Raw genomic sequence first — 57095 nt, 5'->3', positions numbered from 1 at the left:
TGATGCTGTACCTCACTTTGATTGCAATCCGCTGTAAGGGGGGTACGCGGGGATCGGATTTAGTATGACTGGCGTTACTATTTTTGTACGCTACACAGTTGTGAGTTGCGTAGCGGTGAGACTGCATAAGTCCAATGGGGTTAGACACATCTTCTATTAACGGGTGCAAAACCTCAGTTACGCTTTTTTATCCAAAGAAAGCTAGTCAAGCTAAAGAAGGAAGTATGAAGTACTGCTATAGAGCGATCGCTATTTTAGGACTTGCTGCGATTTTGGCACAGATGACGGTTGCTTGCGGCGGTCAACAATCTGCAAAACTCGAACAACCTGTCCCTGCATCTCCAGCTGCTCCCATACCAGCTGCAAAGGCACCACCGCAACCAGCTGCTCAACCAGCACCCCAGGTTAGGAGAAGACTCGCTACCGAACGACTCTCGCAACAAAATGGTAACCTTCCCTCCCCCCAAGAGTCTCCAGCTGAACAAAACTATAACCGCGAGGGATACAATCCCGTTGCAGAAAATCCTTTTGTCAGGGTAAGCAAGAGTCCCCTTTCCACCTTTTCTATCGATGTCGATACCGCGTCTTACAGCAACGTCCGACGCTTCATCAATGAGGGGCAATTGCCACCCAAAGATGCAGTCCGCCTTGAGGAAATGATTAATTATTTTAAGTATGAATATCCCCAGCCAACGGGTGCTAATCCATTCTCGATTACGACAGAAATCTCACAAGCTCCTTGGAACCCCGCCCACAAATTAGTGCAAATTGGTTTGCAGGGAAAACGCCTGTCTACCGAAAATCTGCCGCCCAGCAATCTGGTATTTTTATTGGATGTTTCGGGTTCAATGCAAGACCCCAACAAATTACCGCTGGTTAAACAATCTTTGCGGTTGCTCGTGAACGAGTTAAGACCCAACGACCGAGTCAGTATTGTTGTTTATGCTGGAAATGCAGGCGTAGTTTTACCTTCCACGCCTGCTAACCAAAAAGACAAAATATTAGACGCGATTGAAAACCTGGAAGCAGGTGGTTCTACCGCTGGGGGAGAAGGCATTCAACTCGCCTATAAAATTGCCAAAGACAACTTGATTCCATCGGGCAATAACCGCTTAATTATGGCAACAGACGGAGATTTTAACGTCGGAGTATCCAGCGATGCAGAATTGGTACGCTTGATTGAAGAAAAGCGCAAACAAGGTGTTTTCCTAACCGTTCTTGGGTTTGGTATGGGAAATTTACAAGATGCCAAGCTAGAGCAAATAGCCAATAAAGGAAACGGGAATTATGCTTACATCGATAACCTGCTAGAAGCTAGGAAAGTTTTGGTCAAAGAAATAGGCGCCACCTTGCTAACTATTGCCAAAGATGTCAAAATTCAAGTAGAATTTAATCCAGCTAAAGTCCAAGCATACCGTTTAATTGGGTATGAAAACCGCCTGCTGCAAAACCAAGACTTCAACGATGATAAAAAAGATGCCGGAGAACTAGGGGCAGGACATTCGGTGACAGCCCTCTACGAAATTATTCCGGCAGGGGTTAAAAGCAATGTGCCGCTTGCTAATGTTGACCCTTTGAAATATCAGCAAAGCAACGTCAAGCCTGTGGCTTATGGAAGTAACGAGTTGATGCAGGTAAAATTGCGGTATAAGGAACCCAAACAAGAAACTTCTAAATTGCTGAACGTTCCATTAATTGACCGGGTAATTCAGCTAAAAGATGCTTCGACAAACTTTAAATTTTCAGCCGCTGTGGCAGAGTTTGGCATGGTGTTGAGGGAGTCTCAATTCAAGGGTAATGCTAATTTTGATGATGTTTTAAGCTTGGCGAGTCAATCCCAGGGAACCGATTTAGATGGCTACAGAGCCGAGTTTATCCGGTTAGTTCAAAAGAGTAAGTCCTTGAAAAAGGCACGGGGATAAAAGCTCAAAAAAAGAGGGAGAAAACTAATGATTGATAGAAGCGATAGCCACAACATTACATCCCATCCCGATTGTGCTAAATTCGGCTATCAAATTGAGCGGGAACTAGGACACAACAAAAATGGGGGACGAGTCACCTACCTAGCAACTAATAACGCAAGTTGCTAGTTACATCAAGCGGTAATGGCTAATGGCTAATGGTTAATGGCTAATGGCTACTTTTCAAGACGGCAAAAGCCTGTTAACCCAATTAGCAAGCTCGCAATTAGCAATTATCGCTGTTACAAGTTATAACTAGCAACTTGAGTTAATATCAAGACTGCAACGCCTGTCATCGTTAAACAATTTCAGTTTGCCAGAGTCGGAGCCACCTGGTCAGATTATCACGCACATGAGCGAGAAATTGAACTGCTGCAACAGCTCAATCACCCCAGCATTCCTAAGTACATCAATTCCTTTGAAACAACCGATGGGTTTTGTTTGGTACAAGAGTATAAACGAGCGGCTTCCCTCGCTCAGCCACAATCTTTTACCCCCCAAGAAATCAAACAAATTGCCGTAGCTGTTTTAGAGATTTTAGTGTATCTACAACAGCAAAACCCTCCAGTCATTCATCGGGATATTAAACCTGAAAATATCCTAGTTGACCGCTCAGAATCCCTCAAAGTTTATCTGGTAGATTTTGGGTTGGCTCGAATAGAAGGAGAGGAAGTCGCTGCTACCAGTGCGGTTAAAGGCACGTTGGGATTCATGCCACCAGAACAGATGTTTAATCGCCCGCTGACAGAAGCATCTGATTTGTATAGTTTGGGGGCGACGTTGATTTGTTTGCTGACCAAGACAAAATCAACAGAAATTGGCAACTTGATTGATGAAAATTGTCGCATCAATTTCCAGCCGTTAATGCCAAAACTGAATCCGCAGTTTATCGCCTGGTTGGAAAAAATGGTCGCACCTAACTTCAAACATCGCTACCCCAATGCCGCTACTGCCTTGACTGCCCTTCAATCCATCGATATTCTTACCCCAAGTACAACATTAGGAAGGCTCTCTCCCACAACCCAAAAAGTTTTATTAATTAACCACCTGGTATTAGTTGCCGCATGTGGTACAATTTTCATCATAGGTGACAGAATATTAAACCATTCAACCATAGGGAATCCCGGTATAACTGTCCGGGAATTGCAGCAAATGGGTTGCGTTGGGTGCGGTCTGAAAAAAGCAAATTTTAGGGGAGCAGACTTGCGGAGTTTGGATTTAACAGATGCTGACTTAACAGGTGCAGATTTGAGGGGAGCCGATTTGCGAGGCTCGTATTTGAAAAATGCCAACCTCACCAATGCAGATTTGAGAGATGCTAACCTCGCGAGTACCGATCTAAGGGGCGCTATAATGCCAGATGGTTCGATTCATCGGATTGACTAAAACAGGATTTAGGCAAACACCAAAGTTTCTATGAAATGGGAAACTAGAGATCATGGTCGAAACTTTGGTGATGGCCTCCTAGTGCCTACAAAAGCGCTATCGAATCTTAGAGTCAAGCCAAGTCACCCTAAAGGGTGAGTCCACTAGAAAAAACTGGCATAATATTTTCTCAATCTTCTAGTTCCTCCTGACATACTGAATTTATTCCGAAGCGGGATAGAACAAGACCAACAGATAAGCGAGACATTGCTCTAAATAATGACTGCTGCTGTGACGGTTCAACAATTGGTCTATTAGGCTTTTAAACTCACTTCTAGTAATTCAGGAGGAACTATGAAGAATTCAGCGCGAATTTCTTACCCAATTGATTTGGCTGGATATCAATATCCTCATCCCCATTATTTGCAGACGCGAGCCAGGATTAATCGTCTGATTAAGCGCTATTTTTCAATCGAAATTTTGAGCGATCGCCTAGCCGATCTGCCCAGGCAATTTGAAACTCCCCATCAGCGGATTTGGGAACCAATTAATTGGCAAGCCATCAACCGCAATCAAATTATTGGGATCGACCCAGAATTATTTCTGAAAGTCCTAGCTGGTGCGGCTGAAGTCGAAGCCCCGATTCGAGCTTATGCTAAAGAAAGCTGGGATTATTTACAAGCAATTCATCCTCAAATGGCGCGGTTTATGGGTGGGCAATTTGCCAGAGATGGGAAAACCATAGAAGTGGGAATATGGGAAAAAGAAGAACGGCAACACTGTCCGACTTTTGCCAAAATTTATCAGCAATTAACCGGGGAAAAAATTAAGCCGAAACCAAACTCGGTTCAAGGATATCATTCTACAGGCAATCTGCGGCAAGATGTTTACAAACATGCGCTGAGTCGAATTGCAACCGAGTGGAGTGCTACATCTGTATACCTGTGGTTAATGGCGCATTCGACAGGAGAATTGCAGCAAGCGATCGCTCAACCATTGCAAGACGAAGTAAACCACCTAGCCAAATTCTGGGGGTTCACCCGCTGGGCGTTTGCTGACTCCTATTTAAGCCGCTTAAAAGGCACAACAAAAAATCTAGTAGGTTTGCTAAAACACCACAAAGGCGAACGCACTCATGGCGATGATGTTTTCCAATTGGAAAATACCGTTCACGCAGTCGAACTAGCCTTTACATTCGCGAGAGTGATGGTAAAATTACGGCGGTGGAACTATACTCTTAACCATCGCTATCTCGAATCGTTGTTTGGTGCATCGCCGTTAAGAAGGTCCCTGGGGATTGTTAGAATAAGAAAAACCGCAGCCTAATCTCTTTGAGCAGCGTCATTAACTGCTTCAATAAAGAAGAACCCAATTTAGCTAAGGCAAATCAGGGTTCTTTATTGTTGAGTGAAAATGGGGAATTAGTTTCTAAATGGAAGTTATCCCAGCAATTGATTTACTAGAAGGTAAATGCGTGCGACTGTATCAGGGGGACTATTCCCAGTCGCAAGTCTTTGACGAAAACCCGGTGGCGGTGGCGCAACAGTGGGTAGACCAGGGGGCAACGCGGCTGCACGTGGTAGATTTAGATGGTGCGAAAGCAGGTAAGCCTGCGAACTTGGAAGCAATTGCAGCAATTGTGCAGGCGGTATCGGTACCAATACAAGTCGGTGGAGGACTGCGCGATCGTACCAGTGTCGCCCAACTGTTAAACTTAGGCGTCGGACGAGTAATTTTAGGCACTATCGCCGTCAAACAACCCCAGTTAGTCGCCGACTTGTGCGGCGAATTTCAGGGGAAAATCGTCGTAGGCATCGACGCCCGTAACGGCAAAGTCGCCACCGATGGTTGGTTAGAAACTTCCTCAGTTGCCGCCACCGATCTGGCACACCAAATGGCACAACTAGGTGCAGCGGCAATTATTTATACCGATATCCACCGCGATGGGACGCTCTCAGGGCCTAATATACAGGCATTGCGAGAACTGGCAGAAAGCATCGCCATCCCCGTCATCGCCTCCGGCGGCGTCAGTTCGCTTACCGATCTCCTGAGTCTACTAAGTTTGGAACCAATTGGTGTCAACGGCGTTATTGTCGGACGCGCCCTTTACACGGGGGATGTTTCGCTGAAAGAAGCCATACAAGCCGTAGGTTCTGGGCGTTTGCAGGATATACCGCCAGATTTTGGTGATTCGGCATTTGCTTAAAAAACAACGGGATTTGCACTTTGAGGAAAATCCGTGCTATGCTTATAAAGCTGCGGACGGGCGTATAGCTCAGTTGGTTAGAGCGCTACGTTGACATCGTAGAGGTCACTGGTTCGAGTCCAGTTACGCCCATTTTGATTAACCAGGCTGAAATCGATGAATAGCAAGCGTTTCAGCCTTATTGTGTTACTACACAGTTTGTGTTTAAACCTGTTATCACAGGCATCTGACCTCAGAAATTGACCTAAATCTGACCTAAGAGTTAAATAGCTTCTGATACGCTTCTGTCTAGCTGGTGGGCTGATTTACTTATAGCGGTTTGCGACTTGATAGAATACACTTGATTTTGCATAAGTTAATAGTTCGCTACGCCTTGCTTAGTTTGTCAAGCGCGCAGCATTAATGCTGCGCGCTTGACAAACTAAGCCACAAGGGCTGTACACAAACTGCTATAAAACAGTCCCATAACGTCTTACAGGCGATTCTGGTGGGAGTGCGATCGCATCCGTTAGCAAGTCGTTATTGGGGACTACCGCGATCGTAGGGGTCACTGGTTCGAGTCCAGTGTCCATTTAAGATGGGGAAAGATGGCAAAATCCTCCCTAATCGCTAATTATGACAGACGCTAAAAACGTACTCGGTACGAAACTAGAGCTTTGCTGTACTTCTCCCCTGACGGGATATTACCGCGACGGGTTTTGTCGCACGGGGGGACAAGATTATGGTTCGCACGTTGTCTGCGCCCAAGTGACGGCAGAATTCCTGGAGTTTACCAAATTGCAGGGAAATGACCTCAGCACCCCCGTACCAGCTTATCAATTTCCTGGGTTAAAACCAGGCGATCGCTGGTGTTTATGCGCCCAACGCTGGCAAGAAGCTATGGAAGCTGGCTTCGCACCCCCTGTCGTCCTCTCTGCTACCCATGCTAGAGCTTTAGAAGTCGTTTCCCTCAAAGAACTGAAACAACATGCACTGAACGAGGAAGTGCAATAGAGTTACAATCGATCCACTCCAATTGAGATAGTCGGTTATGGTCACGACTCAAGAGAATTCCGTGCGTCAAACGGCAACGCTGACTATCACTTGGGAAAAGTTGCCGGATGACTTTAAATTAGAAGAAAAGCCTGTGGAAAATACAGGTCAACCGCTAATTGCTGGGGCTTTGCGCGAAAGTTTGGAATTGGCAGGTTTGATTAAACCAGAAATGCTAATTGCCTCTAATTTTGGCCTCTGTGCCACTGTGAACGGCGATTTAGTCATTAAAGCACCCGATTGGGTTTATGTGGCTGCGGTGCTGCCTTTGGAGCAAAGAAAAGACCGCAAAAGCTATACGCCCAATTTAGAAGGCGATCTCCCCACCATCGTGATGGAATTTCTTTCAGACATAGACGGCGAGGAATATTCGGTTAAGCGCACCTTTCCCCCTGGAAAGTGGTTTTTTTATGAACGCATTCTGCAAGTACCGACCTACGCTATTTTTGCACCCGATACGGGACTTTTAGAACTGTATCGGTTGCAAGATGGACGGTACGAATTAGAATTGCCCGATGCTGATGGACGCCATTGGATGACGGATCTGAAGTTATTTTTAGGCGTCTGGCGGGGAGAAAAGGAACAACGTCAGGGTTATTGGTTGCGGTGGTGGGATGAAGCGGGGAATCTGCTACCTTGGGCAGTAGAGCAAATTGAACAAGAACGTCAGCGGGTGGAACAGGAACGTCAACGGGCGGAACAGGAACGTCAACGGGCGGAACAGGAACGCCAGCGGGCGGAACAGGAACGTCAGCGGGCGGAACAGGAACGTCAACGGGCGGAAATATTGGCGGAATATTTGCGAAGTCAAGGCATCAACCCTGACGATCTAACCTAACAAATAGTAGGTGGTGCTGGTGCTAGAACAACGCGGCGCACCAGTTCCACCGTTAGCTGAATCTGTTTTGATTTCCAAGTATGAATGCTTTAGAATTAACGGGTCGAGCCAGAACGCATATTAACGCAAGTTGCTAGTTATAAACAAGGCCGTTGCTAATTGCTAATTGCTAATTGCTAATCTTGGATTTTTACTGACATTAGCCATTAGCCTCGTTCCCAGGCTCCTGCCTGGGAACGCCATTAGCCGCTCCCAGAGAGATAACTAGCAACTTGAGTTATTATACAAATAGAAAATCCAAGATTCGCCGTTCATCCTGAAGTGGTTGAACCATTTTTTGCCATGGTTCAAGCTGCTAAAAAAGCCGGAATTTTGATGACTCCATTTAGTTCTTTCCGCGACTTTAAAACGCAATTACGCATTTGGAATAAAAAATTTTCAGGTGAAAAGCCGTTGTATGATATGCACGGCTTTCCCAGAAATTACTCGGTTTTATCTGAATCGGAAATTATCGATGCGATTCTGAATTGGTCCGCCTTACCCGGAGCTAGTCGTCATCATTGGGGTACTGAAATTGATGTAATTGATGCTGGTGCGATTCCTCAAGATTATCAAGTTCAATTGTTACCTCAAGAAGTTGAACCAGGAGGGGTATTTTATCAGCTACATTGTTGGCTGAATGAAAATATGGAACGATTTGGTTTTTTCCGTCCTTACCGTGAGTATCGCGGCGGAATGTACCCGGAAACGTGGCATTTGAGCTATGCTCGCGTTTCTATTCCAGCACTTGAATCTCTAAGTTTGGAATTATTAGAATGGACAATTCAAGCAAGTAATATAAAGGGTAAGCAATTAGTTTTAGAACGCTTGCCAGAAATTTATCAACATCACGTTTTGAACATTACTTGTTAATGAGGCAGAGCCTCCCATAACTCGTTCCCAGGCTGAGCCTGGGAATGAGGTGCAATCTATAATATCGTGTCCGCCTGAATACCCATAGTTAGGACTGACGCGGAGAGGGGGAGATGGGGAGACGCTCTGAGATTTAATTAAGGGCTATTTGCCGGACATCATATAATAACTCGTTCCCAGGTGGAACCTGGGAACGAGAAGACAAGAGGCTCTGCCTCGGCACTTATAATATTTCCACCGTTCCCCTAGATCCGTCAATTCGCACGCGCTGACCTTCTGGCAAGATATGAGTAGCATTGGCTACATCCATTACTGCGGGGATGCCGTACTCGCGGGCGACGATCGCACCGTGAGATAAGCGCCCACCGACTTCTGCAATTAACCCACCGGCACGGGCTAACAGGGGCGCCCAACCGGAGTCGGTATAAGGGACGACAATAATCGTATTTCGGTCAATTTCTGAAAAGGTTTGCCAATTGTGCAGGATTTTGACTCTACCTTCTGCAATTCCTGGACTGGCGCCAATTCCTTGCAGTTGTTGGGTGGATGTGCGATCGCTTACATTCGAGGGCGGTGGCGGTTCGTTGCCGTAAAATACGAATGGCACGGTTGTAAGTTGGCTATCTTGTTCTAGTTGCGATTGCCTCGCTCTAATCAACCCAGGTAAGCGTTGAATTAAAGTGCGATCGTTCGCTTCTACAATCCGGCGAATTTCTGAAAATTCCAAGAAGAAAATATCCCCTGGTTCCGATAGCAATCCCGACTGTAACCAAAGTTTTTCTATTGCCACAAAAGACCATCGCAATTCTGCCAATAATTGGCTGTAAATGCTAGTAACTCTTCCTTTAAGATTGAGCCGTTTTTGGATAGATTTAGCTTTACTGCTTTGGCGTGCGGGGGGTGGAGAAATTGGCGGAGGATTGAAAATAAATTGCGCGAACAATTCTCGAACTGGACTCGGATCTTCTTTCCAAGTAGGAACGGCAATATCGGTTCCGACTTCGCTGAGATAACCGTAGCGTTCTAGAAATCGGTCAAATTGGTCTAAAACTGACTTACCCTCTGGAGTTTCATCTAACACCAATAAAACACTATTTGAGAGCATTGATGAATTTTGTATTTGAGATTCTCCTCTGCTCCCCTGCTCCAAATTGGGTAGTATATTCCGGACAGTTGCCGCGAGTTCTTGCAGTTCTCGCAATGCTGCTAATTCCGGCATTTCTTTGGCATCGAGTTCCTTATCTTTTACCTGGAAAATTCCTTGCCGCAGTGCTAGACTTAGGGGCGATAAAATGCTATAATAAGTTGCTTTTTTGAGGAATTCTAAAATTAAATCAATTCGCTCTAGCAGCGAGTTGGCATTATTAGCAACGGATGGGGATTTCAACTCGGCTAAACCGGGAGCAAAGTACTTTTTATAATCTTGCTGGAAGTCTTTTGGCAAACTTATTTCCCGTTGCAGGAGGCGCAGCAATCCCGGAAGGTTTTGCAATGTAGAAAGTAGGGGAGGTTTGCTAAATTTTGCTCCTCTGGTTAAAAACTCCAAACTTTCCGGCGGTAGTCCCATACGGCGGAAGATTTGCCCCAATAACGAGGCATTAAAATAGGCGCGGGAATAGTGCAGCGTCGCGGTTTCATTAAAATCTAATCCCCGCGCGCGCTTACCCAAAACTAAGGTAAAAAGTTCTCCCCAAACGCCACAAGTTAGCGGACGATTTATCGACCAAGTGAGGGGACGAATTAATCCGGGAATGACTTCGGCGGCGATTTTTCGCGTCCAAATAGGCGATAAATTAGTAATAGGACGGGATTGTAACAACCAAAGCGTTTGACCGTCGTAACTCCATTCAATATCTTGGGGAATACCGTGATAGCGCGCTTCTAAGTGGCGTGCTAAGTAAGCGACTTGCCGAATAATTCCTGGCGGGATTTCTCCTTCTCCTTCGATTTGTAAATTGAGATTCTCTGGTAATACCCAACTGGAAGAAACGATATCGGCATCGCTAACAACTACGCGATAATTCTCCGGTGTTACTTGTCCGGAAACTACAAGAGAAGCAGATCCGGGTAATGCTTCAATAACGACGGCATCGCCATATTGGATAATTGGATCGCGACTAAAAGCAACGCCGGAAAAAGCACCTTGTACTTGTGTTTGAATCAGTACCGCCATTGCTGCTTCGGGGACGTTGAGTTGTTGGCGATACTCAACAGCAGCGGGTGCATTATAAGAAATTTGACATTGATTAATTGCTTCTTGCAACGCTTCTTTGCTAGTCACGTTTAAGATAGTTTGATATTGTCCAGCAGCAGAAGCTTGTTGCGAGTCTTCTCCAATTGCGGAAGAACGAACTACTAGGGGTGCTTGTGGGGAAGGTTGAAGGGATTCTATCAAAGGTTCGGGGTCATCTCCTGGGGGTAATACCCATCCGGGGGGGACGGGATAACCCCAACGTTTGAGTTGGGATAAAGTAGCAGCTTTTTGTCCGACTTTAACAGCATCTAAGGGTTGTTGTAGGGAAATCATGGCTTTATCGCCTCGAAAAAAGCGAAATAATTTTTGGGAATTGGGTTGACTTTCTGCTGTGGGAAGATCGAGATCGTCGGGGATTTTTTGGTAGATCCAACCTAGTAGAATACTGAGAGCGATCGCCACTACAATTCGCTCGACTTCCCTGGGATACAGCATTGCCAAAATGAGGGGACATAAAATTAAAATCCACAGGCGTCCCGACTGGCGATCGCGTACAATTGTAAAACCAATTCCCCCAATCAAAAATACCAACAACGCCACCTTCGGGTCGTGAACAACATAACCCCAAACAACGTTAGTCGTTCCCGCACCTTTTCCCATCCAATATCGCCCCATTACCAAAGCAATTAAAGCAATTAATTCCCAAGTTGGGTTGTTAGGAAAAAAAACCCGCGCCAGCAATACCGCTGCAATTCCTTTAAACGCCTCCGACAAGACAGCGAGAATACCGACAAGGGTTCCCCCGTGGTAGAAAGCAGCTTGAACGCCAATATTACCCGTACCAATTCTGGCGAGATTGCGCCTTGTCAGTGCAAAGGTAATCCACGCAATTAAAGGTAGTCCCCCCAGTAGAGGACAGACGATGAATATAATTAGCGTTCCCCAAACTTGCATCATAATTTATTAGAATTCTCCAACAACTCTTGTGGGATAGGCGTCTCGCCTGTCAAAGAGTTTGTTTTTTGCAGAGGTCTATTAGTTGTCGGGTGTGTCAGGCGCAGAGAATGAGTCCCTTTTGACCAGAGTTAATTCGTTTGCACCTGAGGCACGATTCGCGGGCGGAGGGTTGTCGGGTGTGTCAGGCGCAGAGAATGAGTCAATTTTGACCAGAGTTAATTGCTTTGCACCTTTAGCACGATTCGCGGGCGGAGGGTTGTCGGGTGTGTCAGGCGCAGAGAATGAGTCCCTTTTGACCAGAGTTAATCGGTTTGCGCCTGAGGCACGATTCGCGGGCGGAGGGTTGTCGGGTGTGTCAGGCGCAGAGAATGAGTCAATTTTGACCAGAGTTAATTGCTTTGCACCTGAAGCACCCATCGCGGGCGGAGGGTTGTCGGGTGTGTCAGGCGCAGAGAATGAGTCAATTTTGACCAGAGTTAATCGGTTTGCGCCTGAGGCACGATTCGCGGGCGGAGGGTTGTCGGGTGTGTCAGGCGCAGAGAATGAGTCCCTTTTGACCAGAGTTAATTCGTTTGCACCTTTAGCACCATTCGCAGGCGGAGGGCGGGTTTATATAAACTGTCGATTATTGCATAAATGCTTGGTAAAACCCGCCCCTACACAACTGACTATTCTGAAGATGACTCTAACTGGTCATTATTGGGTGGAACGACATCGGGAAGACTTCGCCCCAACAAGTAAAGCCACGCCAACCCTGCCAATCCCAGTATAATTCCCACTATACTGACAACTTGCGCGATGCGTAGCGGTCCCAACATTAAGCTATCGGTTCGCAATCCTTCAATCCACAATCTGCCGCTGCTGTAACAGATCAGGTAAACCAATATCAGCGTACCCGTCTTTATGCGCTTCGAGGAAAGCGAACGGAAGAATAAAGTCAGCAATATGCCGAACACGATGAAATTCCAGATAGACTCATACAGGAAAGTGGGATGAAAGTAGGCAAAATCTAAATACTCGCGCGGACGGTATTCGGGTGCAATATAGAGTTTCCAGGGTAAATCTGTCGGACGTCCAAATGCTTCTGAATTGAAGAAATTACCCCAGCGTCCAATTGCCTGCCCTAAAATTAGCGAGGGTGCGACTAAATCCGTTAGTTGCCAGAAAGGCACTTTTTTAATGCGTGCGAAGATTAAAGCGGCTATTAAACCACCCAAAATAGCGCCGTGAATTGCAATACCACCTTTCCAAATTGCGAAAACTTCACCGGGGTTTTGGGCGTATTCTTGCCATTGAAACAGTACATAGTAAATTCTGGCACAAGGAATTGCCCCAACTAAAAGCCAGATTGCCAAATCGCTTAATAGATCTGGATTGATGTTACGACGCTTGGCTAAGTACCCGCTAAGACTGACTCCGATTAATACCGCTGATGCAATTAAGAAACCGTACCACCGAATCGTTAGCGGCCACAATTTGACCAGAATCGGCCCTGGAGAAGTAAATTGAAAGGCTAAGGGCAACACGGGAATAGTCTGCCCAAAAGAAATAATGTTCATGGGTTTGAGTAGGGAACAACAAGCACAAAAAGAAACCGTTCCAGCACCCCTTGAGTAACTACAAGATTAGATTTTAAGGCGATTTTGGGTTTACCAACCCTAATTTCTTGCCCAAACAGATATTGTAGATGTCTGGCAGATTTAGCAATGGGGTTTGGTCAAAATAGTTGGTATTAAATGATACAAAGTCGCGCGCTCGCTGGCAAAACTGGCTGCATTTGGGTTGGTTAAATTGCTAATGGCTAACTGCTAATTGCTAAAATTTTTCCCTTTGCTATTAGCAGCTATAACAAAATAACTAGCAACGCAAGCTTTAAGCTAATTTTTGGATTAAATAATCGGCAATGCGACTCGCTGCACCCGGTTTTCCCATGCGACGAATACCATTTTCAGCTATTTGTTGCAGTCGGTCTGGCTCGCGCAATAAAGTTTGAATAATATTGGCAACTTGATGAGGTTGTTCGACTAAAATTAAAGATGGGCCTAATAGGCGACTTTGAGCTTCGGCGAAAGCTTTTGTAAACTGGGGGCCATTACCTGGAATTGCGATCGCAGGTTTCCCCAATCCGATAAACTGTTCGGTAGCAGTTCCCGCCATTGCGATCGCTATATCCCCCCGGTGCAAGCAATCGTTATAAGCGTGCTGGGTCAAGATTACAGTCGCTTTATCCTGGGTAAATACCAAAGCCGACCCATCTGGGATTTTCCACCCAGAGGCGGTATCCGTAGATTGTGGGACAAAGCCTTGGGAAACCAAGCTTTGTCGCAAAAAATCGAGGTTTAACCTGGGATCGATCGCTGCCAAAAACAGCACCTGTCGCCTGCCGAAGGCTTCTATAATCCCAGATACTGCTTGCAAGATCTTTTGCCAATTTTGATAAGCTTCTGGCGTTCTAGAACCAGGTAAAAGCGTTATCGTTAGTAAGCGGTCTTTCTCTAATTTTTCTAATTCTGGGTAAAAAATTGGTTTGGGAATCGATGGTTCCAAATCGTCCATCATCGGATTTCCCATGTCAAATGCGGGAATTAACCATTGCTGCAAAGTTTTGGTCGTCAGCGGATCTCTGGGGAAAACTGCTTTACAGCGGGGATGGCTCATCAGCCAACGATCCCAAGGAAGGTATACCGACCCGAACCATTTTTCTAACAAATCATCGAAGCGAGATTGACGGGGTAGCCATCCCGATTCATTTTGCAGATGATATTCTGATTTAGCCGTACCGACAAAGGCATAATTAGCACCGCTCAAATTCGCCAACAATAGGGGGACAATATCTCCAACTGCTAACACAACTCCGCCTTGTTTTGCCCAATTTCGCACAGTTTTAAACTGCTCTAGGAGGAGTTGGAGTAACCCGCCTTGCAGATCTCGTGCTAGTTGGCGTCCATCCATGTAAATAAAGCCGCCAGAGGGCATTTTTTTGACTGTGCCAATAATAGGAATACCCTGAGCTTGATAAGCTTGTCCTTCACCTACGATAGGCAAAGCTGCTACTTGGGGTGCATTGGGATGGCGCAAAAGTTGCTGCAAAATGCGGAGTGCGATTGCATCCTCCCCGTGACCGTTACTGACACAAAGTAATTTCATAATTGCTAATTGCTCGCTTGCTAATTGGTAATTGGTAATGGGGGATTTTAGATTGAATTTAATCTGAAATTTGCTATCTGCAATTACCAATTACCCATTCCCAATTACCGCGCATTAATCTTTTTTCGGTGCGGGAGGGGGAGGCGTTTTTTTATTCCCAGCAGCGGGTGACTCATCTGGTTGCAGCGAGGCGCGTCCGTTGCGGATGACTTTGAGCATATCGTTTAACTGCTGCTCCAAGTTATTGAGGACCCGTCCGGCGTAGTCGTCCGCACCGTCAACAATCGCGTCTGCTTCAGCTATTGCTTTGGCGCGCATTTCCTCCAGTTCTTGCTGCGCTTCCCGGTGCATCCGTTCGATTTCAGCCAAAGCTTGTTCTTGTGCTGCTTCGCACTCTTGCTGCACCATTTGCCAGAGTTGTTGGGCTTCTATTTTCGCTTGTCTGACAATGCCAGTTTCGTCTAAAAGCTGCGCGGCGCGTTGCTCAGCTGCCTCAACAATTTGTTGAGCATAGTTTTCCGCCTCTTGGAGTATTTCATCTTTTTGGCGGACAATTGCTTCTGCTTCTTCAAAAGCGGGTGGTAGATTTAGCCGCACCACATCTAGCTGTTCTAGTAACTGTTCTTCATCAACTAAAGTGCGCCGCGTCAGCGGGATGCGCGGACTGTCGAGGATTGCTTCCTCTAGGCGATTGAGTTCTCGTTGAATATCTACGCCTGCTGTTCCACGTTGGGACTGATCTGGGTTATTGGATTGGTCGCCGTCGGGGCTGAGTCGGGCTGAGTTTTGCCGTAACATTTTGTGTAAATATCTAGAGCAACGTGCTTGGGAACAAGATGATCGACGGAACCGCCAAATCTAGCTATTTCTTTTACCACGCTGCTGCTTAAAAAGCCGAGTTCGGTAGAAGTCGCTAGAAAAACCGTCTCGATCTCAGGCGCGAGGGTTTTGTTGGTGTGAGCCATTTGTAGCTCTTTTTCAAAGTCCGAAACTACCCTTAGTCCCCTGATGATGACTTTGGCTTGACGCAGTTTAGCATAGTTCACCGTCAGACCATCAAAGCTATCCACTTCTATATTGGACAAATGTTGCGTCGCTAGGCGAATCTGATCTAAGCGCTGGGTGACGGTAAAAAATGCTGTTTTACCAGGATTTCGCAGCACTGCTACAATCATTCGCTCAAAGAGCTGGCATCCTCGCTCCATCACGTCGAGGTGTCCCAGGGTAATCGGATCGAAGCTGCCAGGATAGATTGCGATCACAACTTTTGGGTGTTTGAGTTACTGACGCGATTATACCGAAGCTTAACCCATTCTGTGGGTGTTCTTTCCCTAAGCTACTCTAAATAGCACACACTCCGCCCATAACTCCTGCTATGCGTCAACTTCAATCCCAACAAAAAGCGCGATTTTTTCAACAGTTGGCAACTTTGCTAGATTCTGGTTTATCGCTACAGCAGAGTTTGAGTTTAGCAGGGAGAGATTTAAGTTCTGGGTTTCAAAATTATATACAAAGGGCTAGTGTAGCAGTTGGCAGGGGTCAAAGTTTAGCAGCGGCGATTTCCCAACCTCCAGTTTATTTTGACGGTTGGACGCTGGGTTTGCTCGCAGCGGCAGAATACAGCGGTGCGTTGTCAGTTGCTTGTAGGAGACTAGCGTACGCATCGGAGCGGCAACACCAGCGCGATCGCCTGTACAATTCAGTTAAGCTAGCTACAATTGCGATTATCTGGAGTTTATTTTTACTAATAACAGCAATCCTTGCCGGAAATGCTAGCGTTTTATCCCAATCCGGTTTCTGGTTACTCGCGATTGGATTGTTGGTTTTACTAATCCTTGCTAGTAGTTTCTTTGGTTCTCATCTCCCCATCCAAGGTTTACAAGGCGTGCCGATTTTGGGAAAGATATTGCAAGCGCGTTCGATGCTGTATTTTGCCGAGTTAGAATTACCTTTAAGTTGCGGCGTTTCTTTGGGAACTGCACTAGAGTTGTTGCAAAAGCATATTCCCGATCCGGTGATGGCTGGTAAAATTGCGATCGCATCCCAACGAGTGTTAGCCGGACAGTCTCTGAGTAAAAGTTTACAAGGTCGCTTACCACCCATTGCACTTGGGATGCTTCGCACCGGAGAAGAAACGGGAAATCTAGACGCCGCACTGGAAAAAATAGCTAAATACTATGAAGCTGAATTAGAAAGACTCTTGCTGCAATTAAACAGCATTCTGATTCCTCTCAGTATTATCGCTATGGGTGCTTTAGTCGCGTTAGTTGGCATCTGGGGCATTACTTCGTTGATTAATTCATTGCCTGGTTAATTTTCTATGTTGTGGTTTAAATCCCATCGATTAATCAAAGCTACTCCTGGTTGGTATCTTGCTTGGGGATGTACTCACGAGATCTCTGATATTATGTGGCGCGACGATCGGGTGGCGATCGCTCGCATTCAACCCGCTTTTAGTCCTACCCAGCGGTTTGTTGTTGTGGGGGATATTTGGTTAAGTAATCAGGCGGAATTAATTGGGGGTTTTGATTTTAATATGATGGACGGGCAGGATGCCCATCCCACAGGAGATGTGGGGTTAAAACAGGACGGGCAGGATGCCCATCCCACAAGAGATGTGGGGTTAAAACAGGACGGGCAGGATGCCCATCCCACAAGAGATGTGGGGTTAGAAATTTTGGCTTATTTGTGGGAAAAAAAGGGGATTGAATCTTTAAAATTTTTGGAGGGAATGTTTGCTTTTGCGGTTTGGGATCGGGAGCGGCAGGAGTTGTGGTTGGGACGCGATCGTGTTGGGTCTCGCACTTTATATTATACCACTTCTGGAGCGATTTGTTGTGTGGCGACCCAGTTGAGAAGTTTGGCTCCTTTTCGATCGAATGAATTAGATTTGGTGGCGTTGCGGGATTATCTTTGTTGTGGGTTTGTACCGGGTGAGCAAACTCTTTGGCGAGATGTGCGGGAGTTGCGTCCGGGGACTGTTTTGTGTTTATCAAATGATATGAATGAACCGCGAAGGCGCGAAGTACGCGAAGAGGTTTATTGGGAAGTTAGAGAGGAGATTGGAGAGAGGGAGAACTCGTTAGAGTGGTATGGGGGGAGGGTGCGATCGCTTTTGGAAGAAGTAGTAGGAGAATGTTTGCCCCAAGGTGAACCTGTGGGGGCTTTTTTGTCGGGGGGAATTGATTCGAGTTGTATTGTTGCAATGGCTGCGAAGTTACACGATTGTCCGGTACATACTTATTCGATTCATTGTGGTTTGGAGTATCCACATGAGTTGGAGTTTGCTAATTTGGTGGCTAAGCATTGCGGTACTGAGCATCATATTTTAGAGTTAAATTCAGATACTATTTGGGAGGGGTTACCGTCAGCGATGGCTTATTTGGATGACCCGATTGGCGAGGGGTTGACGGTTCCCAATTTGTTGTTGGGAAGGGCAGCTAAAGCATCGGTGAATACCATATTAAATGGTGAAGGGGGCGATCCTTGTTTTGCGGGACCGAAAAATAAACCGATGTTGTTAAATAGTTTGTATGCATCGGTTGTTGCTCGGGATAAAGCAGATGAGTTGGCTGCTTATCTCACTTCTTTTAAGAAGTTATATCTGGATTTGCCGCAAGTTTTGAAGCCGGAGGTTTGGACGGCTGTTAAAGATGAACCTTCGGTGTTTTCTCCCCTGTTAAATTCTCAGGCTAGTTATCTAAATCGGCTGATGTTGCTGAATATTCAATATAAGGGGGCAGACTATATTTTAACCAAGGTGAATAATTTGACTCAAGCGGCGGGATTAAAGGGACTTTCGCCGTTATTTGACCGCCGCGTTGTAGAATTAAGTTTGCAAATTCCACCAGAGTATAAGTTATTTGGGGCGGAGGAAAAGGCGGTTTTAAAACAAGCGGTGGCGGATTTATTACCAGAGGCGATAATCAAGCGTCCTAAGAGTGGGATGGTGATGCCGATGCAGCAATGGTTTCGCAAAGATTGGAATCGGAAAGCGAGGGGTTTGTTGTTGGGGAAAAATGCTGCGATCGCACCCTACTTAAATCAATCTATCATTAAAGATTGGCTCAATTATCGCGGCGACGCTTGGGGACGTTATGGATATAAACTGTGGCTATTAGTCAGTTTAGAAATCTGGCTGCAAGTAAATAGTAATCGCTGATTTTTCCTATCCTCGTTACGAGGTTCTACCTCGTAACGTCATACAGGAGGCTCTGCCTCCGGTAAAATAGAGGCAGAGCCTCAGATGTATCATGTCCAGGTTCTACCTGGATATGAGAGACGAACCAAAAGGAGGGTAAATTATGTAGACCGTAACATTGCGTTACCGCGTTGGAGAGGATGGCATTTTACATTTAGATGTGCCTGTAGGGTTAACCGATGCTGAGTTAGAAGTGACAATAACATTAAAGAAAGTTACACCAGTCACAATAACGTCGGAGGAATTAGAGTGGAAAGAGTTTATTGAAAGAACCTATGGAAGCTGTGCCGATGACCCAATTGTTATAGATAATAAGGGAATATCAGCAGCACTAGACGATAATTTAGAAATGATTTTTGAGTAACCGGAATTAATTGGATGATTTATTTAATAGACACGAATGTTTGTGTCAGATATTTGAACGGTCGTTCTGAATCAATTAGAGAAAGAATACTGACAACAAATCCTCAAGATATCGCTGTCTGTTCTGTGGTAAAATTTGAGTGATTTTATGGAGCATTGAGGAGTAATAATCCAGAGCGAAACTTAGAAAGACAGCAAGAGTTTTTAGATCGTTTTGTTTCTCTACCTTTTGATGACACAGCAGCAAGTATTGCCTCTAGGATTCGTGCTGTCCTTGCTGCTAATGGAACACCAATTGGTGCTTATGACATTCAGATTGCAGCTATTGCGATCGCTAATAATTTAACCCTCGTGACTCATAATACAGATGAGTTTAGTCGAGTAGAAGGGTTGCAGATTGAGGATTGGGAGGTGGAAGGATAAGTCAGTACAATTAGTCTAAGGATATCAGTTAACCAAAACTCTCAATTACATAAACAGAATCTGCCCCACTATCGATCAGAATTAAGCTATCGCTGCTATCAGGGGCTTGACTTTTAGCAATTCCTTGATTTGCTACTCGAATAATTCTTTGCGGGCTAAAAGATTCTAATTCTACAAACTTACCCGCGTCTAACCATTTGAGTTCTTCACTTGTTAAATCTCGCCTGACTTCCTCTGGTAATTGTTTCGCCGATTGTGCAGATTCGGTTGAATTTCTCACAAAAACACTGCGACTGGAAAATATCTGGCGAGGAAGCAATCCTAAATCATAAATTACCGCATTACTGTTCAAAAACCAATCAGGGCTAGTGCGAAGATTGTGAACTAAGGAAACTCCGCTAGGACTAGCATCGTGTAAAGCATATACTTTTAAATCTAAATTGCGGCGTAGCATATCCAATACTGTACTAAAAATACTTTCGGGATATCCGGTGATGCTTAACACCGCACAACTATTTTCAAAGTGGAAGTTATTGGCAATTAGCATTTGGGCGATCGCTGTATTATCGCAAATAACAACTCGGTCAAAACTATAAGCGCTAATTTCAGGGGAAATTTCAGAGTTAGAACTCTCGCTGCGAGGAGAAGGTAACATTTTTGATTTCCCGTTGATAGTTTCCCAACGAGTTATCCAGTCTTGAGATTGTGCCTGGGAAATTAAAAATGATTTACCTGGTTTAATTTTTCCATTTTGATATCGATTAGCATAAATAATTCCGCTTATCAAAAAAGATAATCCTAATGCCGGGATGATAGATCCACCTAGACTTCCTACAACGATCGCAATAATAATCGTCATCACCACAAAAGTACATCCAAAGCAGATAGGTGATGTATCTACCTTTGCCTTTAAACGTCGGTCTAAAAGATAAAATAACTGTTTGGGTGTAAAATAAAGCCTGTTTTGATCTGAAATGTCGTTGATGACTTTGGCAAAAAACGGATCGGTAAACTTTAATTTGGTATTTGTGACTGCTGAAGGTTCAAATGCAAATGGGTGATTGCAGTTTTTACACCGTCCTTGGTTATTGGTGCGATCGCGTAAATTATTATCTGTCCCACACCTGACGCATCTCATACCCATAATTCACCTCTAAAATACTTGATTTTCCAATAAAATGCTGTAATCTTCTCGCCGACGAATCAATCTATGCTTGCCATTTTCTAACAATACCTCAGCAGGGCGAGGACGATGCAAGAAATGGGAAGACATCGCATATCCATAAGCCCCCACATCTAATATTGCAATAATATCCCCCATTTGTAAACGGGGAAGTTGGCAATTTCGCCCCAGATAATCTCTCGAATAAGTTGTATTTCCACAAACATCAGTAGGATGCAATCCCACTCTTGTGGGGTGGGCATCCTGCCCGCCCTTTTCTAGATGTAATTGCCCTCTTGTGGGGTGGGCATCCTGCCCGCCCTCTTCCAATAGTTTTGTGGGGTGGGCATCCTGCCCGCCCTCTTCTAATTTTAACCGTTTCCAAGCAACAATTTCTCGATAACCTCCATGTACGGATGGTACTGATAAATTAGCCACAGTAGTATCGACGCCGACGATTTGTTTTTCTCCCTGCCATTTCACAGAAACGACTTGGGAAAGTAAGGTGGCGCATCCGGCGATCGCTGCCCGACCCGGTTCTATAATTAATTCAATTTCTTTCCCTATCTTCAGCAGTTGCTGCGTCAACTCTGCCCCAAATTCTGACCAGTTAAAACCCGCAATATTTTTATTGTAAGGATAGCCAAACCCACCGCCAAAATCTAGATATTCCCAATCTGGTAATAATTTCCCCGCCGCCACGACGGTTTCAATTACTGAGGTAAAAGCTTCTGTCGCATTCGTACCAGTCCCGCGATAAAAATGCAATCCGCTAAGTTTTATTTTGGCTGAATTAGCAATAGCGATCGCATCTTCAAATTCATCGGGATGCACGCCGATGCGACTTTCGCCGGTAATTTCAGGTAAATTTAATCTCAATCCTAATTTAGGGGCGGCAATCGACGTTCTTAGTTCTTGATAAATCTCGCAACATAAACTCAACTGCGATAAACTATCTAAGTTTAAAGTCCTGACGCCACCAGTTAGTAACAAGCGCATTTCCGCCGCATTTAAATTGCTGCCGCTGTAGACAATTTCAGCGGGGGAATATCCCGCTTTTAATCCTAAATAAATGTCGCCGGGGGTGTTGGCGTGAAGTTTCCACCCACAAGCATGGAAAATCTGCATCAAGGCAATATTGCCATTGGTGACGCTGGCGAAGTGAAATTGGGTGCGGGGATAGGGAATAGACTGGGTAATTCGATCTATGGTTTGATGTAAGCGATCGCTCTCATAAACATACAGCGGCGATCCATATTTCTCCAGCAATTCCTCTGCTATTTCTAAACTAATTAGTTCTCCCATACTAAAAACCTCCTACCATATTTCCATACCTGCGGTGGCAACCAAAAAGGATGATCTAAAGATTGCCCACTTGCTTTTTCTCCTAATACCGATCTCCGCCATGCTTGCCACATGATTAGCATCCAGATGACGTTGCCAATGTAGCGAGTTTGTAAACCTTCTCCCAGCTTACCTGCGATGATATTTGCAGCGATGTGAGGTTGCCAGCGTCCTTCGTCGCGCAATACTCCCGGATTTAACCATTGACCAATTTCTGACCATAATTGATTAAAATACCAAATCTTTAAGGGAACTCCCATACCGCGTTTTTCTCGCCAGACAATTTCCGGTGGTAACCAAGATTCGACGGCGCGTTTTAAGATATATTTTTCACAAGCGCCTTGTAAGCAAAGTTCTCCAGATAGTTGAAAAGTCCATTCGGTGAGGGGTAAGTCACAAAACGGCGATCGCACCCAAAGTCCGCAAGCAAATGATAAATTGGTCGCCCTTGGTTGGATATTTTGTGCGCCTTTTAACATTAAAGTAGCGCGGCGCAATCTCTGGAAGAAACTCGGACAAAAAGATGGATCTAAAGCGTCTTCCAACCAAGATTGAGGGTTTAAATTCTGGACTTCGTTATAAATGCGATCGCTGAAAATTTCCGCTTCATACCCGTAAAGTCTCCCAAAGGTTCGCAAGTATTGTTGGTTAAAGTCTTCAATGGGTTTAACCCCATTGTAAATTCCACCAGCAATTAACGGTTTGTTCGTCCATCCGGCAAATAATTGATCGCCATTTTCCCCGTTAAAAATTACCGCTGTTTCTTGACTAGCAACGCGATTTAACAGGTATAATGGAGTAGTAACCCCATCGCCAAACGGGATATCTAATGCTTGGGCAGTAGCTGCGATCGCCCCCTTCAATTCCTTCGGTGTCGCCGCCACTTTCACTAAGGGAATATCTAAATATCGAGCAACTATTTCGGCATAAGGCAATTCCGAATAACCATCGTTGCCAAAATCTAAAGCATAGGCACGTACTTTAATCCCAGCTTGCACCAACAAAGCAGCAACAACTGAAGAATCAATCCCGCCAGAAAGAAACACCCCCACAGGTGAGTCTGGCAATTCGGAAATTTGTCGATAAATAGCATCTTTGAGTAAAATTTGCAGTTGGGAAACGGCTAGATTTTCATCCCGAATTAATTCGGGTGCTTCTCGCCATTCTTGTAACCGTCGCCTGGTATATTTTAACGGTTTTCCCTGGAAAATTAATTCCGTTCCTGCGGGGATGGCGAAAATATTTTCAACCGGAGATAGGGGAGTTGGGATGTAGGAAAAACAGGAATAACCGTATAAAGCGGGGATGCTAACTTGGGGAGATTTAATAATTGGCAAGAGTTGCTGGAATTGGGAGGAAAACCAGATTACTTGTTCTACCTGCGTCCAATATAAAGGAACGCGACCAAAAGGATCTCTGCCTAAAATTAAGCGATCGCTTTCTACTTTAACCCAAGCATCTGGGCAATCGGAAAACCCACCCGCTGAAATAGCCGCAATTATCCCATTTTCAGATAGCTTTTCCGGTGTTGCCTCTGTCGGGTTAACTTCCCAAACACAACTGCCATCCTTTTGGTAACCCCAATAACCGATAAAATGACAGGGTTTCATTTAACATTAAAGGTGCTAGTGCTAACCGTCCGATTTCCCAACAACATCTGCACCTTCCAAGTGCCTGCCGCTGACCCAGAGTTAAGCTGATGATAGCAATAAGTAGGCCAAACAGATTTATCAATTTGGCGAGTTTGATAGCGACTTTGATGGGCAATATTTCCGCTAGGATCGATCCAGTCGCAAGCAAGAGATAATTTTTGCCCGATTGGGGCATTTTGTAACGTGACGCGGTAGTAAACTCTGGGATTAGATTGACGGGTGATTTGATTGGCGCTGCTGCCCCCATTTTGCGTTAGAGTAACTAAACTATTGGCAGCAGAGACATTAGCGATCGCATTTTCCACCCGGTTTTGATTCTGCACGTACACAGCAGTGGTAGCGATCGCGCCCATCAATGCTACCACCACACCCCCCATAATCCAGCGATTTCGCCGTTTCTGTTCTGCCAAAGCTTCTTGGCGACGCAACTGCACCATCGCATCTTCCAACAACTCCGGCGGCAGATTTAATTCTTGTAAAATTTGCTTGACTTGTTCCGGGTTATACTCTGCCTCCCGACGCTGCGATAGCCGTTCCACTTCGGCAACAACTTGTGCCATTTGAGCTTCCGTCAGTCGGTCGTTCATAATAAGTAAGTTAAAGCAAAAAAGCTGCTACTCTTACACTCTAGCTTAAGTTTCTACTAACGATTTGGTTGGAAATAGACAACTAATAGCGATCGCTCTTATGCCACATCATCATCAAAGCGATCGCCTAAATTCCCTACAACAGTTGCTCTAATTCAGATGAGGGAGAATGTTGGACTTTCTCTACCCCAGTAACATCGAACACAATTGCATGGTTCACGCCTGGTAACAACCGCCGCAACACCTGAATGTAACCATCCGCATCGCTGCGACGATAAAATCGAGCCACAACCAATCGCTGCATATTGGGCAATTGACGCACAATACACCAGGGATGAACGTTCAATTTGGGCTTTGATTTTGGTATCATAGAAATATCCTTCCCACGTTTGTGGGATCTGGTAAGAATTGCGTCCGCTCTTTTCGTTCTCTAGGCTAGAAGGGCGATCGCTTTCAATGTACATATTGATTTCGGTGCGTATGCACCAAGGTCAAGTCAAAACATGGGCTACGTTAGGCTGCGGATTCGAGAGTTAGCCGATCAAAAGGGTTGGACGCTCAAGGAAATTGCCGATCGCTCAGGAGTAAATTACAATACCGTTAAAAGTTACGTTCAGCGCGATGCCTTGAACACGGTCGATCTCTCCGCTGTTTTCAAAATAGCCCGTGCTTTTGAAGTAACGCTAGAAGATTTGGTGGAAGTTTTGGAAGATTAGGGATGCAATATTATAGCGGTTTGCGACTTGATAGAATACACTTTATTTTGCATAAGTTAATAGTCCGCTACGCCTGGCTTAGTTTGTGTAGCGGCACCCTTAAGGGTGCCGCTACACAAACTAAGCCACAAGCGCTGTATTCCACCAAATCACAAACTGCTATATATCAACGCCTTCTATATTTTCCTGGGTGTAGGGGCGGGTTTTACCAATAATCTTTGCTAGCAACAGATAATATCAAATCCGGTGGCATCGGAATGATCGGCCTTTCTTGGTAATTGGTAATTGCTAATTGCTAATTGCAAGAAAAGCCCCTACAGGTCGTAATTCCGATGCAACGGTCAACGATATAACTAAAATAAACCCGCCCCGACCGACGCTTACGCAAATCACCTTTGTTTCTCTCAAAAATCGTTGATTTGGCAACCAGAGATCTACAAAGAAACTAAGGTGATGGGTCGCCCAAGCATAAGTCGAATTTACGCAAAGAAACCGGGTTTCTGGCCGCCGAAGAGTATAAGTCCTAGCGCCTAACCAAAAGTCGAGCCATTCCAGCCCCACATCGAACCTTTAGCATCGTTAAACTCGATGTAAATTCGATTTGTAGGCACGCCCAATGCTGAGTTAATTTTCTCACAGAAATCCTGACTCATCGACTCAGTTTGCGATGGACTCATACTGCCAACGCTTTTAACTTCAATGTAACAAACCGGATCGGTTGTCCCAGCAAAAGTCATCGCCACATCAGGCTCAAACGCCGTCATTACGTAAGCTTCCGGTTTACCTGTATGCTTGGCTAACGCGGAAGAAAGACTTTTGAGTAACTGATCAACCGCAGATTTTTCCGGTGCAGAAACAGAAGCTTGAACTTTGATTAAAGGCATAAGCTGATTGCAGAGCGTGAGATTTTAGATTTCAGATTGATTGGATTGCCGATTTAGCTGATTGCAGAGCGTGAGATTTTAGATTTCAGATTGATTGGATTGCCGATTTAGGGGATTTTAGATTGATTGGATTGCCGCTTAAATTATTCCAAATCTGAAATCTGCAATCTACAATCTCAAATCTGAAATTTCCCTTAGCCGCCGTAATTCCAGCCGGTGCTTTCGAGTAACAAAGCGTCGCCTTCCCGATGGACGCCAGCACCAATTACTTCGCCGACGTAAACCGTATGATCGCCATGTTCTACTGCACTGACTACTTTACACTCTACGTAACCCAGAGAATCTTTAATAATCGGACAGCCGGTTTCTTCTCCCAGATAGAATTCTACATCCTCAAACTTATCGCCGCTGCGGCGTTGCGGCTTGAAAAATTTCTGGGCTAAATCTTTTTGTCCCGCTTCTAAAACGCTGAGAGCAAACACGCCACTGGCTTTGATCATGGCGTGGGATTTAGAATCTTGCTTAACGCAATTTACCACCAACGGCGGCGTAAAGGAAGCCTGCATTATCCAACTGGCGGTGAAACCGTTAACTTCTTCCCCATCTTTGACGCCGCAGACATAGAGTCCGTGGGGAATTTTCCGCAGGATAGTCTTTTTCGCTTGTTCGTCTAACACGGGTTTATCCCCTAATTTGTTTTCTACATCGCTAAGTTTATCAATCCTCACGGCTGGTTGGTACAACGGCAACGCTTATTGGGGCAAAAACTCATCATCCATCACCGCTATCAACTCATAAGGACACTCGGTAGGAAATGTCTCTAATGGTAACCCAGTTTCAGCTTTTGCTTGCTTGACCGCTTCTGTGTAAGATTCAGTCAAGATACTTTCGAGATAGGGTCTGAGGCTAGGAGATTCTTGAATCGCCTTCTTGATTCGTCTGCGATGCTCTATAATACTTGCCTCCCAACTACCGCTTCTGCGATCGCTTATGTTTTGCCATTTAAGCAAGTGCAGCAGAACTACAATCAGATTGCTCTCTAAACTTCTGCGTTCGCTCCTCCCCATGTCCTCGATTTCCTCTATTAAATTGTCCCAGTCTACGTTCCCATAGTCCTGACTTCGCAGTTTTTCTGCGGTGGTTTGTATCCATTTCAGGTAATCTGTCTCGTATAGAGTTTGGCGATCGCTTTTTAGGGAAGGCATAGCAGTTTCCACAGACCCGATATATTCAACGATCCTAATAACTCTTTCGCCGAAATAGATGACTGTGTTCTGGATGATATAGCCGCGATCGCGCCTTCTCGACTTTCCCCAATGCCGGACTGATAACATAAAGCGTTGTGCGAATCAACTTTTCTTCTCGCGTCACCGCTGCCATCTGATGCAAGGGAACCAGTAAAATTCTCTCATCAGGCCAACCCAAGCGATAACAAATCGCCACGGGCGTATCTGCGGTATAATGTTGCGTTAGCTGATTTTGCGCTGCTTCGACGTGACGCGCACTCAGGTAAAGGCACAAACTCGCCTGATGCGCTGCTAGAGAGGATAATTCTTCCTTTTCCGGGACTTGCGTGCGACCGCTAATGCGAGTGAGGATTATTGTCTGCACCAATCCCGGTACGGTTAGTTCGACGCCGAGTTTAGCCGCTGCTGCTTGAAAGGCGCTAATTCCCGGTATGACTTCAAAGGGAATTTCTGCTTGTGCTAAAGCAGCGATTTGTTCGCCGATAGCGCTGTACAGACTCGGATCTCCGGAATGGAGGCGGACGACAGATTTGCGTTGGCGCACTCTTTCCACCATGATCGGCAAAATCTCTTCCAGGGTTTGATTCGCCGTGGGGATAATCTCCGCATCCTGGCGCACTCCCTCTAATATCTGTTCTGGTACGAGGGAGTCGGCGAATAAGATCGCATCCGCCTGGGCGAGAATTTTCTGCGCCTTCACCGTCAACAATTCCGGATCGCCCGGTCCCGCCCCCACGATGTATACTGCCGGTGCGAGAGTAGGTAAGGCTTTGGCGTCTGCCAACTGGGATGCAGCGTTAGACATAAATCTAAAAAACTGAACTAATTTCCTAAATCCTTCCGGATCTTACCGACTATCCCAGTAATAAGGAATGGTAGATGCACCCTGGTCAAGCCCTAGAGGATTATATCTTCTGGGGCTTTTTCTTATACCAGGCGAAGTCTCCTCTGTAAAGTCTCCTTCTCTTAGCATTGCCCCACACCCAACAGCAACAACCTTGAGAAAGAAATGATGCCGCGAATCGGGATTGAGGCATTGTCAGGGAAAATTTATGAAAAAATATTGCAGCTTCTTGATTTAGTTGCTAAGGTATGACTGTAGATTTGCTTCCGGTCAATTTTGTATCAGGGAGATTTGTCACTTATGCTTTGTTTCAATCTTGTCCCTTCACAATTGACGGATTCTAGAATTGCCTGAAAGGTTCTTGAATGCTGGTATAACTGCGCGTAAAAAGATTTCAACCTGTTCATGACTCGCCAATGCTTGCGTAGTGCCAGCTTAAATCAACAAGACTTAGCCAAAGAAACCGGGTTTCTTGCTGCGATCTCTAGTTCCCAAACCTTTTTCATAGAAACCCGGTTTCTAGGCTAGTCGCGTTCACCGTACAAGATGTTTCTCAAGTTTTATCTACAGCAAAGAGAGTTCAGCACACAATTTCTGAGAAATGTCTTGTTTGTACAAGTTTAGGACCCAGGCAAAGAAACCCGGTTTCAAGGAATTATCCTGGGTTTGGACGAAGAAACCGGGTTTCTCACCCCGCGTTTACAGCACCCAGGCAAAGAAACCCGGTTTCAAGGAATTATCGAGTCAGAAACCGGGTTTCTCGCCCCGCGTGCGTAAGTCCTGAAGTTTAGTTTCATTTGATACGCGAATCGCACATAGCCGTTCGTCTCGCAGCGTGCCGAGACTTCTGCCTGCGAGACATCTTTCAACTCGGCATCAAAAGTGCGGCGCGATGATACCTCAAATTTGGAGGGTTTAAGTTATGAACTTTCAAGGAAAAACGGCTCTAGTTACTGGAGCTTCCCGTGGAATTGGGCGAGCGATCGCACTAGAATTAGCCCAACAAGGGGTAAAACGCCTGCTGTTAGTAGCACGGGATGCAACCCGATTAGCTGAAGTAGCGACCGAAATCGAGGCGCTGGGGGCGGAAGTTGCAATCCTGCCATTGGATCTGACGCAATTGGTCGAGGTGAATATTGCGATTGCACAAGCGTGGCGCGATTACGGCCCGATTCATCTGCTGATAAATTGTGCGGGCGTTGCACACCAAGCACCTTTCTTGAAATCTCGATTGCCAAACGTGCAGCAAGAAATCGCCATTAATTTAATGGGAATGTACGCCATGACTCGTTTGGTAGCGCGACGCATGGCAACCCAAGGCGAAGGTACAATTGTTAACGTTTCCAGCTTGATGGGCAAGGTAGCAGCACCGACAATGGCTACCTATTCAGCCACTAAGTTTGCCATTTTGGGATTTACCCAAGCATTGCGCGGCGAACTCGCGGAACATAATATCCGAGTCATTGCTTTGCTGCCATCTTTAACCGATACCGACATGGTGCGAGAATTGCAGTGGTTCCGCTTCGTTGTACCAACAACTCCCCAAAAAGTCGCTCAAGCACTGATTGGGGGATTGAAGCAAGAATCCCCTGAAATTTTAGTCGGATGGCAAAGTCATTTAGCGGCGTGGTGCAACCGGATTTCTCCTTGGTTGTTGGAGCGAATTTTATTAATTGCTGCTCCGCTTTCCCAGCATAAACCTAAGCGATACCGACGATTGCGTCAGGCATAGAGATATGGGGTGCGGGTACCTATCCGCGCACCCCATATCTTTACAACGTGTCTCATGCCCATCAGGGGTAAAAAAGCGTAACTTGTTTTCACAGATACCTAAATAACTCAAGTTGCTAATTATCTCTCTCACAGCGGCTAATGGCTAATGGCTAATGGCGAGATTGGTAAAAATCCTATATTAGCAATTAGCAATTAGCAATTAGCAACGCCAAAGTTTATAACTAGCAACTTGCGTTACCTAAATAACTCAAGTTGCTAGTTATCTCTCTGGGAGCGGCTAATGGCGTTACTAGGCTCTGCCCTGGTCACGAGGCTAATGGCGAGATTGGTAAAAATCCTATATTAGCAATTAGCAATTAGCCAGCTGGCAACGCCAAAGTTTATAACTAGAAACTTGCGTTAATATCTTCTGCTGTCTCTTCTAGGATATTTAAGTCTTTGACGGGGGACATGGCAATAACGGGTTAAGGGGCGTTGGTGTGATGAGCAGGACTTACGCAAACACCAAAGTTTCTCTGAAAAATCGTCGGTTTGGCAACCAGAGATCGCAGCAAGAAACTTTGGTGATCAGATCGTCGTGCTAGAGTCCTGATGAGTTTAGCGCGGCGATTTATATTATTGGGGACGGCGAGGGCTGCAACTTACGAAAATTGGGCGATCGCATCGGGTGCGATCGCCCAAAATTGCCATGAATTCCTCAGCAAGCTACTAATCCTCTCTTAAATGACTCATCGCTTTTTCTAGGGCTGATTTCATTTTTTTTAGTTCATCCTTATTGCTAGCCTTCAGCGTTATTTCCTCACCTTTATCTGTGGTAACGATCAGCTTGTAAGCAGACTCGTCATTTGCTGTCATCAGGAGAGGGAGAATTCCCAGCAATACCAACTCCGGCAATATTAAAGTCGTTTGCCCTAATACCCAGGTAACGAGCAATAGTAGACCCCCTACAGGGATGATATCGATAGGGGGCGAATTTCCAGACTCGAAATCCTTCTTCCCGCTCCATTTCTCAATATGGCGAATGGGATAATCCGTCCCTTGATACTCCAGCACAGTCCTAGTAATCCGAATGCGCTCTTCTTGGTTTTCGTAAAATTTTTCTGGCGATGATATTGTCATAGTGGGTGCCTTCCATTTTTCTAGGCGTGCCCCACGGCCTTATTGCTTAGGGTAGGTCTGTTATGATTATCAGCTATTCTTAAATCTTGAGATATCCATCCTAAGAGTGAATTTTATCGATTTTCTCCCCTCTCCTCCTAGGAGAGGGGTTGGGGGTGAGGTTTCTGTCAGATTACCCAGTAGGGGCGGGTTTTACCACCCCTTAAAATATCTGGTAAAACCCACCCTTACTATCACCGATAATCAGACATATCAATTGCTTGTTCCAACGCGCCTTTCATCTCCTTCATATCGTCACCATCTTTAGGTTCGAGGGTGATTACTTCCCCTTGATTCGTAGTGACGATTAACTTGTAGGTAGGCTCTACCTCAGTTGGGTTTAAAACCCAAAGTAAAACCAGTATCGCTCCCAGTACTATTAACGTTGGCAGATTGAAGTACAAAGCCGCTGCTGCCGCTAAACAAGCAAGAAGGATGAAACCGATCAAGGGTTGGTCATCAGCTTCTTTCTTGTCCACCCTGACTTGGGAAATGTTCCGAATTGGATACGCGGTTCCTTTATACTCAAGCAGCGCTCTGGTAATGCGAATCTTATTCTTGTTGTAAAGTACTTTTTCGGCGGTAGATAGCATATGCGGGTGCGTTATCCTTTTGTACGAGTAGCCCCACAGCCCTATAGCTTAGGGTGCATCTCACGCAAGGTGAAATACACTCTTGTCTACTGATGAAGTTGCGGTGATTTCCGATTTCTTCACAGAAGTTTATAAAACTTTGACAGCTTTATTGCCTGGGGTAAATGACAAATGCAGTTCGGCGCTACGGCTTCCCTGAAGATAAATGACAGGACAGATGGGCAAATCCACCTGAACCGACATCTACTTAACACTTTGAGCAAATTAGATGCACCCAAATCAACGGCCTCTTGCCTCTATTTCTCTGCTTGGCTTTCCCTGTTTTTTAGCCTTGGCATATCAGCGCTTGGTACCTTAGCGACCCACAAGTTTTAGTATCAAGGAAAGTTAGCCTTGAAGCCACGACGCGAAGTCCTAAGAATCAGTACAAATACGTTATAGCATATCCGCAAAAATTCGGATCGACTTGCCACTGGGGCAAGTCTGGCGCTGGGAAGCGAGCTAAACTTAGAAACCCGGTTTTTTGGAAAAACCGGGTTTCTAGGCTTAACGATTTCTCTTTCCTCCTAGTTTAATGAACCGCTGATTATCTTGACATCTCTGGCATGGTAGGTACTATCAATTGCGTCTTCCAGCGCCTTTTGCAGTGCTTTCAAGTCGTCACCATCTTCGGGAGAGATGGTAAGTTCCTCGTTATTGGGAGATAAGATAATCTTTAGATCGAAAATGGGTTGAGGCTGAGTTGATGGATCGACTGCTGCAAAGAAAAAAGCCAGCACCGCAATTAAGGCGACAATGGGCTGGCTAATACCAAAGGCAATTAAAATTGCTAGGAAAGTGGCAAAGACAGAGTTGTAAGAAATTCCTCCTTTTTCCCCTTTCTTGTCCAGTTTGATTTTATAAATGTTGCGAATTGGATATCGACCTCCTTTTGCTTCTAACAAACTGCGGGTGACGCGAATTTTGTTCTTCTTGTTGTTGTAAAGTGCTTCTTCTGCCATTTGGGGTGCATACCTTTCCTCTATGTGGGTTCCCAAACTTCGCAAAATGCATCTGGCGCTTTGTGCAAAGACAAAACGCTCTACTGATATTGTTAAAGTTTGGGGCGATATTAGCTGCAACGCATTTTGGAGCCGATCTAGAAAGAGCCGCGATCGCTTATAGCCTTTTTCCTATAGAATTGGCTCAGATCCGGAAAGTATCAGAAAAAAATTTTTTATCAGGACTTACGCAAAGAAACTAAGGTGATACGAAAAATAGTTGGGAGAGGAAACTCGAGATATGCCTCCGGCACGCGGCGCGAACGACGAAGAAACCGGGTTTCTTTTCTCGTCGTGCGTAAGTCCTGTTTATCTTACCGTAACCCTTTCTCTCGCAGTAGTGCATCCACCCAAGCAGCATTTTCTTCCTCTAGGGGTGGGGCTACTTCGCGAGTGTAATCTATCACTAAATCGTAAGCAGCCCGGTCATATACGCCATTTATTAAGGTTTGCAAGTCTATCGCAGGTTCCGTATCTTCCTCTTGCAACGGTAACAAAAATGATGGGATGCTATGTTGCAGGTTAAAGGCATATAATTCAGCTTGAGGACGGCGTTCGCTTCGACTCACCAAAATTCTATAATCGCTCTCGATGGGCGAGCCTAAAATTGGCATTGGTTCCCCGGCACGCAATAAGTCAATTTCGACTAAATGGGTTAAATTCCCAAACACTCGCTGACGTTTCTTTAAATATGCTTTGCGTCCTTCTTTTGAACGCTTATTTTTAGGGGAAAGCACTTCAATTGCCGTTATTACCTGTCTCGTCGCTACTTCTCGCACTTCTAAATACCACTCCCGTACCGTTTCAGGCAGAGGAATTATTACTGTAGCTGCTTGGACTGGAGGCGTTGCGAGCGCTATATTTGCCGTTGATGAGCTATTGACAGTTTGAGAACGCTTTACTGCGACATCGGGAATACCAACAAGTAACGAGTTTTCCTCTGTTGTTTGATACACTCTTTCTGCGATGTCTACTATATATTTAGGCCGCAAGTGTGGAGATAGAGCGTCTGCTAGCGCTACAATTAAACGCTGATGAACTTTCGTCCATAATGCAGGATTTTCTAAATACGGGTCCATGCCGGAAAACGGAGAAGGCATCGGTTGACCTCGAAAGCAATTGTATAAGGCGTACCTTAGCCCATAATATCGTTTCCGTTTGCATTTGAATGATTGCTCGTTTCGGTGCCTGAAGAATTAGTATTATTGAACCACGAAGACGCGAAGGACACGAAGGAAGAAGAAGGAAGAAGAAGGAAGAAGAAGGAAGAAGTAGATAATCTTCTTCTACCGGGAAGGGAGTAAAACCGCTCCAGGCGCAGAGAATGCAGAGGCAGAAAAGAGAGTTTTTTATCTACTTCTTGGGCAGGCGAGACGCCTACCCCACAAGAGTGATACCAAATGCGCTTCCATGACCCCCTTTTTAAATGAACCGCCAAGAAGCCAAGAACGCCAAGAAGAAGAAGATTATAGGGGTTTTCGAGCCGGATTTGATATGATTTTTTCTTGTGGGATGGGCATCTTGCCCGTCCGGTGTTATTTTTGCCAGAGGTCTATTCTTTGTTAGATTTCAAATTTTTGGTTTGTGCCTCGGCATATCATATCCGAATAAGTTCGGATCGACTTCTCCTAACTGCAAATCTGCTAACCCATATTCTGCCCAACGGCGTTCTACCATCGCCGCTACATCTGGATCTGATTCCAAAGGTGCGCCCCATTCGTGTTCGGTTTCGGGGGGGATTTTAGTTGTCGCGTCAATCCCCATGCGTCCGCCTAAACCAATTTTTTCGCTGGCGAAGTCTAAACTATCAAATGGTGTATTGGGCAGAATAAAAACATCCCGCACCGGGTCAACTTTGGAACTAATTGCCCATACGACTTGACGCGGATCGCGAATGTTAATGTTTTTATCGACGACAATGACAAATTTAGTGTAGGTAAATTGGGGTAAGGCACTCCAAAATGCCAGGGCGGCGCGGCGTGCTTGTCCGGGATATGCTTTGTCAATGGAAATAATGGCAGCTTTGTAACTTAAAGCTTCCATTGGCAGGAAGAAATCGACGATTTCCGAGACTTGTTGCCGTAGGATGGGGGTGTAAATGCGATTGAGAGCGATCGCCATCATCGCTTCTTCTTTGGGCGGACGCCCGCTAAAGGTGGTTAAATAAATTGGATCTTTTCGCTGGGTCATGCAGTGGAAGCGAATCAGGGGCGAATCTTCCTTGCCGCCGTAATATCCCATATGATCGCCAAACGGCCCATCGGGCAATACCTCCCCTGGTGTAATCGTCCCTTCTAAGACCATTTCCGAGTCCGCTGGGACTTCTAAATCGACTGTTTTGCATTTCGCGAGTTGCACGCCGGAACCGCCGTAAAGCCCTGCAAACAGCCATTCCGATAAGTCTACGGGGATGGGGGTAGCAGCTGCCATGATAATTAGAGGATCGACGCCGAGAGCGATCGCAATTTCCAATTTCTTACCCTGTTGCGCCGCTTTCCGTAAATGCCTCGCCCCACCTCTGACGGATAACCAATGCACCGTCATCGTACTGGGCGATTGCAGTTGCAACCGATATACCCCCACATTCGGGACGCCGGTTTCGCAATCTTTGGTAATTACCAATCCCAGGGTGATAATCTGGCCTGCATCCCCTGGATAGGGGCGAATCATCGGAATTTTGTTTAAATCCAGGTCATCTCCCTCAATTACCACTTGCTGACACGCGGGGAAAAAGTCTCGCCCCGGTTTTGCTTTCAGCACGTCAAACAGCACCTTGCCAAACTCGACCGCCTGGGATATCTTTTTGGGTGGTTTGGGTTGTTGCAGCATTGCCAGTTTTTTCCCCAATTCCTCTAACTCCTGGGGGTGCTGCATGTTCATCGCCCAGCAAATGCGTTCCACCGTTCCCAGCAGGTTCACCGCTACAGGATAAGGCGACCCTTTGACATTTTCAAAGATTAACCCAGGGCCGCCTTGTTGCAGCATCCGGTTGGAAATCTCCGCAATTTCTAAATCTGGGTCAACTAAGGCACTAATTCGCCGCAATTGCCCTTTTTCTTCCAGTAGTTTGATGAATCCCCGCAGGTCTCTAGCCATGATTAAGATATGTAAAGGTTAAACTTCCTTTTATTATGGACTCATAGGCCACCCCATGCGCGTGGAAGGCTATGCCAGACCACATTAGCTTGCTGTCAGTGACTGATTCTACCGTTCTCGATCGAATAAGTATTTATATCTATGAAGCTGTTCTAGAGATGCAGCGGCAGCATCCGGAATGGCTGAAAGAAAAGTATCGAAAAGTGGCATGGAAAGATGACCGCTATCAGTCTATCTTCAAAGATAGGTTGAAACAAGAACTACTAAATGCCTCTGACCAAAAAGCCCAACTGGTTAAAGTTAGAAAATTTTTGCAGCTTCTGGTGGAACCCAGCTTTTTTGAAACGGCTGAGTTCAAAGTATTAATAAAGAACCTACGTCAGATAATTATTCAGCCGGAAACGCCGTCAAATGGAGGGGAAAATTTAGGCTCAAAATCGGCGGGTGCTATTGCCATCTTACTTTTAGATGTAGAAAACTTACAATTAGATGTAGAAACAGAGAAATTTTTAGAGAAAATATGTACCTATCCGATTCAAATTAAAATCGCATTTGCCAATTGGCGCAGCATGGGGAGGAAAGACGCTGAATTTCACGAACGTCATTACGAACTAATTCACGTCCCCCCCGGAAAAGACAGCGCCGATTTAAAAATGGCAACGGTTGGATCTTCTATTTTTGTACATTACCCAAATGCGAAAGAAGTATTAGTTTGCTCGTCGGATAACGCAATTATTCATTTATGTACTACGCTGCAAACCCACGGGTTAACTGTATATCGGGTTCGCAAACAAAAAGGTGAGATCGCAGTCTTTAACAGCAAGACGGGAGAAACTCAAACTCATTCGCTCAAACCCATCCCCGAAATGCCTTCGGTTGAGGAATTTATTGCCTGTTTAAAACAGTTAATTAAAGCCGAACAATTGCAAACTGGTTGTCAGTGGCTCAAGTTATCTAGAATTTCAAATCTTTTTCAAAGTAAGTACCAGATTACTATTACTCAAGTTGTCGCAACTCACTTTCCAGGGAAAAGAACAAGAGATATTTTCTTCGAGTATCCATCTGAGTTTGTGGCGCATCAAGTTTCGGAGCGTTCGCCACTTTATATTACTTTATTTGAAATGTCTGAGCCGAAAGCGTCAAATGGCAATGGCTCAAATCCTGAATTAGATGAGCAAAATAATATGAGAAATTCATCTATTAGTTCGCCAGCTGAATTAGAAGACGCGCTTGTTAATCTTTTGAAAAGTTTAACGGCTAAATCTTCTAATATCGCTATTTCTATGTCAAGTTTAGGAAGTGAATTTCATAAAAAATACGGTAAAACGATTAGTCAAACCCTAGATGAATTGAATTTAAATGGAAATTTCCCTAAGTTTATAAAGTCTTGTAGTTCTTTAAAACTGGGGCAAACGAAGAAAGGGTGGCAAGTTGCGATCGCTCAAACAGAGGAGTAACGTCCCCACTACGAACAAGAGGCAGAAAAAATACCCCTTTAGAGGTATGTCGAACTTAACTCTTGCTTGCCATCTTGGAGTTGCAGCCTCAGGGCAGATCCCATCTAAACTTGGCAACAAAAAAATAACTAAAAATTTTTAATCTTAATATAACTTTTGCTTAAACATAAGTTAATCTCAGCTTAACCTATAATTAGACTGATATTTTCCTTTTCTTAACCAGTAAAGTGTAGGGTGAGAAGTGCTTAATCAAAAATGCATTTGTGCTTAAGGATAGGGATAGTATGGCTTTATCTTCCACTACTTTGCGTCGAGCTGTAGTGGCTTCCGCCGTAACAGTTGGTGTTGTGGGAGGCTTCGTTTACACGGCAACATCCCAAACAGCATCAGTAACACTTAACGGAGCGGGCGCAACATTTCCGGCGCCTTTGTATCAGAGGTATTTTCAGCAATTCAGCCAAAAAAACCCCAACATTCGAGTTAACTACCAAGCCGTAGGTAGCGGTGCTGGAATTCGCCAAATGATTGCCGGAACGGTAGATTTTGCCGGGAGCGACGTGGCAATGAAAGATGACGAAATGGGGAAAGTTAGTCGGGGTGTAATATTTATCCCCACTGCTGGCGGCCCGGTTGCAGTTGTTTATAATCTGCCAGGGGTTAACAATCTCAAACTATCCCGCGAAGCACTTCCTGGTATTTTTTCCGGTCAAATTACTAGCTGGAACGACCCGAAAATTGCTTCTGCTAATCCAGGGGTAAACTTGCCCAATCAACCGATTCGACTGGCAGTGCGTGCAGATAGCAGCGGTACTAGCTTTATTTTTAGCAATCACTTGAGTGCAATTAATCCTTATTTTCGGGGTAGAGTAACTGCTAGCACTACACCCAACTGGCCTGGAAATCCGCTGCGGGGTCAAGGAAATCCCGGTGTTGCACAAAGCGTGAGACAGACGCGGGGTGCGATTGGTTACGTAGAATACTCGTTTGCCAAGAGCGCTAACATGCAGATGGCGCAATTGCAAAATCGCAGTAATGCTTACGTTGCGCCTTCGATGGAGGCAGCAAACCAAGCGTTGTCAGGTGTAGATTTTAACCAAGACTTCCGCGTCAACTTTACTGAATTTGGTAACCCGAACCAAGGTTATCCTATCGTGGGTTTGACTTGGATGATGGTTTACAAACAGTATCCTCAACCCGGTAAAGCTGATGCAGTGAAGCGATTGGTACAATGGGTGATGACCGACGGTCAACAAATCAACGATGACCTCAGCTATACGCGCATTCCTGCTCCGATTGCTAGCAGAGTGGTTCAAGCAGTCAATAGCGGCGTCCGTTAAGTCTTGTACCTAAAATGGGTGGCACAGGCAGGATGCCTATGTCACAAGCAAAATCCATCTCTGGTGGGGTGGGTGCCCGACAGGCAGGATGCCTATGTCACAAGCAAAATCCATCTCTGGTGGGGTGGGTGCCCGACAGGCAGGATGCCTATACCACAAGCAAAATCAATCTCTTGTGGGGTAGGTGTGGGACAGGCAGGATGCCTATGCCACAAGCAAAATCAATCTCTTGTGGGGTAGGTGTGGGACAGGCAGGATGCCTATACCACAAGCAAAATCAATCTCTTGTGGGGTGGGTGTGGGACAGGCAGGATGCCTATGTCACAAGCAAAATCCATCTCTGCTGGGGTGGGTGCCCGACAGGCAGGATGCCTATGTCACAAGCAAAATCCATCTCTGCTGGGGTAGGTGTGGGACAGGCAGGATGCCTATACCACAAGAAAAATCAATCTCTTGTGGAGTGGGCGTCCCGCCCGCGTATATTAGTGCAATAGCTGAGGAATAATTACTGATAACTAAAAGCTATGGAAAATCGCTCAAAGCCATCTAAAAATTCAACTAAAAACCTTGATGCTGAATTAGACATAACAGCAGGAGGGGGGTTAAATCTTTGGCTAAACCAAGGTTTTACTTGGTTAGTTTATGGGTTTGCTATCTGTACGGCATTGACCCTGTTTTGGCTATCGTGGGTAATTTTACAGCAAGCGCTGCCAGCGATTCAACAATTTGGGCTGGGGTTTTTGTCGGGGAGTGAATGGAATATAGGGGAGTTAAAGTTTGGTGCTTTGCCATTTATTTATGGCACCCTGGTATCGAGCGCGATCGCACTCCTAATCGCCGTCCCCGTGGGCGTTTCGGTAGCCCTAGTCACCAGTGAAGATTTTATCCCGAATTGGGTGCGATCGCCGATTGCATTTGTAGTAGAATTAATTGCCGCGATTCCCAGCGTCATTATCGGACTGTGGGGCATTTTTGTCTTAATTCCCTTTCTGCTGCCCCTACAACAATGGCTATTCGATAAATTCAGTTTTATTCCCCAATTTAGCACCCAACCTTCTGGCCCTGGTTTGCTCACTTCGGGGATAGTGCTGGCGATCATGATCGTGCCGACAATAGCAGCAATTAGCCGCGATGTATTGCTAGTCGTTCCCAAAGAATTGCGAAGTGCTTCAATGGCTTTAGGCGCTACTCGTTGGGAAAGCATTTTTCGCGTCTTGTTACCTTCAGGTGCTTCGGGAATTTTGGGTGCTTCTACCCTCGCTTTGGGACGCGCATTAGGCGAAACAATGGCGGTGACAATGGTGATTGGCAACTCACCTCAAATTAACCCTTCTTTGCTAGATTTAGCCTCTACAATTCCCTCCGTCCTCGCCACTCAATTTGCCGAAGCATTAGACCCATTGCATATCGGCGCCTTGATGTATTTATCCTTGATTCTGTTTGTTATCACCTTGCTGGTTAACATAGCAGCAGTTCTTTTAGTAAGGGTGCTGGGACACAAGCAAGCATGATAGCAATCCCTAATATTTCCACCGTTGAACAGCTCTAACAACCAATCAGCAATTAGCAATTAGCAATTAGCAATTAGCAATTCATGACCAATCCTTCCTCGTTAGAAACTGAAGAATCAATAATTGCCGAACTCAACAAACCTTTGCCCATAGGTAGAACTTTATTCACCTATGGCATGACTGTGTTAGCATTTGCCCTTACGGGTTTGGCGCTGTTACCCCTGGTAGAAATATTGTGGTCAATCCTGCATCAGGGACTGCCCCAATTGAGTCCAGAAACCATCACTTCTTTACCATCACCAGTTGGGGTAGAAGGACCAAATGGTTTTGGCAATGCTATTTTAGGAACGTTAATTATGGTCGGCATTGCTTCGGCAATTAGCATTCCTTTCGGTTTGTTGACTGGCATATACTTATCTGAATTTGGCAAAAATTCAAAAACAGCCAGCGCTATTCGTTTCATTACTACCGTTCTGACGGGTATTCCTTCAGTGATTATAGGCGTTTTTGCCTATGGGGTTGTAGTGGTGACTAAAATAGGGATTCAGAACGGTCAAATATTGTTGGGACGGGAAGCAATTGACCAAGGAATTGGGGTGCCGCTTCCGGGTTTTGTGGGAGCGATCGCAAACATTTTCGGTTACGATATTAATACTTTATCAATTGGGATAGGTGGATTTTCAGCCCTAGCTGGCGGTTTTGCGCTTTCTATACTCATGCTACCAGTCGTAGCGCTGACCACAGAAGAAGCCTTGAAATTGGTTCCAATCTCTCAACGCCTCGCCTCTGCTGCTTTGGGTGCTACCCGCTTCCAAACCACTTTTAAAATTGTCGTTTCTACAGCTTTACCCGGTGTGACTACAGGTATTCTACTCGCTGTAGCGCGTGCGGCGGGCGAAACAGCGCCTCTGGTTTTCACGGCTTTGTTTAGCGATAACTGGCCCGATGGATTATTTAATCCTACCCCTTCGCTTTCGGTTTTAATTTATAATTATGCCAATTCTCCGTTTCCCGAACAAAATAATTTAGCTTGGACGGCTTCGGTGGTGTTGGTAAGTTTAATCTTACTGCTCAGTATTGCGTCTCGCCTGGTGACGCGCCGACGATGAAGGAAAATTTTAGATTTCAGATTTTAGATTTTAGATTTGAATTAAATCTGCAATCTGCAATCTTAAATCTGCAATACGTCTTAAATCTGCAATCTCAAATCTTAAATCTACAATACTATCATGAAACCAGACCCCAATAAAGCATTTAAACCGATTCCTCCCAGAGGAAAGAATATGGCAGCGGCGGCTCAATCTACCGCAGAAACTTCAGTTCCGGCTTTGAAAGTCCGCAAATTAAGCTGCTACTACGGCGAGAAAAAAGCGGTAGATTCTGTTTCGATGGATATTTACCAAGGGCAAATTACTGCGATTATTGGCCCTTCAGGTTGCGGTAAATCCACTTTCATCAAAGCCTTAAACCGAATTAGCGAATTAGAAGCGCCGGTACGCTTTGAAGGAACGGTGGAATTTTTTGGACAAGATATTTTCAGTCGCGGCGTTAATTTGAACCGACTCCGCCGTCAAATTGGTATGGTGTTCCAAAAACCCAATCCATTTCCCATTAGCATTTACGAGAATGTAGCTTACGGCATTAAAGTAGCGGGGCACAAATCAAAAGCCGAATTAGATGAAATTGTAGAATCTGCGTTGCAAGGGGCGGCGTTGTGGAATGAAGTCAAAGATAATCTGAAAAAATCAGCCCTAGGACTTTCTGGCGGTCAACAACAGCGTCTGTGCATTGCTCGTGCTTTGGCGGTGAAGCCGAAAATTCTGCTGATGGATGAGCCTTGTTCGGCGCTTGACCCAATTGCCACAATGAAAATTGAGGAATTATTGCAGACGCTGCGCGATAAACTGACGATTGCGATCGTGACTCACAACATGCAACAAGCGTCTCGCGTGTCGGATTATACGGCATTTTTCAATGCCGATGAGAGTCGCATCGGTCGGTTAGTCGAATTTGGCCCTACTGCTATGATTTTTACCGAAGCCTCGAATGTGGACACCCGCAATTACGTCGCGGGGTTGTTTGGTTAAACAGATGTTAAGGTATAGAATCGATTGATTCTAGCGAGACATCCAAAATTACAATGGCTCGTCTGGCAACTACCATTGAAGCGATTCTATACCTGAAAAGCCAGCCCCTGTCGCTGGCTGCCATCGCCGAATACGCCAAATGCGACAAAAACGACGCCCAAGAAGCGCTGCTGGAACTGATGGACGATTACGCCCACCGCGACAGCGCTTTGGAAGTTGTAGAAACCCCCGCTGGTTATTGTCTGCAATTGCGGACATCGTTTCAGGGGTTGATGCAAAATTTGATACCGCCAGAAATAGGGGTGGGGGCTTTGAGGACATTGGCAGCGATCGCCCTCAAAGGCGAGATCGCTCAAACCGAATTGGTCGATTTACGCGGCTCTGGAGCTTACCAGCAAGTGCAGGAACTCGTACAATTAGGCTACGTCCGCAAACGCCGACAATCAGAAGGGCGGTCGTATTTGCTACAAGTAACAGAGAAATTTCACCAGTATTTTGAACTAGACCAACTCCCCAAACAGCTAGAGTTACCTTTCAACGCAGTAGGGCGAGGGAGAGCGACAAGCGAGAGCGACCCAGAAGAATCAGAGGAAACTTACGACTGAAAGCAGACAGGACTTACGTAAACAAACCCGGTTTCTCAGCTCGTAGTGGGTAAGTCCTGGCAGAGAAACTGTGATGGGGCGCGTCTTGCCTCGATATTGGTTAAAAAAATAAATTGGGGAGCAAAAAAGGCTGTTTACTGGTCATAATAGCTTCTTTTCCCCCAAAATTTTCCTCTCCCTGTTACATCTCCCTGTCTGGTGGGAAATATGTCAAATTAGAGTTAGTTCAACACTAAGGCTCCTCATGGTCTTTAACCCTGATTTTCTCAGTTCTGATACCGAAAATGCTCCAGCCAATCCACTGCTGAAATATCTGCAGCATCAATCTCCGGAGGTATTAGCCCGCGTCGCCAAGTCTGTCAGTCCGGAAATCAAGCAAATTATTTCTCAAAACGTTCAAGGTCTGGTGGGAATGCTACCAGGCGAGCATTTTAACGTTCAAATTACCACAGACCGGGAAAACTTAGCCGGGCTGCTAGCTTCGGCGATGATGACAGGTTATTTCCTGCGTCAGATGGAACAGCGGATGCAGCTAGAGGAAAGTTTGCTTGGTTCAATGTCCCTCAAACAGGAACCAGACAGTGCCCAATAATTTTAGATTTTAGATGGCAGATTTTAGATCTTAAAGGTAAAACAATCATCCCATCTAAAATCCAAAATCTAAAATCTAAAATTTCCTACCCCATTCGCTCCGCTGGAAAAGCACCCAGTCGCACTTGGATATTTTGGGTTTGCCCGTTGCGGGTGACTTCGAGTTCCAAGACAGAACCTACGGCACTGGCTTCTACTAACTCTTGTACTTTAGAAGCTTCTTTGATCGCTACGCCGTTAATTTTTTGAATGATATCGCCTCGGCGCAGACCGGCTTGGTCGGCGGGTGAATTGTCGAAAACCCGCATCACCAAAACCCCCCGCTCCTGGGTGATGGTAAGGTTACTTTCTTGAATTAGCTGTTCTTTTAAAGCTGGGGTCAGTCCCGCCATTTGTATTCCCAAGAAGGGATGTTGCACCTCGCCTTTAGCTAACAATTGATTGGCGACGCGCTGTGCGGTTTCGATGGGGATGGCAAAGCCAAGTCCTTGAGCATCGGCGCGAATTGCAGTATTAATGCCGATAATTTCTCCCGCAGCGTTTAATAGTGGCCCTCCAGAGTTGCCGGGGTTAATCGCAGCATCGGTTTGAATAAAATTAACTCGTTTATCTGGGACGCCGACTTGGGAACTGGAACGTCCCGTGGCGCTGATAATACCCACCGTTACCGTGTTATCCAAACCCAGGGGATTGCCGATCGCGATCGCCCACTGACCCGGTATCAAATTTTGCGAGCTGCCTAAACTCACCGTCGGCAAATTGGTGGCGTTAATCTTCACCACCGCCACATCGGTCAGCGGGTCTGTTCCCACCACCCGGCCTTCAAACGTGCGACCGTCTTTCAGCGTTACTTGCACGGTCTTCGAGCCATCTACTACGTGAGCATTTGTAATTAAACTGCCATCAGAACTCAGTAAAAACCCGGAACCAGTGCCGCGTTCTAACCGTTCTTCCGGCCCAATCGGCGAGTCATTGCCAAAGAAGCGCCTAAACATCGGGTTGCGAAACGCTTCCGGGATTGGTATTTCCACCTTGCGCGAGGCATCAATTCGCACTACCGCAGGTCCCACCTTTTGGACTGCCTCGGCGATGAAATTGACGCTGTTGGGGTCAACATTCGCCGTTTTGCCGCCTGAATTGCGCTCAATTGGCAACGGGGGCAACATGGGGGCAGTTGCCTGGTAAGTTGGGATGACGCGACTTTCCGCTTGCAGGTGGCGGCTAGCTAACACCCCTGCACCGCCGCCAATGGCGAGCAACGTGAAATAAAGAGTCAGCTGCTTTACAGATAAACTCATAAGTTAAAATTCCACTGAAAACCCACCCTATGAATCGAATCACGAGGAAAGCGGGGCGGGGTGTAACGCTTTTCCTCAGAAAAACACAGATAATAATCTACTTTAGCTTGCTCTAAACGAGGGTTTCACCTATTGCAAGGTTGAGAAAGTTTGCATTTTTGTGGGAGACTTGGCATAAAATTCAGTTTTGGTAAGGTAATTGCCAGCTTTGAGTCATCGGCGTTGTCATCGCTAAACCGCTAAAATACACCAGCAGTACTGACGCAGGTCGAGGCCATCACCAAAGTTTCTGCGTCAATCTCTGGTTGCCAAACCAATGATTGTTCTTAGAAACCCGGTTTATTTGGGTTGTTAATTAAAATTTCTTCACATTGATTGCTTGATTCCATGACTTTATATCGTTGGTTTCCCATCGCCTCAACGCTTCTGTGGCTGTTTATAACCGCCTTGGAAGTGAAAGCGAATCTGACTGAACCCGCTTTACAACCGCAAAACTTAAATTGTCCCGCACCAGCGCTGGAGCGCCTGAGTACACACCTAGTTGCTCTTGGCGAGACACTGGAGAGTATCGCCCGTCAACATAATCTGATTCCGGCTACCCTGTTAGGATTGAACCCTAGTTTAAGGTCGGGTGGAGTGCAGGTAGGAACCGAAATCGTTATTCCCCCCTTTAACGGCATTCGCGTAGAAGTACCGGCGAATCAAACTTGGCGGGATGTGGCAAAAGCTTACAACGTGCGCGAGGCTATTTTATACGAAGTCAATGGTTGTCAGGAAAATCCCAGAGTTGTGTTTGTACCGGGGGTGAATTGGTCGCCGGAAACCCTAGGAGTAGAAGAAGTTACCAGGGAGTTGACAGAATATCCTTTACCTGCTATAGCAATGGTGGGATTGCGCTACGGTTGGCAGCTGAGATTGGGTACGGGTAAGGTAGAATTCCACAGCGGTGTAGATTTGTTGGCAACCCCTGATACGCCAGTTTTAGCGGCGGGAAACGGTGTGGTAGCTTTTGCCGGGGAGCAAGGCAATTACGGTAATTTAGTGGTAATCAATCACCAAGACGGGTTGCAAACTCGCTACGCCCACTTGGACAATATTACCGTCACGACTGGGCAAAGAATTATGCAGGGAGAGCAGGTGGGAACTGTTGGTGCAACGGGTTCCCCCGATATCGAAGCATCTCACCTGCATTTTGAAATTCGCTACAACTCAGATTTAGGTTGGGTGGCAGAAAATCCCGAACCGTATCTCAGGAATATGAGACTTGCTAATCGCTAATGGCTAATGGCTAATCGCTAATGGCTAATGGCTAATGGCTAATGGCTAATGGCTAATGGCTAATCGCTAATCGCTAATCGCTAATGGCTAATCGCTAATGGCTAATCGCTAATGGCTAATCGCTAATGGCTAATCGCTAATGGCTAATCGCTAATGGCTAATCGCTAATGGCTAATCGCTAATGGCTAATCGCTAATGGCTAATGGCTAATCGGTCAAGCGCAATTAGCAATTAGCAATTAGCAATTAGCAATTACTCAGCGGTTACATGAGCTAACTCTGCTTGCTCTTGGGATGGGGCTTCGGTGATGCCAAACAGCGAACGGTACAATTTATCGTACTCGTGGGCGGATTTATCCCAGCTGAAATCCAGCGCCATGCCGCGTTGTTGCAGGGTGCGCCATTGCTCTTTGAAGCGGAAGCCTTCCCAAGCTCGAATCATAGCGGTAAATAGATCGAGGGGTTCGTAGCGGTCGAAACAATAACCCGTACCCGCTTGGTTGACGGGGTCGTGGTGGGTTACAGTATCGACTAAGCCGCCGGTACGCCGCACGATGGGGACGCAACCGTAGCGCATGGCGAGCATTTGGCTGATGCCGCATGGCTCAAAACGGCTGGGCATGAGGAAGGCATCGCAACCTGCGTAGATGCGGCGGGCGAGGGCGTCGTTGTAGAGTAGGTAGGTTGCCATGCGACCTGGATAGCGGGAAGCCATTTGCCACATTTGGCTTTCGTAGTAGCGATCGCCTGTCCCCAACAAGATAAACTGAGCATCGGTATAGCACATGAAGCGGTCGAGGATTTGCAGCGACAAATCGATGCCTTTCTGCTCGACCAACCGGGTTACCATACCAATCAGGAACGATCCGGAATTGACTTCTAACCCAACTTCTTCTTGCAGCGCGACTTTATTCGCCTTTCGTTGATCGAGTGTATCGGCACTGAAGGTTTGAGCGATATATTTGTCGGTAACCGGGTTGTAAAGTTGGGTATCGATACCGTTGAGAATCCCGGATAACTTACCGCTGACGTAAGAAAGCAAGCCTTCCAATTGTTCGCCATACGCCGCAGTCTTGATCTGATCGGCATAGGTGGGCGAAACTGTATTTACCCAGTCGGCAAATTGAATTGCCGCCGCCATTGTATTGTGTCCTTGCATGTACCAAGGACACCAAGTCATTTGCTCCAACCGCCAGCGCCACGGACCTTGATAAGCTAGGTTGTGAATCGTGAAGACGGTTTTGATCTCGGTGTCTTGGTGCATCCACACGGGAATCATTCCCGTATGCCAGTCGTGACAGTGGATGATGTCTGGCTTCCAGTAGTTCCAGGCAAATTCTGCCGCCCCGTTAGCAAATAAGGTGAACCGCCAGTCTTCATCGTCTCCATGATAAACGCGACGGGGCCAGAACGAAGGATGACCGAATAAATATAAAGGCACATCGCTATTGGGCAAGACGTTTTCGTAAATCGAGAAACCCTGTCCCATCGCATTACCCGACCAGATAGGCGTTTTTGGAATAGTAATCTTGTCTGGTAGGAAGCCATAGTAGGGCATGAAAACCCGCACGTCATGCCCCAATTTTCGCAGCACTTTGGGCAAAGCCCCAACGACATCGCCCATGCCGCCAACTTTTGCCAGGGGTGCTGCTTCAGCAGCAACAAATAGAATTCTCATTTTAACGTTCGTCTTCCCTCAGACTAGGCAGTCAAATTAGAAACAAATTGTTAAGGTAATCATACCTGTAGACGCGCACTGCAAAACAGTCCTTGGTGATTTGCTAATTGCTAATTGCTAATTGCTAATCGCCTCAGGGGGAGTAACCATTAGCCATTAGCCATTAGCCATGACCCCTACCCATTTAACGCTGAATTTGAGCAAAAATCTCGTCTAAGATGGCTTTTGCGCCTTGTTGGCGCAAGCGTTGGGCGAGTTGGATGCCGATTTGTTCGGCATCGCTGGCAGCGCCTGTAATGGTATCTTTGATCAGTCGCTGACCGTCTAAACTGGCAACCATGCCGGTGAGGGTGAGGGTATCTCCATCCAAGTGGGTGTTGACGCCGATGGGGACTTGACAGCCGCCTTCTAATTCTCGCAGAAAGGCGCGTTCGGCATAGCAGCGATAGGCTGTTGGTTGGTGTTGGATGACTTGAAGTATTTCTATGATTTCGCTGTCTTCGGCGCGACATTCGATACCTAATGCGCCTTGTCCGACGGCGTGCAGCGATACTTCACTGGGGATGACTTGGTGGATGCGATCGCTCATTCCCAGTCTTTCCAATCCGGCGACGGCTAAAATCAGCGCATCGTATTCTCCAGCATCGAGTTTCCCCAGTCGCGTATTCAGGTTACCGCGGATATCTTTAAATGCCAGATGGGGGAAGTGGTGGCGCAACTGTGCCAAACGCCGCAGCGAAGATGTGCCGATGACTGCGCCTTCTGGTAAGGTATCGAGTTGCTTGTCTTTATGCTTTTCGTGGACGACGAGGGCGTCTGCGGGATTTTCCCTGGCGGTGACGCATCCGAGTACCAAGCCTTGTGGTAACCGGGTGGGCAGATCCTTGAGCGAGTGTACTGCAAAATCGGTTTCGTTGTTGAGCATCCCGACTTCCAGTTCTTTGGTGAATAGTCCTTTATCGCCGATTTTGGCTAGGGCGACATCGAGTATCTTGTCGCCTTGGGTACTCATGGTGTGGACTTCAAAAGTCCTGCCGGGAAAGTGTTTCTGGAGTTGTTCTTGCACCCAGTAAGTTTGAACCAACGCCAGTTGGCTTTTACGGGAAGCGATGCGAATGGTACGGGGAGGACTGGAAACGGTTGGAGACATAGTGCGATCGCGCCACAACGCAAACAGAATAGGTCACCCAATCTAGACTACCGCAGTGCGCGATGCTTAGATATTCGATTCAACCTGTCTCAACGGGAGTTTTGTTTTTACATTTTGTAACGACTGCTCAGGCGTTGGTGCAGCCTCGACAAAGGAGAACCGCTTCTTTTTCCAGAAATCAAAACATTTTCTGTTAAAATAAGTACCTTTTTTCTTAAAATAAGATTAACCAGAAAAAACAGTAGCAATTGTCTGGCTGTCATACCATTTCTTTTGCGGGACGCTACCGATGGTAGAGGAGTGTTGTCAGAGTGGGTTTTACTGACAAAGTTTCACAAAAACAGATAGCCTGGTTCAACCCAACTGGTGTAAAAATTGATCGGTGTGCCTCAAATTGGAAAGGGTATTAATGTCAAATACTCTCAAGTAAGGGACTCGCATTCGCGAGTAAGAACATGAAAATTGAACTAGAAACGAATGACTTTGATGAAAAATCCTATTGCCACCTCTGCGGCAGCACATTTATAACCAAAGAAATTGTAGCAAGAGCTTACAATGAATCGGGTGATTATATAAGCGATGTTTGTCCGCAGTGCATCGCAACAGGAGCGGAGGGAATTAGCATCAGAATGCGCTTGCGTGCGGAACATTTGCGAGTGTTGGCAGCGCAGTTAGAGAAACTGGCATGGGGTAATATCGAAGCACCGAGTATCGAGCAATTGAATATCATGAATCAAATTGCCAAAGCGTTGTATTGATTGAGGAGGGAGATGAGTAATAATTATTACCCACCTCCCCAATCTTTTACTGTTTGGTAATTCCGTCAAACGACTCGGAACCCAAGGGACTGGGAACCCATCCTGCAACATTCTTGCGTTTGGCTAATAGCGGTTGGGAATGTACAATGGGCAGGCGCACTACTTCTTTGTGCAAAATTTCATCAACTTCTGCGTAAATTTTAGCTCTGGTTGCTTTATCCCCAGTCGCGCGTCCTTGATTTAATAATTGCAAAAGTCGCTGATTTTTCCAACCTCCCAAATCGATGGTAGAACCGGGGCCAAAGTGGGGATAATAAAAACTATCCGGATCGCCATAGTCGGCTGTCCAACCTAACATAAACGCTTGGAATCCCGGCGGTTTTTGTCGCTCGGCAATGTAAGCCGCCCAATCTTTTGTTTTGAGCGTCACTCGAATTCCAATTGCAGTTAAATCGGCGGCGAAAGCTTCAGCAATTGGTTTCGGTGTGGGAAAATAAGCGCGGGAAACCGGCATGTACCACAGTTCCAAATCGAAGCCTTTAGGATAGCCAGCTTCGGCTAAAAGTTGTTTGGCTTTCTGCGGGTTATGTTCGTAATTGGCAATGTTTTTAGATTGGAATTCTGCCAGTGCAGACGGGGTAAAGTGAGCGTCGCTAGTGCCTAATTCGCCCCAGAAAGCTTGGACGATTTGTTGAGTGTTGATGGCGTGAGCGATCGCAACTCTCACCCGCGCATCCGACAGCGGCTTATAACTGGGATTTAACGCCAAATATCCCACATTAAAAGAAGGGCGAGGAACCGCTGTTAAATTCGGATCGCTTTGAATTTCTTTGATTTGATCTGGAGCCAAATCTACGGTAAAATCTATTTGTCCAGCTCTAAGTTGGGCAAGCCTTGCGGCTGGGTCGGTAATAAAGCGAATTACCAATTGATTCGCTTTAGGAAATCCGGATTTCCAGTAGGTGGGATTTTTTTCGAGTCGGATGCGATCGCCAGTCCGCCATTCCTTGAAAATAAATGGCCCCGTCCCCACCGCCATAGCCGCAGGAGTCCCATATTTTGCCCCAGCTTGTTTAATCGCATTTGGGCTAGCAATACCAAAGAAAGCCGATCCAATTGCAGCCGGAAACGCAGCAAAGGGCTGTTTCAACACAAACTGAATCGTAGATTTATCCACTAGGACAATATTTTGCAAGAGAGAATTTGGCTGGACTTTAAAACCGCCGAAAACTTGAGGCCAAATTTGATAATTTTTCCCGGCATCCCGGTGTCCATTCGGGTGTTTTTCATCCCACCAACGTTCTACGTTAAATTTAACAGCCTCGGCGTTAAATTCGCTACCGTCATGAAATTTTACCCCCGATCTAAGTTTAAACGTCCAAGTTTTACCATCTTGGGAAACCGACCAACTGGTAGCTAAACTTGGTGCAAGTTCTGTTGTTCCTGGTTTGAATTCGAGCAAGCGATCGTATATTTGATCTTGGACAATCACCGAATTGCCATCGGTGATATTCCCCGGTTCTAAATTTACGGGTTGTCCACCGGAACCATAAACCAATACGCCTTGGGTAGTTGCGCCTGGACTGCTGGCGTTGGGAGAAGTGCTAGGCTGATTTTTACAATTAGAAAGAATTAGAGAAAAGGCACAAACTGCCGTCAAAAGAGCGAGTCGCCATTGCTTCCATCTTTTCATCGGATTAACTCCTGGCATAGTATTAATATATGTTAAGTAAAACCGGGAAAATATAACATTTGTTAAGAGCGATCGCAGGTGGCGAGGGATAGTAATATCTTGCTAAAATTTTCAGATGGGTGCAACAAAGATCGTTGTAGTAGGGAACATCAGGAATTTTTGTAACTAACTCGAAAATTTTCGGACGCCGTGCCCCTTTGTCTATTGTTGACAATATTACACACCTCCTACCATCATGAACTTGCTGAAGCTTTTACAAAAGCCTAAATTCTGGCTCTTGGGGATAGCAGTTAGCTTAATTGGTATTCACTTGAGTTTAGTCGGTAAAACTGCACCCACCTTCTTTCTAGGTACAAGTATTCTGTTTTGGCTGGCTGTAGTATCCAGGTTATGGGAAAAACGTTGCAGCTTAAGTTTAAACAGTGGGGTATTCTCCAGGTTTTTTGGCATAATACTAATTATTTTGGTACTCGTCAAGATTTTATCCCTGACTGGTTACGATCCTTTTCTTCGCATCTTTCCTTTAATTTCTGCTTTCGGTTTAGGTTTAATTGCCTCTGGGATTAAGGGATTAAAACAATATTGGCAGGAATTCATCCTTTTGATTATTCTCGCAGTACCTCCGGAGTTAATCACCGATCCAATTAATCAGCTAATCGGCGTTAGTTCTTTAACGGGTAAATTTTCCAGCTTTGTTCTGTGGTATTTAGGATATGAAGTCTTTGCTCACGGGGATTTTATTGTTCAACCAAAAGGAACGATATGGATATCGCCTGAATGTGCGGGATTGACAACGCTGCTTTGGCTGTTGCAACTGTCAGCGCTTTTTTTAATTATGTTTCCCCTTGAATTGGGCAAAACAATTTTAGTGCCTATTGTGGCAGTTATCACGGGATTTGCAATCAATGGGTTGCGGATTGCCTACTTGGCTGTTCTTGCTTTCTCTAATCGGGAAGCATTTAATTACTGGCATTCAGAAAATTCCCAAATATTTTCGCTGCTTTCTGTACTGCTTATTGGAATATTTTGCCTTTGGCTGATTAAGCAAGAAGAATCGGAAGATGAAGATGTTGTCGAGGTGGAGCAATGAAAAAATGGGGCGGGCAATACGTCCCACCCCACAAAACCAGAAAAATTCTTGTGGGGTGGGCGTCCCGCCCGCCCTTGTTTTTGTTAACATATCCCCCAATTCTTGCTCGATGCGATCGCCTGGAAATTTCAGGGAATTTTGGATGCGATCGCCTATTACAGCAGATTGCAAGCTCGTCTAGGTACAGCCTTTTGGCGCCTTTTGTGTAGCGGCACCCTTAAGGGTGCCGCTACACAAAAGGCGGTGTACCTCATGCGACTGCAATCCGCTATAACCAAAATAGAGGTTAGGCAATCGCCGATAGTCTGTTTAACAGGCTAAAACTAACCTGATGAAAATACACTCGCGCCATGCAGACGGAAGCCTTCCCGGTGCTTCGCCCCCGCTACCAGATTCAGAAGCGATCGCGCTCCAAATGGTGCATTTTATAGCGGATTTCATTCGGATGAGGTACACCGCCTTTTGTGTAGCGGCACCCTTAAGGGTGCCGCTACACAAACCAAGCGATAACGCTTTCCCTCACGCGGCTGCAAGCCGCTGTATCCCAACCAAGATCGTTGCTGTAGGGGCACGGCATGAATAAGTTTTGTCACTAACGCCAAGATTTTCCCACGCCGTGCCCCTACCCGATGGTTGATGATTTAACGTCGATATTCGTCCCCACAGTCGCCAATTAGTTTAAACAAATCCCTGGATTTATTTGTTACCGCATCTATCTGTTTGGTATCTGAATCATCCAGGTGCAAATCAAACACTTTGGCGTTATCTTCTAAGTGTGCGGAAATTCCCAACCTGGCGCCAACGATAACACCGCCTACTGCTGGTTTATCCAAAATATAACGAACTGCCACATTGGGAATGCTAACTCCATGCTTATCTGCAATTCCCTTGAGGACAGAAAGCAATTCTTGAAACAAACTCCAACCGCCCCAAGCATCTACCATGTTTTTGTATTTCCTCAAACTCACGGTGTCAAGTTGTCCGCCACGGGGTTCGGGTTGCCCCAGATATTTTTCTGATAACAAACCGCCGCAAATTGTACCGTAAGTGAAAAGCTTGATATCGTGCTGCTGGCAGAACTGAATCATCGCCACTTCGGGACGGCGGTCAACGATAGAAAATTGCACTTGGTTGGATACTATCTTGATCCCGTTGTCAAGGATAATTTTCAAATGTTCTGTATCGAAATTAGTTAATGCCAGGTGTTTGATTTTCCCCTCAGTTTGCAGATCTGCCATATGCTTGAGGGCGTCGAGGTAATTTTTATCCCGGTATTCCCACCAGTGGAATTGCATCAAGTCTAAGGCATCAACTTTCATCCTGCGGCGGGAGATATCAATATTATCTTCCACCAACTTTCTGGTCATTTTACCGGGTCTTGGTACCCATTTGGTAAATGCTTGCAGGTTCGATAGCGCTGCTTCCCCTCGCGTCGCGATTAATTGACGCCTAAACTCGCCAATAAAGTCTTCGGCGGGGCCATAATGGTCTGCCATATCCCAAGTAGTGTAACCTGCATCGAGGTACTTAAACATGGTTTGGATGGCTGCATCTGAAGAAATGCGTCCGTGTCCGCCGGATACTTGCCACATGCCGTTTAAAACTCGACAAATGTTCAAATCTGGGGTAAACTGTAGCCTGCTCGATTCTGGTAGATTCATGTTGCTGCTAAAAAGAATTATGAGGGTGGCTCAAATTTTGACCGGAAGATACTTCTGTGCCTAATTTTTATTTTTACACAGATCTCCACCCAGATTAGCTACGGTTGCTCGGTTTTCAGATTTGTTTCGTGGTACTAAACTTTGTTATGCCGGAATTTAACCAGAAAAAATTAAATAAGTTAATCTATGAAATTAGCAACAAGATAATCAATTTAATTGGCAATCTTTTAGTTAAAGATTGGGAGCAGAGACTTTTAGGTTTATCCAAACTTTCTATCAAGACAATTATTGATGTGGGAGCGAATGAAGGTCAATTTTACCAAAAAATTTCTCAGCTATTCCCCAAGGCGAAGATATATGCTTTTGAACCCCTACCCGACCCTTGTAAAAAAGTGAAAGCTTGGGCGAGAAAACAAAAGGGTAAAGTGACTGTTTTTAATCTTGCTTTGGGCGATACGGTGCAAGAGATAGAAATCCAACAGCATTTGTTTTTTACGGCTTCTTCCTCTATATTGAATACAACTAAGTTTTGTGAAAAAATGTACCCAATGACCAAAAAGCAAGAAAAAATTCTTGTGCAGCAGTCAACTTTAGATCGAGAAATTTCCCAATTGCTGGAACCGCCCCAGTCTGATATTCTGATTAAACTTGACGTACAAGGATATGAAGATAGGGTGATTAGAGGTGGAGTTGAAACTTTTGCCAAAGCTAAAGCATGTATCGTAGAAATTTCGTTAAAACAACTTTACGAAAATCAAGCTCAATTCAAAGATATTTTCACTCTGATGGATAATCTTGGCTATAAATATTGTGGTAATTTAGACCAAGTATGCGATCGCGATGGTTCGGTGCTATTCTTGAATGCAGTTTTTATTAAATAACACATCCCAATTATGCGAGTTGAACCTTGTTGCCAATCTTTACTAGCTAATATTTTGCCAGTTGTAGACCCTAAAAAAGAAGGTATTTGTATTGATGTTGGTGTGGGAACGTTTGCATTTTATTGTGAAATGTTTGCGAAATTAAGATTTTCAACTTTGGCGGTGGAACCTTTGCCAGTGAAGAAGTTACAGCGGATATGTCAAAAGCGCAATATTGGTTTAATTCAAAGTTGTCTTTCTGATAGAAATGGCACAGAAAATTTGTATATGGGAACCTTTGCGGGATTATTAAATAATAACTTTAGTTCTTTGTCACCGGATTGGTTTGGGTCTTATAAGCAAATCAAACAAGTCGAATCGATTACTTTATCGAAGTTACTTTCAACGATTGAAGCTGAAAAGATTAGTTGCATCAAAATCGATATTGAAGGATGGGAATCCCAGGTGATTAAACAATTCGTTGAATTACCAGATTCTTTGATTCCCAAGGTAGTGATGTTTGAATATGGCGGGGGTATTAACCGGCAAAAGGGTAAAAGAGGTTGGTCGCCGCAATTTTTGAATGCTACGATGGATTGTCTGGCGGTATTAAAGCAGTGCGGTTACGGTTTCAGCGTGATGATAGATTATGCCTATCATGCAAAAGAAAGAATCTTCGATTTGCAATTATCTGATTTAGAACCAGATTCAATTTTTGATTCAAATGCAGTTTATGGCAACATTATTAGCTTCCATGACTGGCGGTATTCAGAGGATGAAATTGCCAAATTATGTCGCCCTTATTATGGGGGTTGGACAAATTTGGTCTTGACGACAATTTTGTCGAGATAGGTCGAGTTATATCAAATCCGGTGGCATCGGAATGATTAGATTTCTGGGGAATTGCTAATTGCTAATTGCTAATTGTCCCTACAGGTCGTAATTCCGATGCAACCGTAGTCCTGATGTAGTTAAAACCCGATGACTAAACTCGAATCGATATCTCCTAAGTTGGCGCAACCACTCAATGCCATTGCTATATCTAATTCATCGCGCAATAGTTCGATGATGTGTTGGACTCCTGCTTCTGAGTCTACTGCTAATCCCCATAATATTGGGCGTCCTAATAATACTGCTTTTGCGCCTAATGCTAAGGCTTTGAGGATATCTGTGCCGCGACGGATGCCGCCATCTACTAGGATATCTGCTTTATTTCCGACTGCGGCGACGATTTCAGAGAGCGCGTCGATGGATGCGATCGCACTATCCAATTGTCTCCCCCCATGATTCGATACAATTACCGCCTTGGCGCCACATTCCACCGCCCGAATTGCATCATCTCCCCGCAATATCCCTTTGACGACTAACGGTAGCGGCGATAAAGATTGCAACCATTCCAAATCTTTCCAAGTTAATGCAGGATTTAACTGTTCTAAAAAATAAGCAAATAAACCAGATTCTCCTGGTTTGTAAGCTATTTCTAAATCGGATAGTGCAGCTAAATTTGCCAATTCCATCCCTGGTGGTAACGCAAATTGATTGCGCATATCGCGTTCTCGCTTACCTAAAACCGGGGCATCAACGGTGAGGCAAAGTGCTTGATATCCTGCTTTATAGGCGCGTTCTACCAGTGCTTTTGTCAAACCTCTGTCGCGATGCACGTACAATTGAAACCATAATCGGGAATTGCGTTCCCTGGCAGAGCAAGGGAACGAGGGTATGCGATTTTGTGAAGCGTTAGCAACTTCTTCTATACTTTTTGTTGCTAAGGTACTTAATACCATTGTGCTTCCCAATTTCGCCGCAGCTTTGGCGGTGGCAATTTCTCCTTCTGGATGCGCCAAACACTGAAACGCCATCGGTGCAATTAAAATCGGCAGGGGCAAAGTTTGACCAAGTATTTTCGTGCTTAAGTCTCGCTGACTCACATCTACCAACATCCGGGGACGGAGTTTGTAGCGTTCAAAGGCGGCGCGGTTATCCCGCAGGGTAATTTCGTCCCCAGCACCGCTGGCATAGTAATCTAGCGCCATCTGGGATAGATGCTCTTTGGCGCGGGTTTCGTACTCGAATAGATTAATCGGTTTAATCGGAGTCATTTGTTAATCGTACTCCATTTCTATGTCCGCGCGTAGGGACACGGCAATCATCAAATGTTTGCTTGTAGATCAGGTTTTGGATGCCGTGTCCCTACACCGACGATTTTTCAGAGGACACGGCAATCATCAAATGTTTGCTTGTAGATCAGGTTTTGGATGCCGTGTCCCTACACCGACGATTTTTCAGAGGACAAGGCAATCATAAAATGTTTGCTTGTAGATCAGGTTTTGGATGCCGTGTCCCTACACCGACGATTTTTCAGAGGACAAGGCAATCATCAAATGTT

Annotated in this window: 59 protein-coding genes, 1 tRNA gene and 1 pseudogene (1 of these 61 running past the window's edge); 33 read left to right on the top strand and 28 right to left on the bottom strand. The window is 45.6% G+C overall.

The genetic code is table 11. The annotated features are described in order from the left end of the window. Positions 1–148, bottom strand: part of the annotated coding region (locus MiSe_RS17435) for a hypothetical protein (RefSeq protein WP_226582605.1) (this coding region is incomplete at its 3' end). 201 nt of the annotated region lie to the left of the window's left edge; 148 of its 349 annotated nt are in view. A gap of 76 nt (positions 149–224) precedes the next feature. Between MiSe_RS17435 and MiSe_RS17430 the strand changes: the two genes are divergently transcribed. The 6 genes from MiSe_RS17430 (at position 225) to MiSe_RS17405 (ending at position 5664) form a co-directional block, all read left to right on the top strand. Then, positions 225–1922: a vWA domain-containing protein gene (locus MiSe_RS17430; protein ID WP_226582602.1), complete on the top strand. Its 1698-nt coding sequence runs from the start codon at positions 225–227 to the stop codon at positions 1920–1922. Positions 1923–1949: 27 nt separating this feature from the next. Beyond that, on the top strand, positions 1950–2090 hold the full coding sequence (locus tag MiSe_RS17425; protein ID WP_226582600.1) for a hypothetical protein: 141 nt from the start codon (positions 1950–1952) through the stop codon (positions 2088–2090). Between the two features lie 144 nt (positions 2091–2234). Further along, complete coding sequence (locus tag MiSe_RS17420) at positions 2235–3347, top strand: serine/threonine-protein kinase (RefSeq protein WP_226582613.1); 1113 nt, start codon at positions 2235–2237, stop codon at positions 3345–3347. 333 nt (positions 3348–3680) lie between these two features. Then, the gene (locus tag MiSe_RS17415; RefSeq protein WP_226582597.1) at positions 3681–4652 is read left to right on the top strand and encodes a hypothetical protein; all 972 of its coding nucleotides are present in this window, start codon (positions 3681–3683) and stop codon (positions 4650–4652) included. A 106-nt stretch (positions 4653–4758) separates the two neighbouring features. Then, positions 4759–5532, top strand: coding sequence for a 1-(5-phosphoribosyl)-5-[(5-phosphoribosylamino)methylideneamino]imidazole-4-carboxamide isomerase (gene hisA, locus MiSe_RS17410; protein ID WP_226582594.1), 774 nt, complete (start codon positions 4759–4761; stop codon positions 5530–5532). Positions 5533–5590: 58 nt separating this feature from the next. Next, positions 5591–5664 (top strand) — tRNA-Val (locus tag MiSe_RS17405). Positions 5665–5981: 317 nt separating this feature from the next. Here the strand turns inward: MiSe_RS17405 and MiSe_RS51010 are convergent. Further along, positions 5982–6104, bottom strand: coding sequence for a hypothetical protein (locus MiSe_RS51010; RefSeq protein WP_264196547.1), 123 nt, complete (start codon positions 6102–6104; stop codon positions 5982–5984). Positions 6105–6147: 43 nt separating this feature from the next. On the opposite strand from MiSe_RS51010, the gene MiSe_RS17400 reads away from it, so the two are divergent. The 3 genes from MiSe_RS17400 to MiSe_RS17390 all read left to right on the top strand — a co-directional run bounded on the left by MiSe_RS17400 (position 6148) and on the right by MiSe_RS17390 (position 8314). After that, on the top strand, positions 6148–6525 hold the full coding sequence (locus tag MiSe_RS17400; protein ID WP_226582591.1) for a DUF2237 family protein: 378 nt from the start codon (positions 6148–6150) through the stop codon (positions 6523–6525). A gap of 37 nt (positions 6526–6562) precedes the next feature. After that, entirely contained in the window at positions 6563–7402 is an 840-nt protein-coding gene (locus tag MiSe_RS17395) for a Uma2 family endonuclease (protein ID WP_226582588.1), read from the top strand. A gap of 279 nt (positions 7403–7681) precedes the next feature. Continuing rightward, positions 7682–8314: a M15 family metallopeptidase gene (locus MiSe_RS17390; RefSeq protein ID WP_307731447.1), complete on the top strand. Its 633-nt coding sequence runs from the start codon at positions 7682–7684 to the stop codon at positions 8312–8314. Positions 8315–8537: 223 nt separating this feature from the next. On the opposite strand, the gene MiSe_RS17385 is transcribed toward MiSe_RS17390, so the two are convergent. The 5 genes from MiSe_RS17385 to coaD form a co-directional block, all read right to left on the bottom strand. Further along, a complete protein-coding gene (locus tag MiSe_RS17385; protein ID WP_226582582.1) occupies positions 8538–11465 on the bottom strand; it encodes a glycerol-3-phosphate acyltransferase in 2928 nt (975 codons plus the stop codon). 668 nt (positions 11466–12133) lie between these two features. After that, positions 12134–13024 carry a prolipoprotein diacylglyceryl transferase gene (gene lgt, locus MiSe_RS17380; protein WP_226582580.1) on the bottom strand — a complete coding sequence of 297 codons (891 nt, stop codon included), beginning with the start codon at positions 13022–13024 and terminating at the stop codon, positions 12134–12136. A gap of 313 nt (positions 13025–13337) precedes the next feature. Further along, a complete protein-coding gene (locus MiSe_RS17375; RefSeq protein WP_226582566.1) occupies positions 13338–14612 on the bottom strand; it encodes a lipid-A-disaccharide synthase-related protein in 1275 nt (424 codons plus the stop codon). Positions 14613–14726: 114 nt separating this feature from the next. Continuing rightward, complete coding sequence (locus tag MiSe_RS17370; RefSeq protein ID WP_226582563.1) at positions 14727–15410, bottom strand: ATP synthase subunit B family protein; 684 nt, start codon at positions 15408–15410, stop codon at positions 14727–14729. Then, entirely contained in the window at positions 15323–15874 is a 552-nt protein-coding gene (coaD, locus tag MiSe_RS17365) for a pantetheine-phosphate adenylyltransferase (RefSeq protein WP_226582560.1), read from the bottom strand. Before coaD ends, MiSe_RS17370 begins: the two co-directional genes overlap by 88 nt. Positions 15875–15987: 113 nt before the next feature. Between coaD and MiSe_RS17360 the strand changes: the two genes are divergently transcribed. From MiSe_RS17360 to vapC, 4 genes and pseudogenes are all read left to right on the top strand, one after another. After that, positions 15988–16926, top strand: coding sequence for a type II secretion system F family protein (locus MiSe_RS17360; RefSeq protein ID WP_226582558.1), 939 nt, complete (start codon positions 15988–15990; stop codon positions 16924–16926). Positions 16927–16932: 6 nt separating this feature from the next. After that, positions 16933–18774: an asparagine synthetase B family protein gene (locus MiSe_RS17355; RefSeq protein ID WP_226582556.1), complete on the top strand. Its 1842-nt coding sequence runs from the start codon at positions 16933–16935 to the stop codon at positions 18772–18774. 157 nt (positions 18775–18931) lie between these two features. Next, complete coding sequence (locus tag MiSe_RS17350; protein ID WP_226582555.1) at positions 18932–19177, top strand: hypothetical protein; 246 nt, start codon at positions 18932–18934, stop codon at positions 19175–19177. Positions 19178–19191: 14 nt separating this feature from the next. Continuing rightward, positions 19192–19599, top strand: a pseudogene (gene vapC, locus MiSe_RS17345) (type II toxin-antitoxin system tRNA(fMet)-specific endonuclease VapC). 28 nt (positions 19600–19627) lie between these two features. Here the strand turns inward: vapC and MiSe_RS17340 are convergent. The 5 genes from MiSe_RS17340 to MiSe_RS17320 form a co-directional block, all read right to left on the bottom strand. After that, positions 19628–20743 (bottom strand): toprim domain-containing protein, encoded by a 1116-nt coding sequence (locus tag MiSe_RS17340; protein ID WP_226582554.1) that lies wholly within the window; start codon positions 20741–20743, stop codon positions 19628–19630. 9 nt (positions 20744–20752) lie between these two features. Then, the gene (locus tag MiSe_RS17335) at positions 20753–22066 is read right to left on the bottom strand and encodes a diaminopimelate decarboxylase family protein (protein WP_226582552.1); all 1314 of its coding nucleotides are present in this window, start codon (positions 22064–22066) and stop codon (positions 20753–20755) included. Then, positions 22054–23715: an asparagine synthetase B family protein gene (locus MiSe_RS17330; protein WP_226582551.1), complete on the bottom strand. Its 1662-nt coding sequence runs from the start codon at positions 23713–23715 to the stop codon at positions 22054–22056. The genes MiSe_RS17335 and MiSe_RS17330 overlap by 13 nt, the downstream gene beginning before the upstream one ends. After that, positions 23712–24344: a DUF3859 domain-containing protein gene (locus MiSe_RS17325; RefSeq protein WP_226582549.1), complete on the bottom strand. Its 633-nt coding sequence runs from the start codon at positions 24342–24344 to the stop codon at positions 23712–23714. Before MiSe_RS17325 ends, MiSe_RS17330 begins: the two co-directional genes overlap by 4 nt. A 136-nt stretch (positions 24345–24480) precedes the next feature. Further along, positions 24481–24714, bottom strand: coding sequence for a hypothetical protein (locus tag MiSe_RS17320; RefSeq protein ID WP_226582547.1), 234 nt, complete (start codon positions 24712–24714; stop codon positions 24481–24483). A 133-nt stretch (positions 24715–24847) separates the two neighbouring features. On the opposite strand from MiSe_RS17320, the gene MiSe_RS17315 reads away from it, so the two are divergent. After that, positions 24848–25060 carry a helix-turn-helix domain-containing protein gene (locus MiSe_RS17315; RefSeq protein WP_226582546.1) on the top strand — a complete coding sequence of 71 codons (213 nt, stop codon included), beginning with the start codon at positions 24848–24850 and terminating at the stop codon, positions 25058–25060. Between the two features lie 530 nt (positions 25061–25590). On the opposite strand, the gene MiSe_RS17310 is transcribed toward MiSe_RS17315, so the two are convergent. The 4 genes from MiSe_RS17310 to cobM form a co-directional block, all read right to left on the bottom strand. Continuing rightward, on the bottom strand, positions 25591–25944 hold the full coding sequence (locus MiSe_RS17310) for a phenylpyruvate tautomerase MIF-related protein (protein ID WP_226582544.1): 354 nt from the start codon (positions 25942–25944) through the stop codon (positions 25591–25593). 194 nt (positions 25945–26138) lie between these two features. Next, positions 26139–26621: a flavin reductase family protein gene (locus tag MiSe_RS17305; protein WP_226582610.1), complete on the bottom strand. Its 483-nt coding sequence runs from the start codon at positions 26619–26621 to the stop codon at positions 26139–26141. Positions 26622–26696: 75 nt separating this feature from the next. Continuing rightward, a complete protein-coding gene (locus tag MiSe_RS17300) occupies positions 26697–27149 on the bottom strand; it encodes a DUF29 domain-containing protein (protein WP_226582542.1) in 453 nt (150 codons plus the stop codon). A 34-nt stretch (positions 27150–27183) separates the two neighbouring features. Continuing rightward, positions 27184–27996, bottom strand: a complete 813-nt coding sequence (gene cobM / locus MiSe_RS17295) for a precorrin-4 C(11)-methyltransferase (protein WP_226582540.1) — start codon at positions 27994–27996, stop codon at positions 27184–27186. A gap of 444 nt (positions 27997–28440) precedes the next feature. Between cobM and MiSe_RS51005 the strand changes: the two genes are divergently transcribed. From MiSe_RS51005 to MiSe_RS51000, 3 genes are all read left to right on the top strand, one after another. Then, positions 28441–28563: a hypothetical protein gene (locus MiSe_RS51005; RefSeq protein WP_264196546.1), complete on the top strand. Its 123-nt coding sequence runs from the start codon at positions 28441–28443 to the stop codon at positions 28561–28563. A gap of 394 nt (positions 28564–28957) precedes the next feature. Continuing rightward, entirely contained in the window at positions 28958–29767 is an 810-nt protein-coding gene (locus MiSe_RS17290) for an SDR family NAD(P)-dependent oxidoreductase (protein WP_226582537.1), read from the top strand. Positions 29768–30360: 593 nt separating this feature from the next. Continuing rightward, positions 30361–30492: a hypothetical protein gene (locus MiSe_RS51000; protein ID WP_264196545.1), complete on the top strand. Its 132-nt coding sequence runs from the start codon at positions 30361–30363 to the stop codon at positions 30490–30492. Here MiSe_RS51000 and MiSe_RS17285 read toward each other — a convergent pair. From MiSe_RS17285 to MiSe_RS17265, 5 genes are all read right to left on the bottom strand, one after another. Continuing rightward, entirely contained in the window at positions 30478–30888 is a 411-nt protein-coding gene (locus MiSe_RS17285) for a DUF6232 family protein (RefSeq protein WP_226582534.1), read from the bottom strand. The genes MiSe_RS51000 and MiSe_RS17285 overlap by 15 nt on opposite strands. 233 nt (positions 30889–31121) lie before the next feature. Further along, the gene (locus MiSe_RS17280) at positions 31122–31520 is read right to left on the bottom strand and encodes a DUF6232 family protein (RefSeq protein ID WP_226582531.1); all 399 of its coding nucleotides are present in this window, start codon (positions 31518–31520) and stop codon (positions 31122–31124) included. Between the two features lie 566 nt (positions 31521–32086). Beyond that, positions 32087–32641, bottom strand: coding sequence for a hypothetical protein (locus tag MiSe_RS17275; protein WP_226582529.1), 555 nt, complete (start codon positions 32639–32641; stop codon positions 32087–32089). A gap of 233 nt (positions 32642–32874) precedes the next feature. Continuing rightward, positions 32875–33660: a DUF4058 family protein gene (locus tag MiSe_RS17270; RefSeq protein WP_226582526.1), complete on the bottom strand. Its 786-nt coding sequence runs from the start codon at positions 33658–33660 to the stop codon at positions 32875–32877. A 469-nt stretch (positions 33661–34129) separates the two neighbouring features. After that, on the bottom strand, positions 34130–35656 hold the full coding sequence (locus tag MiSe_RS17265) for a UbiD family decarboxylase (RefSeq protein WP_226582523.1): 1527 nt from the start codon (positions 35654–35656) through the stop codon (positions 34130–34132). Between the two features lie 71 nt (positions 35657–35727). Between MiSe_RS17265 and MiSe_RS17260 the strand changes: the two genes are divergently transcribed. The 8 genes from MiSe_RS17260 (at position 35728) to MiSe_RS17225 (ending at position 43245) form a co-directional block, all read left to right on the top strand. Next, the gene (locus MiSe_RS17260) at positions 35728–37113 is read left to right on the top strand and encodes an NYN domain-containing protein (RefSeq protein WP_226582521.1); all 1386 of its coding nucleotides are present in this window, start codon (positions 35728–35730) and stop codon (positions 37111–37113) included. A gap of 284 nt (positions 37114–37397) precedes the next feature. Then, positions 37398–38450, top strand: coding sequence for a phosphate ABC transporter substrate-binding protein PstS (gene pstS / locus MiSe_RS17255; RefSeq protein ID WP_226582518.1), 1053 nt, complete (start codon positions 37398–37400; stop codon positions 38448–38450). Between the two features lie 38 nt (positions 38451–38488). Beyond that, a complete protein-coding gene (locus tag MiSe_RS17250; protein WP_226582515.1) occupies positions 38489–38944 on the top strand; it encodes a hypothetical protein in 456 nt (151 codons plus the stop codon). A 30-nt stretch (positions 38945–38974) separates the two neighbouring features. Continuing rightward, positions 38975–39961 carry a phosphate ABC transporter permease subunit PstC gene (gene pstC / locus MiSe_RS17245; RefSeq protein ID WP_226582512.1) on the top strand — a complete coding sequence of 329 codons (987 nt, stop codon included), beginning with the start codon at positions 38975–38977 and terminating at the stop codon, positions 39959–39961. Between the two features lie 83 nt (positions 39962–40044). Then, positions 40045–41070, top strand: coding sequence for a PstA family ABC transporter permease (locus tag MiSe_RS17240; protein ID WP_226582509.1), 1026 nt, complete (start codon positions 40045–40047; stop codon positions 41068–41070). A gap of 174 nt (positions 41071–41244) precedes the next feature. Next, positions 41245–42048, top strand: coding sequence for a phosphate ABC transporter ATP-binding protein PstB (gene pstB / locus MiSe_RS17235; RefSeq protein WP_226582608.1), 804 nt, complete (start codon positions 41245–41247; stop codon positions 42046–42048). A gap of 53 nt (positions 42049–42101) precedes the next feature. Next, a complete protein-coding gene (gene scpB, locus MiSe_RS17230) occupies positions 42102–42653 on the top strand; it encodes an SMC-Scp complex subunit ScpB (protein WP_226582506.1) in 552 nt (183 codons plus the stop codon). Between the two features lie 244 nt (positions 42654–42897). Continuing rightward, positions 42898–43245 (top strand): DUF760 domain-containing protein, encoded by a 348-nt coding sequence (locus MiSe_RS17225; RefSeq protein WP_226582503.1) that lies wholly within the window; start codon positions 42898–42900, stop codon positions 43243–43245. 85 nt (positions 43246–43330) lie between these two features. Here the strand turns inward: MiSe_RS17225 and MiSe_RS17220 are convergent, their stop codons facing one another. Next, positions 43331–44542, bottom strand: coding sequence for an HhoA/HhoB/HtrA family serine endopeptidase (locus tag MiSe_RS17220; RefSeq protein WP_226582500.1), 1212 nt, complete (start codon positions 44540–44542; stop codon positions 43331–43333). A gap of 387 nt (positions 44543–44929) precedes the next feature. Between MiSe_RS17220 and MiSe_RS17215 the strand changes: the two genes are divergently transcribed. Continuing rightward, the gene (locus MiSe_RS17215) at positions 44930–45820 is read left to right on the top strand and encodes a peptidoglycan DD-metalloendopeptidase family protein (RefSeq protein WP_226582497.1); all 891 of its coding nucleotides are present in this window, start codon (positions 44930–44932) and stop codon (positions 45818–45820) included. Between the two features lie 252 nt (positions 45821–46072). On the opposite strand, the gene glgA is transcribed toward MiSe_RS17215, so the two are convergent. Together glgA and hemC are read right to left on the bottom strand one after the other, a co-directional pair. After that, positions 46073–47497, bottom strand: coding sequence for a glycogen synthase GlgA (gene glgA / locus MiSe_RS17210; RefSeq protein WP_226582494.1), 1425 nt, complete (start codon positions 47495–47497; stop codon positions 46073–46075). 184 nt (positions 47498–47681) lie between these two features. Continuing rightward, a complete protein-coding gene (hemC, locus tag MiSe_RS17205; RefSeq protein ID WP_226582491.1) occupies positions 47682–48647 on the bottom strand; it encodes a hydroxymethylbilane synthase in 966 nt (321 codons plus the stop codon). Positions 48648–49102: 455 nt separating this feature from the next. On the opposite strand from hemC, the gene MiSe_RS17200 reads away from it, so the two are divergent. Beyond that, complete coding sequence (locus tag MiSe_RS17200; protein ID WP_226582477.1) at positions 49103–49405, top strand: hypothetical protein; 303 nt, start codon at positions 49103–49105, stop codon at positions 49403–49405. 46 nt (positions 49406–49451) lie between these two features. Here the strand turns inward: MiSe_RS17200 and MiSe_RS17195 are convergent, their stop codons facing one another. Next, positions 49452–51098, bottom strand: coding sequence for an ABC transporter substrate-binding protein (locus MiSe_RS17195; RefSeq protein WP_226582474.1), 1647 nt, complete (start codon positions 51096–51098; stop codon positions 49452–49454). A gap of 22 nt (positions 51099–51120) precedes the next feature. After that, entirely contained in the window at positions 51121–51312 is a 192-nt protein-coding gene (locus tag MiSe_RS17190; RefSeq protein ID WP_226582471.1) for a hypothetical protein, read from the bottom strand. Between the two features lie 21 nt (positions 51313–51333). Between MiSe_RS17190 and crtA the strand changes: the two genes are divergently transcribed. The 3 genes from crtA (at position 51334) to MiSe_RS17175 (ending at position 52771) form a co-directional block, all read left to right on the top strand. Then, on the top strand, positions 51334–52188 hold the full coding sequence (gene crtA / locus MiSe_RS17185) for a cyanoexosortase A (protein ID WP_226582468.1): 855 nt from the start codon (positions 51334–51336) through the stop codon (positions 52186–52188). A 4-nt stretch (positions 52189–52192) separates the two neighbouring features. After that, positions 52193–52369 (top strand): hypothetical protein, encoded by a 177-nt coding sequence (locus MiSe_RS17180; RefSeq protein WP_226582465.1) that lies wholly within the window; start codon positions 52193–52195, stop codon positions 52367–52369. Positions 52370–52519: 150 nt separating this feature from the next. Then, a complete protein-coding gene (locus MiSe_RS17175) occupies positions 52520–52771 on the top strand; it encodes a hypothetical protein (RefSeq protein WP_226582462.1) in 252 nt (83 codons plus the stop codon). Between the two features lie 58 nt (positions 52772–52829). On the opposite strand, the gene MiSe_RS17170 is transcribed toward MiSe_RS17175, so the two are convergent. Beyond that, positions 52830–53849, bottom strand: a complete 1020-nt coding sequence (locus MiSe_RS17170) for an aldo/keto reductase (RefSeq protein WP_226582459.1) — start codon at positions 53847–53849, stop codon at positions 52830–52832. Positions 53850–53995: 146 nt separating this feature from the next. Between MiSe_RS17170 and MiSe_RS17165 the strand changes: the two genes are divergently transcribed. Both MiSe_RS17165 and MiSe_RS17160 read left to right on the top strand, forming a co-directional pair. After that, the gene (locus MiSe_RS17165) at positions 53996–54730 is read left to right on the top strand and encodes an FkbM family methyltransferase (protein WP_226582456.1); all 735 of its coding nucleotides are present in this window, start codon (positions 53996–53998) and stop codon (positions 54728–54730) included. 12 nt (positions 54731–54742) lie between these two features. Continuing rightward, positions 54743–55561: an FkbM family methyltransferase gene (locus tag MiSe_RS17160; protein ID WP_226582453.1), complete on the top strand. Its 819-nt coding sequence runs from the start codon at positions 54743–54745 to the stop codon at positions 55559–55561. Positions 55562–55680: 119 nt separating this feature from the next. Here the strand turns inward: MiSe_RS17160 and MiSe_RS17155 are convergent, their stop codons facing one another. Continuing rightward, positions 55681–56808, bottom strand: a complete 1128-nt coding sequence (locus tag MiSe_RS17155) for a glycolate oxidase (protein WP_226582449.1) — start codon at positions 56806–56808, stop codon at positions 55681–55683. An 80-nt stretch (positions 56809–56888) separates the two neighbouring features. Between MiSe_RS17155 and MiSe_RS17150 the strand changes: the two genes are divergently transcribed. Further along, positions 56889–57095: hypothetical protein (locus MiSe_RS17150; protein WP_226582446.1), on the top strand; the 207-nt coding region annotated here is incomplete at its 3' end.

Source organism: Microseira wollei NIES-4236 (assembly GCF_020521235.1).
GTDB classification, from domain to species: domain Bacteria; phylum Cyanobacteriota; class Cyanobacteriia; order Cyanobacteriales; family Aerosakkonemataceae; genus Microseira; species Microseira wollei.
Note: the sequence above shows the minus strand (reverse complement) of the source record. Positions and strands in the feature narration are given on the sequence as shown.

Coding starts and splice junctions, on each gene's coding strand:
- MiSe_RS17175 (WP_226582462.1), top strand. CDS start 52,520: ATGAAAATACACTCGCGCCATGCAGACGGAAGCCTTCCCGGTGCTTCG.
- MiSe_RS17330 (WP_226582551.1), bottom strand. CDS start 23,715: ATGAAACCCTGTCATTTTATCGGTTATTGGGGTTACCAAAAGGATGGC.
- pstB (WP_226582608.1), top strand. CDS start 41,245: ATGGCAGCGGCGGCTCAATCTACCGCAGAAACTTCAGTTCCGGCTTTG.
- MiSe_RS17195 (WP_226582474.1), bottom strand. CDS start 51,098: ATGAAAAGATGGAAGCAATGGCGACTCGCTCTTTTGACGGCAGTTTGT.
- MiSe_RS17310 (WP_226582544.1), bottom strand. CDS start 25,944: ATGCCTTTAATCAAAGTTCAAGCTTCTGTTTCTGCACCGGAAAAATCT.
- MiSe_RS17165 (WP_226582456.1), top strand. CDS start 53,996: ATGCCGGAATTTAACCAGAAAAAATTAAATAAGTTAATCTATGAAATT.
- MiSe_RS17385 (WP_226582582.1), bottom strand. CDS start 11,465: ATGATGCAAGTTTGGGGAACGCTAATTATATTCATCGTCTGTCCTCTA.
- MiSe_RS17300 (WP_226582542.1), bottom strand. CDS start 27,149: ATGCCTTCCCTAAAAAGCGATCGCCAAACTCTATACGAGACAGATTAC.
- MiSe_RS17225 (WP_226582503.1), top strand. CDS start 42,898: ATGGTCTTTAACCCTGATTTTCTCAGTTCTGATACCGAAAATGCTCCA.
- hemC (WP_226582491.1), bottom strand. CDS start 48,647: ATGTCTCCAACCGTTTCCAGTCCTCCCCGTACCATTCGCATCGCTTCC.
- MiSe_RS17220 (WP_226582500.1), bottom strand. CDS start 44,542: ATGAGTTTATCTGTAAAGCAGCTGACTCTTTATTTCACGTTGCTCGCC.
- MiSe_RS17320 (WP_226582547.1), bottom strand. CDS start 24,714: ATGATACCAAAATCAAAGCCCAAATTGAACGTTCATCCCTGGTGTATT.
- MiSe_RS17370 (WP_226582563.1), bottom strand. CDS start 15,410: ATGTTACGGCAAAACTCAGCCCGACTCAGCCCCGACGGCGACCAATCC.
- MiSe_RS17170 (WP_226582459.1), bottom strand. CDS start 53,849: ATGAATCTACCAGAATCGAGCAGGCTACAGTTTACCCCAGATTTGAAC.
- glgA (WP_226582494.1), bottom strand. CDS start 47,497: ATGAGAATTCTATTTGTTGCTGCTGAAGCAGCACCCCTGGCAAAAGTT.
- MiSe_RS17340 (WP_226582554.1), bottom strand. CDS start 20,743: ATGGGTATGAGATGCGTCAGGTGTGGGACAGATAATAATTTACGCGAT.
- cobM (WP_226582540.1), bottom strand. CDS start 27,996: ATGTCTAACGCTGCATCCCAGTTGGCAGACGCCAAAGCCTTACCTACT.
- MiSe_RS17260 (WP_226582521.1), top strand. CDS start 35,728: ATGCCAGACCACATTAGCTTGCTGTCAGTGACTGATTCTACCGTTCTC.
- MiSe_RS17285 (WP_226582534.1), bottom strand. CDS start 30,888: ATGACAATATCATCGCCAGAAAAATTTTACGAAAACCAAGAAGAGCGC.
- MiSe_RS17335 (WP_226582552.1), bottom strand. CDS start 22,066: ATGGGAGAACTAATTAGTTTAGAAATAGCAGAGGAATTGCTGGAGAAA.
- MiSe_RS17180 (WP_226582465.1), top strand. CDS start 52,193: ATGGGGCGGGCAATACGTCCCACCCCACAAAACCAGAAAAATTCTTGT.
- MiSe_RS17280 (WP_226582531.1), bottom strand. CDS start 31,520: ATGCTATCTACCGCCGAAAAAGTACTTTACAACAAGAATAAGATTCGC.
- MiSe_RS17240 (WP_226582509.1), top strand. CDS start 40,045: ATGACCAATCCTTCCTCGTTAGAAACTGAAGAATCAATAATTGCCGAA.
- MiSe_RS17395 (WP_226582588.1), top strand. CDS start 6,563: ATGGTCACGACTCAAGAGAATTCCGTGCGTCAAACGGCAACGCTGACT.
- MiSe_RS17430 (WP_226582602.1), top strand. CDS start 225: ATGAAGTACTGCTATAGAGCGATCGCTATTTTAGGACTTGCTGCGATT.
- MiSe_RS51000 (WP_264196545.1), top strand. CDS start 30,361: ATGAGTTTAGCGCGGCGATTTATATTATTGGGGACGGCGAGGGCTGCA.
- MiSe_RS17160 (WP_226582453.1), top strand. CDS start 54,743: ATGCGAGTTGAACCTTGTTGCCAATCTTTACTAGCTAATATTTTGCCA.
- MiSe_RS17375 (WP_226582566.1), bottom strand. CDS start 14,612: ATGAAATTACTTTGTGTCAGTAACGGTCACGGGGAGGATGCAATCGCA.
- MiSe_RS17360 (WP_226582558.1), top strand. CDS start 15,988: ATGCGTCAACTTCAATCCCAACAAAAAGCGCGATTTTTTCAACAGTTG.
- scpB (WP_226582506.1), top strand. CDS start 42,102: ATGGCTCGTCTGGCAACTACCATTGAAGCGATTCTATACCTGAAAAGC.
- crtA (WP_226582468.1), top strand. CDS start 51,334: ATGAACTTGCTGAAGCTTTTACAAAAGCCTAAATTCTGGCTCTTGGGG.
- MiSe_RS51005 (WP_264196546.1), top strand. CDS start 28,441: ATGACTCGCCAATGCTTGCGTAGTGCCAGCTTAAATCAACAAGACTTA.
- MiSe_RS17250 (WP_226582515.1), top strand. CDS start 38,489: ATGTCACAAGCAAAATCCATCTCTGGTGGGGTGGGTGCCCGACAGGCA.
- MiSe_RS17315 (WP_226582546.1), top strand. CDS start 24,848: ATGGGCTACGTTAGGCTGCGGATTCGAGAGTTAGCCGATCAAAAGGGT.
- MiSe_RS17425 (WP_226582600.1), top strand. CDS start 1,950: ATGATTGATAGAAGCGATAGCCACAACATTACATCCCATCCCGATTGT.
- MiSe_RS17400 (WP_226582591.1), top strand. CDS start 6,148: ATGACAGACGCTAAAAACGTACTCGGTACGAAACTAGAGCTTTGCTGT.
- MiSe_RS17325 (WP_226582549.1), bottom strand. CDS start 24,344: ATGAACGACCGACTGACGGAAGCTCAAATGGCACAAGTTGTTGCCGAA.
- MiSe_RS17155 (WP_226582449.1), bottom strand. CDS start 56,808: ATGACTCCGATTAAACCGATTAATCTATTCGAGTACGAAACCCGCGCC.
- MiSe_RS17265 (WP_226582523.1), bottom strand. CDS start 35,656: ATGGCTAGAGACCTGCGGGGATTCATCAAACTACTGGAAGAAAAAGGG.
- lgt (WP_226582580.1), bottom strand. CDS start 13,024: ATGAACATTATTTCTTTTGGGCAGACTATTCCCGTGTTGCCCTTAGCC.
- MiSe_RS17290 (WP_226582537.1), top strand. CDS start 28,958: ATGAACTTTCAAGGAAAAACGGCTCTAGTTACTGGAGCTTCCCGTGGA.
- MiSe_RS17270 (WP_226582526.1), bottom strand. CDS start 33,660: ATGCCTTCTCCGTTTTCCGGCATGGACCCGTATTTAGAAAATCCTGCA.
- pstC (WP_226582512.1), top strand. CDS start 38,975: ATGGAAAATCGCTCAAAGCCATCTAAAAATTCAACTAAAAACCTTGAT.
- MiSe_RS51010 (WP_264196547.1), bottom strand. CDS start 6,104: ATGGACACTGGACTCGAACCAGTGACCCCTACGATCGCGGTAGTCCCC.
- hisA (WP_226582594.1), top strand. CDS start 4,759: ATGGAAGTTATCCCAGCAATTGATTTACTAGAAGGTAAATGCGTGCGA.
- pstS (WP_226582518.1), top strand. CDS start 37,398: ATGGCTTTATCTTCCACTACTTTGCGTCGAGCTGTAGTGGCTTCCGCC.
- MiSe_RS17215 (WP_226582497.1), top strand. CDS start 44,930: ATGACTTTATATCGTTGGTTTCCCATCGCCTCAACGCTTCTGTGGCTG.
- MiSe_RS17200 (WP_226582477.1), top strand. CDS start 49,103: ATGAAAATTGAACTAGAAACGAATGACTTTGATGAAAAATCCTATTGC.
- MiSe_RS17355 (WP_226582556.1), top strand. CDS start 16,933: ATGTTGTGGTTTAAATCCCATCGATTAATCAAAGCTACTCCTGGTTGG.
- MiSe_RS17415 (WP_226582597.1), top strand. CDS start 3,681: ATGAAGAATTCAGCGCGAATTTCTTACCCAATTGATTTGGCTGGATAT.